Source organism: Actinoplanes sp. DH11 (genome assembly GCF_020873875.1).
Taxonomy (GTDB): Bacteria; Actinomycetota; Actinomycetes; order Mycobacteriales; family Micromonosporaceae; genus Actinoplanes.
Map to the genome: position 1 here is coordinate 1 of NZ_JAHWGU010000041.1, position 56118 is coordinate 56118.

Annotated in this window: 55 protein-coding genes, 1 tRNA gene and 3 pseudogenes (1 of these 59 only partly in view); 21 read left to right on the plus strand and 38 right to left on the minus strand. The window is 71.7% G+C overall.

Annotated features, from left to right (window positions below; all coding sequences use genetic code 11):
* Positions 1 to 387 precede the first annotated feature (387 nt).
* The 10 genes and pseudogenes from LPA41_RS37175 to LPA41_RS37225 all read right to left on the minus strand — a co-directional run bounded on the left by LPA41_RS37175 (position 388) and on the right by LPA41_RS37225 (position 8908).
* Complete coding sequence (locus tag LPA41_RS37175; RefSeq protein ID WP_229075983.1) at positions 388 to 648, minus strand: hypothetical protein; 261 nt, start codon at positions 646 to 648, stop codon at positions 388 to 390.
* Positions 649 to 790: 142 nt separating this feature from the next.
* Positions 791 to 1690, minus strand: coding sequence for a hypothetical protein (locus tag LPA41_RS37180; protein ID WP_229075984.1), 900 nt, complete (start codon positions 1688 to 1690; stop codon positions 791 to 793).
* A 328-nt stretch (positions 1691 to 2018) separates the two neighbouring features.
* A pseudogene (locus tag LPA41_RS37190) lies at positions 2019 to 3037 on the minus strand (tyrosine-type recombinase/integrase).
* Positions 3038 to 3402: 365 nt separating this feature from the next.
* Positions 3403 to 3476 (minus strand) — tRNA-Pro (locus tag LPA41_RS37195).
* 52 nt (positions 3477 to 3528) lie between these two features.
* Complete coding sequence (der, locus tag LPA41_RS37200; protein WP_308036664.1) at positions 3529 to 4965, minus strand: ribosome biogenesis GTPase Der; 1437 nt, start codon at positions 4963 to 4965, stop codon at positions 3529 to 3531.
* Positions 4962 to 5642: a (d)CMP kinase gene (gene cmk, locus LPA41_RS37205; protein WP_229075987.1), complete on the minus strand. Its 681-nt coding sequence runs from the start codon at positions 5640 to 5642 to the stop codon at positions 4962 to 4964. Before cmk ends, der begins: the two co-directional genes overlap by 4 nt.
* Positions 5643 to 5933: 291 nt before the next feature.
* A complete protein-coding gene (locus LPA41_RS37210; RefSeq protein WP_229075988.1) occupies positions 5934 to 6401 on the minus strand; it encodes a MarR family winged helix-turn-helix transcriptional regulator in 468 nt (155 codons plus the stop codon).
* A 4-nt stretch (positions 6402 to 6405) separates the two neighbouring features.
* Positions 6406 to 6840 (minus strand): deaminase, encoded by a 435-nt coding sequence (locus LPA41_RS37215; RefSeq protein ID WP_229076041.1) that lies wholly within the window; start codon positions 6838 to 6840, stop codon positions 6406 to 6408.
* A gap of 139 nt (positions 6841 to 6979) precedes the next feature.
* A complete protein-coding gene (gene ribA, locus LPA41_RS37220; RefSeq protein ID WP_229076042.1) occupies positions 6980 to 7639 on the minus strand; it encodes a GTP cyclohydrolase II in 660 nt (219 codons plus the stop codon).
* 69 nt (positions 7640 to 7708) lie between these two features.
* Positions 7709 to 8908 carry an MFS transporter gene (locus tag LPA41_RS37225; RefSeq protein ID WP_229075989.1) on the minus strand — a complete coding sequence of 400 codons (1200 nt, stop codon included), beginning with the start codon at positions 8906 to 8908 and terminating at the stop codon, positions 7709 to 7711.
* Between the two features lie 119 nt (positions 8909 to 9027).
* Here LPA41_RS37225 and LPA41_RS37230 point away from each other — a divergent pair, with 119 nt between their 5' ends.
* Positions 9028 to 9420, plus strand: coding sequence for a hypothetical protein (locus LPA41_RS37230; RefSeq protein WP_229075990.1), 393 nt, complete (start codon positions 9028 to 9030; stop codon positions 9418 to 9420).
* On the opposite strand, the gene LPA41_RS37235 is transcribed toward LPA41_RS37230, so the two are convergent.
* A complete protein-coding gene (locus tag LPA41_RS37235; protein ID WP_229075991.1) occupies positions 9421 to 10278 on the minus strand; it encodes an LLM class flavin-dependent oxidoreductase in 858 nt (285 codons plus the stop codon). It abuts the gene before it with no gap.
* A 161-nt stretch (positions 10279 to 10439) separates the two neighbouring features.
* Here LPA41_RS37235 and LPA41_RS37240 point away from each other — a divergent pair, with 161 nt between their 5' ends.
* From LPA41_RS37240 to LPA41_RS37250, 3 genes are read left to right on the plus strand one after another with little or no spacing between them, the layout of a single operon-like run.
* Positions 10440 to 10901, plus strand: coding sequence for a DUF2975 domain-containing protein (locus LPA41_RS37240; protein ID WP_229075992.1), 462 nt, complete (start codon positions 10440 to 10442; stop codon positions 10899 to 10901).
* Entirely contained in the window at positions 10901 to 11146 is a 246-nt protein-coding gene (locus LPA41_RS37245) for a helix-turn-helix transcriptional regulator (protein ID WP_229075993.1), read from the plus strand. The genes LPA41_RS37240 and LPA41_RS37245 overlap by 1 nt, the downstream gene beginning before the upstream one ends.
* The gene (locus LPA41_RS37250; protein WP_229075994.1) at positions 11143 to 11325 is read left to right on the plus strand and encodes a hypothetical protein; all 183 of its coding nucleotides are present in this window, start codon (positions 11143 to 11145) and stop codon (positions 11323 to 11325) included. The genes LPA41_RS37245 and LPA41_RS37250 overlap by 4 nt, the downstream gene beginning before the upstream one ends.
* Positions 11326 to 11354: 29 nt before the next feature.
* Here the strand turns inward: LPA41_RS37250 and LPA41_RS37255 are convergent, their stop codons facing one another.
* Positions 11355 to 12179 carry a MerR family transcriptional regulator gene (locus LPA41_RS37255; RefSeq protein ID WP_229075995.1) on the minus strand — a complete coding sequence of 275 codons (825 nt, stop codon included), beginning with the start codon at positions 12177 to 12179 and terminating at the stop codon, positions 11355 to 11357.
* A 149-nt stretch (positions 12180 to 12328) separates the two neighbouring features.
* On the opposite strand from LPA41_RS37255, the pseudogene LPA41_RS37260 reads away from it, so the two are divergent.
* The 9 genes and pseudogenes from LPA41_RS37260 to LPA41_RS37300 form a co-directional block, all read left to right on the plus strand.
* Positions 12329 to 13627, plus strand: a pseudogene (locus tag LPA41_RS37260) (M14 family metallopeptidase); the annotation flags it as partial.
* Positions 13628 to 13697: 70 nt separating this feature from the next.
* Positions 13698 to 14597 (plus strand): aminoglycoside phosphotransferase family protein, encoded by a 900-nt coding sequence (locus LPA41_RS37265; RefSeq protein ID WP_229075996.1) that lies wholly within the window; start codon positions 13698 to 13700, stop codon positions 14595 to 14597.
* Between the two features lie 132 nt (positions 14598 to 14729).
* Positions 14730 to 15524: a trypsin-like serine protease gene (locus LPA41_RS37270; RefSeq protein ID WP_229075997.1), complete on the plus strand. Its 795-nt coding sequence runs from the start codon at positions 14730 to 14732 to the stop codon at positions 15522 to 15524.
* Positions 15525 to 15653: 129 nt separating this feature from the next.
* Positions 15654 to 16313: an alpha/beta fold hydrolase gene (locus tag LPA41_RS37275; protein ID WP_229075998.1), complete on the plus strand. Its 660-nt coding sequence runs from the start codon at positions 15654 to 15656 to the stop codon at positions 16311 to 16313.
* Between the two features lie 153 nt (positions 16314 to 16466).
* On the plus strand, positions 16467 to 17186 hold the full coding sequence (locus LPA41_RS43440) for a pentapeptide repeat-containing protein (RefSeq protein WP_374238262.1): 720 nt from the start codon (positions 16467 to 16469) through the stop codon (positions 17184 to 17186).
* 415 nt (positions 17187 to 17601) lie between these two features.
* Positions 17602 to 18015, plus strand: coding sequence for a hypothetical protein (locus tag LPA41_RS37285; RefSeq protein WP_229076000.1), 414 nt, complete (start codon positions 17602 to 17604; stop codon positions 18013 to 18015).
* A 248-nt stretch (positions 18016 to 18263) separates the two neighbouring features.
* The gene (locus LPA41_RS37290) at positions 18264 to 18731 is read left to right on the plus strand and encodes a hypothetical protein (protein ID WP_229076001.1); all 468 of its coding nucleotides are present in this window, start codon (positions 18264 to 18266) and stop codon (positions 18729 to 18731) included.
* Positions 18728 to 18913: pseudogene (locus LPA41_RS43445) on the plus strand (calcium-binding protein); the annotation flags it as partial. The gene LPA41_RS37290 and the pseudogene LPA41_RS43445, both read left to right, overlap by 4 nt.
* 84 nt (positions 18914 to 18997) lie before the next feature.
* The gene (locus tag LPA41_RS37300) at positions 18998 to 19438 is read left to right on the plus strand and encodes a hypothetical protein (RefSeq protein ID WP_229076002.1); all 441 of its coding nucleotides are present in this window, start codon (positions 18998 to 19000) and stop codon (positions 19436 to 19438) included.
* Positions 19439 to 19546: 108 nt separating this feature from the next.
* On the opposite strand, the gene LPA41_RS37305 is transcribed toward LPA41_RS37300, so the two are convergent.
* Positions 19547 to 20743, minus strand: coding sequence for a TetR/AcrR family transcriptional regulator (locus LPA41_RS37305; RefSeq protein ID WP_229076043.1), 1197 nt, complete (start codon positions 20741 to 20743; stop codon positions 19547 to 19549).
* A 121-nt stretch (positions 20744 to 20864) separates the two neighbouring features.
* On the opposite strand from LPA41_RS37305, the gene LPA41_RS37310 reads away from it, so the two are divergent.
* Positions 20865 to 22079 (plus strand): acetyl-CoA C-acetyltransferase, encoded by a 1215-nt coding sequence (locus LPA41_RS37310; protein ID WP_229076003.1) that lies wholly within the window; start codon positions 20865 to 20867, stop codon positions 22077 to 22079.
* A 14-nt stretch (positions 22080 to 22093) separates the two neighbouring features.
* Positions 22094 to 24241: a 3-hydroxyacyl-CoA dehydrogenase NAD-binding domain-containing protein gene (locus tag LPA41_RS37315; RefSeq protein WP_229076004.1), complete on the plus strand. Its 2148-nt coding sequence runs from the start codon at positions 22094 to 22096 to the stop codon at positions 24239 to 24241.
* Positions 24242 to 24533: 292 nt separating this feature from the next.
* On the opposite strand, the gene LPA41_RS37320 is transcribed toward LPA41_RS37315, so the two are convergent.
* Both LPA41_RS37320 and LPA41_RS37325 read right to left on the minus strand, forming a co-directional pair.
* Positions 24534 to 25301: an aminoglycoside phosphotransferase family protein gene (locus LPA41_RS37320; protein ID WP_229076005.1), complete on the minus strand. Its 768-nt coding sequence runs from the start codon at positions 25299 to 25301 to the stop codon at positions 24534 to 24536.
* 29 nt (positions 25302 to 25330) lie between these two features.
* Positions 25331 to 27076, minus strand: a complete 1746-nt coding sequence (locus LPA41_RS37325; RefSeq protein WP_229076006.1) for an ABC transporter ATP-binding protein — start codon at positions 27074 to 27076, stop codon at positions 25331 to 25333.
* A gap of 156 nt (positions 27077 to 27232) precedes the next feature.
* Here LPA41_RS37325 and LPA41_RS37330 point away from each other — a divergent pair, with 156 nt between their 5' ends.
* Positions 27233 to 28627 (plus strand): AMP-binding protein, encoded by a 1395-nt coding sequence (locus tag LPA41_RS37330; protein WP_229076007.1) that lies wholly within the window; start codon positions 27233 to 27235, stop codon positions 28625 to 28627.
* A 12-nt stretch (positions 28628 to 28639) separates the two neighbouring features.
* On the opposite strand, the gene LPA41_RS37335 is transcribed toward LPA41_RS37330, so the two are convergent.
* Together LPA41_RS37335 and LPA41_RS37340 are read right to left on the minus strand one after the other, a co-directional pair.
* Positions 28640 to 29827, minus strand: a complete 1188-nt coding sequence (locus LPA41_RS37335; protein WP_229076008.1) for a hypothetical protein — start codon at positions 29825 to 29827, stop codon at positions 28640 to 28642.
* 4 nt (positions 29828 to 29831) lie between these two features.
* Positions 29832 to 30641 carry an endonuclease/exonuclease/phosphatase family protein gene (locus LPA41_RS37340; RefSeq protein ID WP_229076009.1) on the minus strand — a complete coding sequence of 270 codons (810 nt, stop codon included), beginning with the start codon at positions 30639 to 30641 and terminating at the stop codon, positions 29832 to 29834.
* A gap of 93 nt (positions 30642 to 30734) precedes the next feature.
* Here LPA41_RS37340 and LPA41_RS37345 point away from each other — a divergent pair, with 93 nt between their 5' ends.
* Positions 30735 to 30971: a hypothetical protein gene (locus LPA41_RS37345; RefSeq protein WP_229076010.1), complete on the plus strand. Its 237-nt coding sequence runs from the start codon at positions 30735 to 30737 to the stop codon at positions 30969 to 30971.
* 55 nt (positions 30972 to 31026) lie between these two features.
* Here the strand turns inward: LPA41_RS37345 and LPA41_RS37350 are convergent, their stop codons facing one another.
* Positions 31027 to 32280, minus strand: coding sequence for an MFS transporter (locus tag LPA41_RS37350; RefSeq protein WP_229076011.1), 1254 nt, complete (start codon positions 32278 to 32280; stop codon positions 31027 to 31029).
* Between the two features lie 81 nt (positions 32281 to 32361).
* Here LPA41_RS37350 and LPA41_RS37355 point away from each other — a divergent pair, with 81 nt between their 5' ends.
* Both LPA41_RS37355 and LPA41_RS37360 read left to right on the plus strand, forming a co-directional pair.
* Positions 32362 to 33264: a LysR family transcriptional regulator gene (locus tag LPA41_RS37355; protein WP_229076012.1), complete on the plus strand. Its 903-nt coding sequence runs from the start codon at positions 32362 to 32364 to the stop codon at positions 33262 to 33264.
* A 37-nt stretch (positions 33265 to 33301) separates the two neighbouring features.
* On the plus strand, positions 33302 to 33784 hold the full coding sequence (locus LPA41_RS37360; RefSeq protein WP_229076013.1) for a flavoprotein: 483 nt from the start codon (positions 33302 to 33304) through the stop codon (positions 33782 to 33784).
* A gap of 24 nt (positions 33785 to 33808) precedes the next feature.
* On the opposite strand, the gene LPA41_RS37365 is transcribed toward LPA41_RS37360, so the two are convergent.
* The 4 genes from LPA41_RS37365 to LPA41_RS37380 form a co-directional block, all read right to left on the minus strand.
* Positions 33809 to 34564: a pseudouridine synthase gene (locus LPA41_RS37365; RefSeq protein ID WP_229076044.1), complete on the minus strand. Its 756-nt coding sequence runs from the start codon at positions 34562 to 34564 to the stop codon at positions 33809 to 33811.
* On the minus strand, positions 34533 to 35363 hold the full coding sequence (gene scpB / locus LPA41_RS43450) for an SMC-Scp complex subunit ScpB (protein ID WP_374238264.1): 831 nt from the start codon (positions 35361 to 35363) through the stop codon (positions 34533 to 34535). The genes LPA41_RS37365 and scpB overlap by 32 nt, the downstream gene beginning before the upstream one ends.
* Before the next feature lie 557 nt (positions 35364 to 35920).
* Positions 35921 to 36985, minus strand: a complete 1065-nt coding sequence (locus LPA41_RS37375; protein WP_229076045.1) for a ScpA family protein — start codon at positions 36983 to 36985, stop codon at positions 35921 to 35923.
* A gap of 173 nt (positions 36986 to 37158) precedes the next feature.
* Positions 37159 to 37416: a hypothetical protein gene (locus tag LPA41_RS37380; protein WP_229076015.1), complete on the minus strand. Its 258-nt coding sequence runs from the start codon at positions 37414 to 37416 to the stop codon at positions 37159 to 37161.
* 381 nt (positions 37417 to 37797) lie between these two features.
* Here LPA41_RS37380 and LPA41_RS37385 point away from each other — a divergent pair, with 381 nt between their 5' ends.
* Positions 37798 to 38535, plus strand: coding sequence for a class I SAM-dependent methyltransferase (locus LPA41_RS37385; protein WP_229076016.1), 738 nt, complete (start codon positions 37798 to 37800; stop codon positions 38533 to 38535).
* A 521-nt stretch (positions 38536 to 39056) separates the two neighbouring features.
* On the opposite strand, the gene LPA41_RS37390 is transcribed toward LPA41_RS37385, so the two are convergent.
* From LPA41_RS37390 to ald, 4 genes are all read right to left on the minus strand, one after another.
* Positions 39057 to 39734, minus strand: a complete 678-nt coding sequence (locus LPA41_RS37390) for a hypothetical protein (RefSeq protein WP_229076017.1) — start codon at positions 39732 to 39734, stop codon at positions 39057 to 39059.
* 11 nt (positions 39735 to 39745) lie between these two features.
* A complete protein-coding gene (locus LPA41_RS37395) occupies positions 39746 to 40678 on the minus strand; it encodes a ParA family protein (protein WP_229076018.1) in 933 nt (310 codons plus the stop codon).
* 151 nt (positions 40679 to 40829) lie between these two features.
* The gene (locus LPA41_RS37400) at positions 40830 to 41750 is read right to left on the minus strand and encodes a site-specific tyrosine recombinase XerD (RefSeq protein WP_229076046.1); all 921 of its coding nucleotides are present in this window, start codon (positions 41748 to 41750) and stop codon (positions 40830 to 40832) included.
* Entirely contained in the window at positions 41747 to 42862 is a 1116-nt protein-coding gene (ald, locus tag LPA41_RS37405) for an alanine dehydrogenase (protein WP_229076019.1), read from the minus strand. Before ald ends, LPA41_RS37400 begins: the two co-directional genes overlap by 4 nt.
* A gap of 142 nt (positions 42863 to 43004) precedes the next feature.
* Between ald and LPA41_RS37410 the strand changes: the two genes are divergently transcribed.
* Complete coding sequence (locus LPA41_RS37410) at positions 43005 to 44186, plus strand: barstar family protein (RefSeq protein ID WP_229076020.1); 1182 nt, start codon at positions 43005 to 43007, stop codon at positions 44184 to 44186.
* 30 nt (positions 44187 to 44216) lie between these two features.
* On the opposite strand, the gene LPA41_RS37415 is transcribed toward LPA41_RS37410, so the two are convergent.
* From LPA41_RS37415 to LPA41_RS37470, 12 genes are all read right to left on the minus strand, one after another.
* Complete coding sequence (locus LPA41_RS37415; RefSeq protein ID WP_229076021.1) at positions 44217 to 44633, minus strand: VOC family protein; 417 nt, start codon at positions 44631 to 44633, stop codon at positions 44217 to 44219.
* 33 nt (positions 44634 to 44666) lie between these two features.
* Entirely contained in the window at positions 44667 to 44840 is a 174-nt protein-coding gene (locus LPA41_RS37420; protein WP_229076022.1) for a hypothetical protein, read from the minus strand.
* Positions 44841 to 44985: 145 nt separating this feature from the next.
* Positions 44986 to 45177, minus strand: coding sequence for a DUF5708 family protein (locus LPA41_RS37425; protein ID WP_229076023.1), 192 nt, complete (start codon positions 45175 to 45177; stop codon positions 44986 to 44988).
* Between the two features lie 158 nt (positions 45178 to 45335).
* Positions 45336 to 46007, minus strand: a complete 672-nt coding sequence (locus LPA41_RS37430; protein WP_229076024.1) for a response regulator transcription factor — start codon at positions 46005 to 46007, stop codon at positions 45336 to 45338.
* A 77-nt stretch (positions 46008 to 46084) separates the two neighbouring features.
* The gene (locus LPA41_RS37435; protein ID WP_229076025.1) at positions 46085 to 47239 is read right to left on the minus strand and encodes a sensor histidine kinase; all 1155 of its coding nucleotides are present in this window, start codon (positions 47237 to 47239) and stop codon (positions 46085 to 46087) included.
* Positions 47240 to 47372: 133 nt separating this feature from the next.
* Positions 47373 to 47951: an NUDIX domain-containing protein gene (locus LPA41_RS37440; RefSeq protein ID WP_229076026.1), complete on the minus strand. Its 579-nt coding sequence runs from the start codon at positions 47949 to 47951 to the stop codon at positions 47373 to 47375.
* Positions 47952 to 47954: 3 nt separating this feature from the next.
* Positions 47955 to 49646, minus strand: a complete 1692-nt coding sequence (locus LPA41_RS37445; RefSeq protein ID WP_229076027.1) for a CTP synthase — start codon at positions 49644 to 49646, stop codon at positions 47955 to 47957.
* A 121-nt stretch (positions 49647 to 49767) separates the two neighbouring features.
* Entirely contained in the window at positions 49768 to 51993 is a 2226-nt protein-coding gene (locus LPA41_RS37450; RefSeq protein ID WP_374238263.1) for a hypothetical protein, read from the minus strand.
* Positions 51990 to 53102, minus strand: a complete 1113-nt coding sequence (locus LPA41_RS37455; RefSeq protein ID WP_229076028.1) for a glycosyltransferase family 4 protein — start codon at positions 53100 to 53102, stop codon at positions 51990 to 51992. Before LPA41_RS37455 ends, LPA41_RS37450 begins: the two co-directional genes overlap by 4 nt.
* A gap of 16 nt (positions 53103 to 53118) precedes the next feature.
* Positions 53119 to 54738, minus strand: coding sequence for a murein biosynthesis integral membrane protein MurJ (gene murJ, locus LPA41_RS37460; RefSeq protein ID WP_229076029.1), 1620 nt, complete (start codon positions 54736 to 54738; stop codon positions 53119 to 53121).
* Positions 54739 to 54797: 59 nt separating this feature from the next.
* A complete protein-coding gene (locus tag LPA41_RS37465; RefSeq protein ID WP_229076030.1) occupies positions 54798 to 55631 on the minus strand; it encodes a hypothetical protein in 834 nt (277 codons plus the stop codon).
* A 39-nt stretch (positions 55632 to 55670) separates the two neighbouring features.
* Positions 55671 to 56118: the end of a copper transporter gene (locus LPA41_RS37470; RefSeq protein WP_229076031.1), read on the minus strand. It continues 482 nt past the right edge of the window; the window shows 448 of its 930 coding nt (coding positions 483-930); the start codon falls outside the window, past its right edge — the gene reads right to left on this strand; its stop codon occupies positions 55671 to 55673.

Sequence of the window (56118 nt, forward strand, 5' to 3'; positions counted from 1 at the left end):
CTACGCTGTGGCTCTCGGCCACCGCAAGGTCTGATGTTGTGTCCACAACGCACAGACGATCATGCGGTGGCCGTCCTCGTTCCCGCGGGATCCGAGGTCACCTCACGAACGGCGGCTGCCGTACTAGGTCGTCTGCGGCCGTGGGCGGGCCTGACTGGTGTCATCCTGATCGACGCTCGCGATGTCTTACCCGCAGCATTCTGACGACAGCGGCAGCGCCGGCGGCCTCACCGGGTCGACCGGCTCCGAGCAGGCCCTCGGTGGGGTGCTGCCAGCGGACCAGGGTCTCGGCGTCGGGGAAGGTGACCAGTTGACCGGATTCGATCGCGGTGTGTAGGGCGGTGACCTTGCGACGCATGCGCCACGCGCAGGGCGCCAGAATCACTGCTACAGGCGCACGCGGGAGAACCGTTCGAGGGCGGCCGGAGATCTGGGAGGAATCCGCAAAGCGTCGAGGTCTTTGATCCGGGTTGGGTTGACCACCTCGAGCCACTCCCTGCCCTCGAAATCGGTCAGGCATCGCGCCATCGACCTCATGCAGCGCATTGAAAGCCAGCAAAAGTACGGCGTGACGATGTTGTCGACGTCTCGGCCATGCAGGTGCAGTTGTGCGGGGTCGAGGCCTCGTTCGAGCAGGTTGGCGAACACCGCGCGTCCCGCCCGGTGGAGCGGCTGGCCGGGCTTCACCTGCTGTGCAGGTGCTTATCCGCTAGCGGATGGCCGATGTCGCGGTCCTGGAGGGTCAACCGCTCGACGGTGATCGCGCCCGTTCCGATGCCCTCGAAGCTCCTCAGCTACCCGGCTGACGGGTTGCGGCGCCCGGATCGGTGCTCTGTTCAAGGGCCGTCCACCACTCCTCCAGCTCATCGACCCGGCTCTGGAGTGCGGCGTTCGCCGCCCGGGCCATCGCCAGTTCCTCGGTCAGCGCACCGATCGGCCCGGAGGCGGTCAGGGCGTCGAGCCAGCCCGCGACCAGCCGATCCTCAGTGGCGACCCTGCGGAGCGCGGAGGCGACCACCTCCGGCGACAACTCAGCCACGAACTCTCTCGGGAGCGTGAGCAGGCGAGCGACCTCGCCGAGGTTCCGCGCGGCGCTCATCTGGCGCCGAAGGCGCTCGGCGGACGGCACCGCCGGTTCGACCGGTGTCGCAGCCGCGATCGGCTTGGCGGGAGAAGGAGCGGGCTTCGACACAGGCGCGGGCGTAGGTGCCGGCTCCGGGTCAGGCTCGGCCTCTGATGGGAGTTCGGGAAGGTCGTCCCCCACCCAGGCATAGGCTAGAGTGTCGCCCTTCTGCCGTCGGACGACATTTGGCCACTTGGGCAGAACCGCCAGCGCCCGCGGTCCGTGCCGGGCCCAGGTCTCGTTCCGGAGGCCGAGCTCGGCCAGACGCTCCCGGATCTCTCGCACCTTCAGCGGGACCGACGATTCGGCCAACAGGTGGAGAACCACCGCGAGGGGCTCTTGGGCGAAGACGGCGTGGAACAGCCGGGAGTCGGACAGAGCCAGGAAACGCAGCGAACCCCTCGTCGCGACGTGAACGCCAGCGCCCCGTGGGACAAGCTCTTCCTCATCGGTGTCATCCCACTGGACCTGATAGTTTGTCCCGTCATCCGCGAGGATCGATCCGGCTCGGGTACGGCGTACGCCGAACGAATCGGACACTCGGACCAGACCCTGATCTGCGCTCACGAATGCGACTGTAATGGTTATCGTCGCGGCCGAGGCGTCGGCCGGAGCCAGCCCATCCTGGCCAGGCTCATCGGCCGTGTGCGCCCAGCGGCGGCTTGGCGGAACAACTCTGAGAGGAGATGGGTCGCGCTTGCCGGCCGCCCGTACGGACAGATTGGTGAGCTTGTCACTCGGTTGGAGGTCGAGCGTGAACGTGTGTCCGTCCCGGGGGGCTTCCTGGACGCGCTGCTGGCGCATGGGCGTGGAGACCCGCCAGGCCGCCCAGCATCGAGAGGCAGTACGAAACGTTCAGTGCTGGCCGCGTAGACTCAGCCGGCGGCCGGACCCGTTAGACGCGTTCGCCGATGCCGAGTCGCGCGTGGACTTGCTGGGCTCGTTCCGCGGCCGCGCTGGCGCCATAACGGCGCGGCATCTCTTCCGAGGACCATCCCATCAGCAACATCAGGTCGCCGGTATCGCCACCGGCCAGCTTCCATTCATGGGCGAAGCTGTGCCGCCACCGCTGCGCATGGACATGCTCAACCCCAGCCCTGTCCCCCAGTTCCCGGAGCCGGATCTTGATGCCGTTCGGCTTCAGCGGCCGGGCGCCCTTCGCAGCGATCCACAACTGGTCGATGCCGGTCAGGCCCGGGCGTCGGCTGCGGGCGCGCACATACCGGCGCAGAGCACCCGCAGTCTTGGCCCCGAACCGCACCCGGCGTTGTTGCCGCCCTTACCCATCAGGACGACCGAGTCAGTATCCAGATCGACGTCAGGCACCAGGAGATCGCCGATCTCAGCCAGCCGGCCCCCGGTGTTGTAGAACATCCTAACCAGCGCCTGGTCGCGCAGCTGCATGAAGCCGCGCCCCTCACAGACCTCGAGAATGCGTCGCGTTTCCTCATCGCTGATGACCTCGACAAGCTTCTGCACCGCTGTCGGCTGCGGCACGCCGTCCATCGGCGACCGCTCAACTTCGCCCTCGATGACAAGCCAGCGGAAGAACCGCTGCAACGCCTTGTACTTGTTCAACCCCGTTCCCGCCGAGCGCTCCTCGATCACCGACGCTTGAAACGCCGTCACCTGCCCGCTGTCCACCAAACTCGGATCGCAAGCGCCGCCTACCTCCGGCATCCGCTCGCCCAGATACGCGGCCAGTTGCGAAGCGGCGAGCACATAGTTGTACCGGGTGGTCTCCGGATGATTCGCGGCGCGCAACGAGCGGTCCCAGTCTCTCAGCGGCACCGCCCAGGCCTGACTCTGAACACCAGTCAGCAGATTCTCTATCTTCAATGCCAGCTCCCCGGTCAAGGAGTCGCTGCCCAGCACAGCCACCCGAGTCAAGGGCTCGCGCAGCGGCGTGCTCACGTCCCGCAGCCAAAAACTCCGGACCGCACCCCCGGCTCACGAGTAAAGGGTGGTGCCGCCGGGTCAACGGCCACAAGGGGAAACACCCGAACGGCCTACACGGCCCGTTGACCTGCAGCGATACACAGCGGAGCCTCGAAGACCCATTCGATCATCATCGGCGAAGGCGGCCAAGTAAAGGAGGCCAGGAAAACGACCTCCCGACCCACAAGATCGGCCTTGAACTGCGGAAACATCTTCCGGAATGCACTTCGATCCGCTCGCGCGGATGCCGAGTAAAGGGCTCCACGCACCCTTATGATCGATCAGCGTAAATAAAAAGAACGTCTTCGCAGGACTTTGACCTGCGAAGACGTTCCGAAAAGTCGGGCTGACAGGATTTGAACCTGCGACCCCTTGACCCCCAGTCAAGTGCGCTACCAAGCTGCGCTACAGCCCGATCCCGCCCCGAACCCAAGCCCGGCGCGACATCTCCTAAAGCTTACCAACCGCTACCCGTGCGCCTTACCCCGGCCCCCCGGGCCCAGCTTCTTGCGGGGCTTGACGGAGACCTCGATGGGGGTGCCCTCGAAGCCGAACTCCTCGCGGAGCTTGCGTTCGATGAAGCGGAGGTATCCCGCGTCGAACGGGCCCGTCGTGAACAGGACGAAGCGGGGTGGGGCGACGCCTGCCTGGGTAGCGAAGAGGACGCGGGGGGCGCGGCCGCCTCGGACGGGGTGGGGGGTGGCCTGGGTCAGGGCGGTGATCCACTGGTTGAGGGCGCCGGTGGGGATGCGCTGTTCCCAGGATGTGAGGGCGGTGCGCAGGGCGGGGGCCAGCTTGTCGACGGCTCGGCCGGTTTTGGCGGAGATGTTGACGCGTACGGCCCACTGGACCCGCTTCATGTCCCGGTCGATCTCTTTGTCCAGGAAGATGCGGCGGTCGGCGTCGACGAGGTCCCACTTGTTGTAGGCGATCACCAGCGCCCGCCCGGCCTCGATGACCTGGGAGATGACGCGCTGGTCCTGTTCGCTGATGGTGTCGCCGGAGTCGAGCAGCACGACCGCTACCTCGGCGGCCTCGACGGCGCCGGCGGTGCGCAGGGAGGCGTAGTACTCCGTGCCCGACGCCTGGTGCACGCGGCGCCGCAGGCCGGCCGTGTCGACGAACTGCCAGAGCTCGCCGTCCATCTCGACCAGGCTGTCGACGGGGTCGACGGTGGTGCCGGCGACCGAGTCGACGACGGCGCGTTCCTCTTTGGCGAGCCGGTTGAGCAGGCTGCTCTTGCCGACGTTGGGCCGGCCGACCAGGGCGACGCGGCGCGGGCCGCGCGGGCCGCCCTCGGTGACGGGCGGGGTGGGCGGCAGCGCGGCGAGGATGTCGTCGAGCAGGTCACCGGAGCCTCGGCCGTGCAGGGCCGAGATGGGGTGCGGTTCGCCGAGGCCGAGCTGCCAGAGGGAGACGGCCTCGAGTTCGAGGTTCTGGTTGTCGGCCTTGTTGGCGATCAGGATCACCGGTTTGTGGCTGCGGCGCAGCATTCTCACGGCGGCTTCGTCGACGTCGGTGGCGCCGACGGTGACGTCGACGACGAAGAGCACGACGTCGGCGGTCTGCACCGCGATCTCGGCCTGGTTGGCGATCGCGGCGGCGCGGTCCCGGGCGTCGGGTTCCCAGCCGCCGGTGTCGACGACGGTGAAGCGGCGGCCGTTCCACTGCGCGTCGTAGGGCACACGGTCACGGGTCACCCCGGCCACGTCCTCGACGACCGCCTGGCGGCGCCCGATGATGCGGTTGACAAGCGTGGACTTGCCCACGTTGGGACGGCCGACGACGGCCACGACGGGCACCGGGCCGGTGAACTGCTCGTCCGGGGAGTCCGACGAGGTGGCCGAGAAATCGAGACCGCCCTCGAAATCGTTGAGATCGAGACCGGCGGGAAGATCAGTCACTTACTTACCTTGCTGTTGAGCAGCCCGAGCAGATGCGCCACGACCTCGTCGATGCCCATCCCGGTGGTGTCCACCTCGATGGCGTCGGAGGCCTGGCGCAGCGGGTCGGCCGCGCGGCTGGAGTCGAGCTTGTCGCGGCGGGCCAGGTCGGCCTCGGTGGCGGCGACGTCGGTGGCGTCCTCGGCGCTGCGCCGGGCGGCGCGAGCGGCGGCGGACGCGGTCAGGTAGACCTTGAGGTCGGCGTCGGGCGCGACCACGGAGGCGATGTCACGGCCTTCGACAACGATCCGCGGGTGCCCGGCGATGATCGCCTGCTGGAGCGCGACCAGGTGTTTGCGGACGGCGGGCACGGCGGCGACGGCGGAGACCGCGCCGGTGACCTCGGCGCCACGGATCGGGGCGTCGACGTTCACCCCGTTCGCGGCGAAGTGCGGCGCGGCCGGGTCGGTCCCGATCGAGAGCTCGGTCTCCAGCGCGATCTTGGCGATCGCGTCCGGGTCGGCGAGGTCGGCACCGCCCTGGAGCACGGCCCAGGTGATCGCCCGGTACATCGCCCCGGTGTCGAGGTAGACCCCGTCGATCGCCGCGGCCAGCCGCCGGGAAACGGTGGACTTGCCCGAACCGGACGGGCCGTCGACGGCAACCACGCACGTTTCCGGCCGTTCCTGAAGCGCCACCGTTCCTCCTCACGTCCCCACGGCAACCAACCCTCCCATTGTGCCCGCCCATGCCATCACCGACGAACCCGGGCTCTGCCAAGAAGACGATCAAGATTGAGGGGTACGCGTATCGGCCCTCCCCCGACCGCAACCACCCCTAACCAGGCCACCGCGCCTGCCCGGCAGCACAGAGCTTCCCGGCCACACCCGTGCGAGCGGCCACACCCGTGCGGGCCGCCACACCCGTGCGGGCCGCCACACCCGTGCGGGCCGCCACACCCGTGCGGGCCGCGACCCAGGCGCGCCGGGTCAGCTCGCGGTGAGCGTGGGCAGCAGGCGGGCGGTGATCTGGCCCAGCCGTTCGACGTCCTCGTCGCTCAGGTGGTCGAAGACCAGCCGGCGTACCTCGGCCACGTGCCCCGGCGCCGCATCCCGCAGCGTGTCAAGGCCACTGGCCGTCAAGTGGGCGATCTGCCCCCGTTTGTCGCTGGGGCAGGCCTGCCGCTGCACCCAGCCGCGCTGTTCCAGGCTGGCCACGGCGTGTGACAGCCGGCTCGTGGTGGTGCCGACGCGGCGGGCGAGATCGGTCATCCGCATGCATCGGCCCGGCTCGTCGCTGAGGTTGGCCAGGATCTGGTAGTAGGCGTGCGGGATCCCGGTGTCCTCGCGTAACTGCCGGTCCAGCGCGGCGGGCATCAGCATCAGGACCTGGGTCAGGTTCAGCCAGGTACGCATCTCGGTGTCGGTAAGCCACTGCGGCTGGGCCTCGGCGGTCACGATGTCATCCTGCCTGCCCGGCCGTCAGGACGTGCGCGTTGACGTCACGGACATGGTGCGCCAGGTCGGGCAGTTCGACCACGTCGACGCCGGCCAGGCGCAGCGTGTCGACGCCGTCGCAGTCGGCGAAGTGCAGGGGTTCGCGCAGCGCCAGGACCACCCGTCCGAGTCCGGCGGCGACGACGAGCCGGGTGCAGGACGCCGGGCGGGAGCGGCGGTGGGTGCACGGTTCCATCGTGGTGTAGATCGTGGCCCGGGACAGGTCGGTACCCGGCGTGATCTTGGCGAGGGCGGCTTCCTCGGCATGCTCGTGCGGGTCCGTCTCGCCGGTGTACCCGGTGGCCAGGATGCTGCCGTCGTGGTCGACGACTATCGCGCCCACGGCGTACCGGGTGTCGACTCGCGGCGCGAGCCGCGACACGGTGAGAGCCGCATGCATCCAGTCGACGTCCGACCCGACGGAAGCGGCCGGCAGGAGGGATGCGGCGGGCACGACGGCGGCAGCCGGCACGACGGAGGCGGGCGGCAGGACGGAGGCGGGCGGCAGGACGGCGCAGGGCAGGGCGGGCGCGGACACGTCAGCCGGCCAGCGGCAGGTCGAGCGTGTGCGCGGTGTGGTCCCGTTTCGCGGTCAGGTATCTCGCGTTCGCGCCGGTCAGGTGCACGCCGGTGGGGACGTGTTCGGTCACGCGTACGCCCAGAGCGCCGAGCTGGGCCGCCTTGTCCGGGTTGTTGCTGAGCATTCGGATCCGGTCGACGCCGAGCGCGGTCAGCATCTGCGCGGCCGGTGTGTAGTCGCGTTCGTCCTCGGCGTGCCCGAGCGCCAGGTTCGCCTGGTAGGTGTCGAGGCCGGTGTCCTGCAGCGCGTAGGCGTCCAGCTTGGCGTAGAGGCCGATCCCCCGCCCTTCCTGCCGCAGGTAGAGCAGGAAGCCGCCGGCATCGGTGATCCGCTCGACGGCCTCGCGCAGCTGCGGCCCGCAGTCGCAGCGCTCACTGCCGAAGACGTCGCCGGTCAGGCATTCGCTGTGCGGCCGCACCAGGGGCGCCTCCCCGCCGGTGGCCGTCGACGCCAGCGCGGCCCGCCACGGGCCGAGGCCGAGGGCGAGGTGTTCGCGGCCGTCGACCAGCCCGGTGAAGGTGAAGACGTCGGCGGTGGTGGCGTATCCGTCCGGGAACCGCAGGGGCACCGAGACCCGGGTCCGCACCCGTGTGGCTGGCACTTCCAGCGTGACCGTCATGCCGACCCCCAGTTGTTGAAGTTTCACCAAGAGCATCCGCCCCTTCTGTTGAAACTTCAAGAGTGGCGATCACCACCCGGCGGCCGACGACTCCGACGGCGAACGCGAAGGCGAGTCCGCGCGAACCCGGCGCCGCGTGGACAGGCGTGGCTCCAGCAGCACCACCACGAACGCCAGCAGGCTCAGCACCGCGCCGGCCAGGGCGACGCTGCGGACACCGGCCACCGGGATCAGAAGGCTGCCCAGCAACGCGCCCGCGGTGATGCCCACGTTGAACGCGGTCGACGTGCCGGCCGAAGCCATGTCCGTGCTGCCCGGTGCCGTCTCCATCGCCCGTACGCCCAGGCCTGAAGCCATCGCCGCCAAGCTGAATCCGGCGGCAGCCAGGGTGATCACCGTCATCGTCGCCGACGTGCCGAACACCCACTGCAGGAGCAGCGCCACCGCCTGGAGACCGATCGTCACGACCATCGTCAGCCAGCCGTTGCGGGCCACCATCCAGCCGGCCGCGAAGACACCCGCCAGGCCGGCCAGGCCGCGCACGAACAGCAGCGGACCCACCGCGGACTCGCCGAAACCGCTCACCTCGGTGAGGAACGGGCTGATGTAGGTGAGCGCGACGAACGCCCCGGCCACGGCGAGCGCGGTGTAGACCACGATCGTCCAGTAGCGGCCCGCGTCCGGCCTCGAACCGAACGCGGTCTCGGCCTGGCCCGGCGGCGCGCCCGGCATCAATACCAGCACCGCCACCAGGATCAGCGCGCCCACCACGCTGAGCGCGAGGAACGCGACCCGCCAGCCGGCCTGCTGCCCGATCCAGGTGCCGGCCGGAACACCGGCGAGGGCGCCGAGCGTGCTTCCCGCGTACAGCAGGGAAACCGCACGCGGGCGCGCCCCGGCCGAGAAGAGCGCCGCGGCGGCGGGAGTGACCACCGACCAGAAGACGGCCTGGCTCATCGCGACCACGATGCGGGCACCCATCAGCGGCCCGTATCCGTCCAGCAGCGCCGACGCCGCGTTGCCCACGACGAAGATCGCGAGCAGCAGGCAGAGCAGCAGGCGGCGCGGCATCCGGTGGGTGATTTTGGTGAGGGGTACGGAGGTGAGCACCACGACCAGGCCGTACACCGTGACCAGCAACCCGACCTCGGAGACCGTGCTGCCCAGGTCATCGGCGATCAGTGGGAGCAGGCCGATCGGCAGCGTCTCGGCGGTCACGTAGGCGAAGGTGGACAGCATCAGCGCCAGCAGCGTGACGACCGCCCTCATGCGGCTTTTCTCATGCACGGTCCGCTCATGCGCCGAGCTTGCCGCAATCGGCCATGGCGTGCGACCTATATCGTCCCGGGACGACCGTCGATGCGAAGGAGGACCCGGCCGTGCGGGTCATGACGACTGCCGTGCTGCTGCTGATCGGGCTCACCGGTTGCGCGTCGTCCGGCAACGCGGCGGATGACGCCATCGACCGGACGGCCGCCGCCATCGCGCGCGAGGTCTCCGTGGCGCTCGCCAACCTCAGCCCCGGCGACTACGGCGAGGGCGGCGTCTCCTATCTGACCTCGGCGGTCATCACCCGCCGGGGCGAGGTGCTGGGCTCGGACCGGATCGACACGATAGAGCTGGACGCGCTGCAGGCGTGGGTGGACACCAGGTTCACGGCCACGGCCAGCGGCGGCTACCTCGGGAAGGCGCAGCAGAGCGCCACCCGGTGCCTGCGGTTCGAGGTGCGCTGGTCGTACGGCGACTACGTGACCCACCACCCGATCGACTGCCCGGCGTGATCACCCCGGGATCAGGTGGGCGACCGTCTCCAGGGCGGCCTCGCGGACGACGTAACGGGTGATGCCCCAGCGGCGCTCGTGGGCGCGCATCGCGGTGCGCATCTCGTCGAGCGTGCCGATCAGGGCGAACGGCGCGGTGAGCAGGTCCGCGACCGGCATCCCCAGACGCTCGGCGTGCGGCGCGGCCGCCTTCTCCGCGTCGTCGGTGAGCTCGACCATCTGGACGAGTGCCTCCAGCACAGGCCCCCGCTCCCGGTCGGCGCTGCCGGCCACCACCCGACCGACCTGATGATCGATCTGCTCGGGCTTCCAGCGCGCCTCGTGCCGGTGCCCGTCCGCCAGGGTCCGCCCCAGACCGCTGAGGCCGACGACGTCGGCGTGCTCGCCGGCCCAGCGCAGCATCCGCGAGTTCGCCGTGCCGAGCGTCAGCGGAATCCGGCCCTGCACCGGCCGGGGTCCTTCCAACTCCCCGTCGAGCAGTTCCCGGACCCGCCGTGCCACCGCCAGGCAGCGGTCCACCCGTCCCCGGACGTCCGGCCGTTCCCGCCCGATCGCCAGCCACTCGGCGGGCGTGTGCCCCGCGCCGATGCCAACCCGGGCGCGCCCACCCGACACGACGTCGAGGGTGGCCACGTCGGCGGCGATGTGGACGGCCTCCCGGACACCGGCGTTCGACACGTTCGACCCGAGCCCGATCCGCGTCGTGACGGCGGCCGCGGCAGCGAGCGCCACGAACGGGGAGGCGGACGTGCCGGGATGGTCGGCGGCGAGAAGGTACTCGAACCCGAGCTCCTCGGCACGCACGGCAAGGGCGCGCCAGGAGACGGCGTCGGCAGGCTGCGCCTGAAGGGAGAACATCCGGGCAGCCTCGCACCGCACACCCGGCGAACGGAATGCGTTTCTGCGCAGGGCAGAGACGGGCGGCCACAAGCCCCGGCCCGAACGTTCACAACGCGATCACATCTATTGACTTTCGATAGGTAGTGAGCGAATCTCGATGGGTGCTTACCGAAAAACGAGTGGTTGCGCCGCTTCGGGGCGTGCTGGTGGTGCTCTTCGGCATCCTGGTGATGTTCCAGACCGTGTCGTTCCCGGGGCAGTTCGCCTCGATGGCCCGCGAGGACCCTGACTTCGCCCCGCTGCGCTGGCCGGCCACCGCGATCGTGGTGTTCTGGCTGCTCTGCGGCCAGGTGGTGATCGTGTCCACCTGGAAGCTGCTGACCCTGGTCACGAAGGACCGGATCTTCAGCGACGCGTCGTTCAAGTGGGTCGACGCGATCCTCTGGGCGATCGGTGCGGCCTGGGTGGTGCTGGTCGGCGTCTTCCTCGTCGTGGGGTTCAACGCCGACGATCCGGGGGTGCCCCTGCTGATGTTCCTGATGGTGGTCGGCGTGACCGCGCTGGAGCTGCTCATGCTGGTCATGCGGGCCCTGCTGCGACGGGCCACCACCCTGAACACCGAGATGCAAGCGGTGATCTGATGCCGATCGTCGTACGCATCGATGTGCAGCTCGCGAAGCGCAAGATGAGCGTCGGAGAGTTCGCCGAGAAGGTGGGTCTGACCCCGGCGAACGTGGCGGTGCTCAAGAACGGCCGGGCGAAAGCCGTCCGGTTCAGCACGCTCGAAGCGATGTGCCGGGTGCTGGACTGTCAGCCCGGCGATCTCCTGGAGTTCGTGGCGACAGAAGAAGAGACGCAAGAGGAAGAAGAGGTGGGAGACGCATGAGATATCTGGCCATGCTGCCGTTGATCGCGCTCGGGGTGGCGGCGGTCGTCCTCGGCGAACAGGACGACTCCCCCGGCCTGCAACTGATCGGCGTCGTCCTGGTGGCGACGGCCGCGTTCCTGACGGTCCGCACCTTCCGCCGCTCCCGGCGCCGGCTGCCGGGCCCGACGAACGGCTGAGCGCCGCCGCCGGACCCGGGGCCGGCCGGCTACGCCAGCGGGGTCTGCAACTCGGTGACCCAGTCGTCGCGGTTTTCCGGGCACTCCAGGCTGACCTCGCGGGCGTACCCGGCGGCCCGGTACCCGTTGCCGTCGATCCAGCGGGTCAGGGTCTGCTCGGTCGGCACGACCGCGTCCATCGAGCCGTGATGCACGATCGTCGCCGCTTTCGCGATCGGCGGCAGGTCGACCACCCGCAGCCCACCGGGCAGCGCCGAGGACGGCAGCGACGACGACGACACCTCGATGCCGGCGTGCACCGTGATCCGGCCGTCCGCCGCGTCCTCGTACCAGGCGACGCCGGGACCGGTCGGCGTGATGCCCGCATCCGTCAGACGCTCGAGCAGCTGCTCGTAGAGTGGGCCGATCACCGGCCCGATGTCCTCCGGCGCGTAGCTGCCGGCGGTCGCCGACAGCGCTGCCACCCGCAGCGCGGGGATGGGTTTGACGACTACCTCGTTCGTGGGCATGCGCCCCTCACTTTCGATGGCTCGGAGACGCCCCTCCACCTGCACCAGTCGCGCCGCGGCGGCCGTCACCGCCGCCTCCAGTTCGGCCCGTCGCAGCCGCAGCATGCCCCGCAACTCGTCCGGGCCCACCGCCTCGTCGATGATCGCGAGGACCTGTTGCAGGGTGAACCCGAGATCCTTGAGCGCGACGATCCGGTTGAGCCGGGAGAGCTGACCTGCCGTGTAGTAGCGGTAGCCGCTGGCCGGGTCGACGTGGGCGGGGCGGAGCAGACCGGTGGCGTCGTAGTGGCGCAGCATCCGGACCGACACGCGTCCCGTGCGGGCGAAGTCTCCGATGGTGAACATGATGTCTCCGACTTCAGCGCCTGACACGGTGTGAGGGTCAAGCATCACTCCGGGATAGGTATCGGATTGGCATGGCCCCAGACATTGCCCTGCGTCGATCAGCAGTGGTGGGGTGGGTGCACCATTCCCCCTGATCCCGGAGGTCGTTCATGAGACGACGTTCCCTCGCGGCCTTCGCCGCTGTCACGCTCTGCGCGACCGCGGCGATCACCGCGTCCGCCCCCGCGGGGGCGGGGCCGGCCCCCGACCCGGCCGCCGAGTACGAGATCTCCGACGTGCGCACCGAGGCGCAACGCAACAAGATCGCTCGTACGGGAGCCGCCATCGAGGACATCGAGCACGGTGTGGCGGCAGTGACCGCGACCGGCGCCGAGGTCAGCAAGTTGCGCAAGCTCGGCTTCACCGTCCAGGAGGCGGCCGGGCACGGAGCCGCCGGGCACGACCACAGCGGTGACGTGTCCGCGCTCGACTTCCCGCCGGCGGACTCGGCGTACCACAACTACGCCGAGATGATCGCCAAGGTGAACGCCGCGGTCGCCAATTACCCGGCCATCGCCAGCAAGCGGGTGCTCGGCAAGACGTACGAGGGCCGCGACATCGTGGCCGTCAAGATCTCCGACAACGTGGGCACCGACGAGGCCGAGCCGGAGGTGGTGTTCCAGGCCAACCACCACGCCCGCGAGCACCTCACCGTCGAGCAGGCGCTCTACCTGCTGGCCCAGTTCACCGGCGGGTACGCGTCCGACACCCGGGTCCGCAACATCGTGAACAGCCGGGAACTCTGGATCATCCCCTCGGTCAATCCGGACGGCGCCGAGTACGACGTGGCAACCGGCAGTTACCGGTCGTGGCGCAAGAACCGGCAGCCGAACAGCGGTTCCAGCTACGTCGGCACCGACCTGAACCGCAACTACGGCTACCGGTGGGGCTGCTGCGGCGGCTCGTCGGGCAGCACCTCGTCGGCGACCTACCGCGGCCCGTCGGCGTTCTCCGCGCCGGAGACCCGGGTGATCCGGGACTTCTACAACAGCCGGGTGGTCGGCGGCGTCCAGCAGGTCAAGGCCGTGATCGACTTCCACTCGTACTCGCAGCTGGTGCTCTGGCCCTACGGGCACACCACCGCGAACACGGCCACCGGCATGACCGCGGACCAGGCCAACACGTTCGCCACGTTCGGCCGGCAGATGGCCGGAACCAACGGTTACACACCGCAGCAGTCCAGCGATCTCTACATCACCGACGGTGACTCGCTCGACTGGCTGTGGGGCGTCCACAAGATCTTCGCCTACACCTTCGAGCTCTACCCGGGCAGCGCCTCGGGCGGCGGCTTCTACCCGCCGGCCAGCGTCATCCCGCGGGAGACGTCGCGCAACCGGGAGGCCTCGCTGCTGCTGGCGGAGGTCGCCGACTGCCCGTACAAGGTGATCGGCAAGCAGGCACAGTACTGCTCGTAGGACGCGGCTGGCAGCTCGTAAATCCGGTTGCCGGCAGTGCCGGCAACCGGTGAGGCTGCACCGGATGAGCCTCGACGAGACGACCGTGCGGACGCTGGTGTCCGGCCAGTTCCCCGAGTGGGCGGGCCGCCCGGTCCGCCGGGTCCGCTCCCACGGCACGGTCAACACCATTTTCCGCATCGGCGACGACCTCACCGCGCGCTTCCCGCGCCTGCCGGCCACCACCCCCGAGCCTGCCGAGGCCGAAAAGATCCGGCGACAGATCGAGGCCGAGGCGTACGCCGCCGAGCACCTGTACGGCCGCACCAGGTTCCGCACGCCCGCACCCGTCGCCATCGGCACCGCGGCACCCGAGTTCCCGCTGCCCTGGTCGGTGCAGACGTGGCTGCCGGGCACGGTGGCCACCGACGACGATCCGGGCGACTCCGCACTGTTCGCCGCGGACCTGGTCGAGTTGATCACCGCGATGCGTGCGGTCGGCACCGGTGGCGCGGTCTTCTCGGGCCGGGGCCGCGGCGGCGTGCTGGCCGGCCACGACGAGTGGATGCGGACCTGTTTCGCGCACAGTGAGCGGCTTCTCGACGTACCCCGCCTGCGCAGCCTGTGGGACAAGATGCGTGGGCTGCCCCGCGGCAGCGACCCGGACGTGATGAGTCATCAGGACCTGATGCCCGGCAACCTGCTGGTGGCCGGCGGCCGCCTGACCGGCGTCCTGGATGTCGGCGGTTTCGGCCCGGCCGACCCGGCGCTGGACCTGCTCAGCGCCTGGCACCTGCTCGAACCGGGTCCGCGCGACGTGCTGCGGGCCGGCCTGAGCTGCGACGACGCGGAGTGGGCGCGCGGGCAGGCCTGGGCGTTCGAGCAGTCGATGGGGCTGGTCTGGTTCTACGAGCACAGCAACCCGGTGATGGCCGGGATCGGCCGCCGGACCCTGGACCGCATCCTCGCCGACCCGGCCGTCTGACCGGCGCGGCCACCGGGAGGTGTGGTCGACGATATGAGCGACGTGAGATTTAAACATTTGCCACTATGAATGGCACGCTCCTTGCAGAGGCGCTACTCACTCCGGCGCGCCCCGACCGAGGAGGACCCCCCGATGCGCAGATGGCGAACCCTTCTGGCGACCGCGGCAGCGGCGATCACCGCGATGACGATGGGCGTGCTGGCCGCACCCACGGCGGCCACGGCCGGAGATGTCACCCCGTACGTCGTCGGCGGCACCCGCGCCGCCCAGGGCGAGTTCCCGTTCATGGTGCGGCTCTCGATGGGTTGCGGCGGCGCGCTCTACAGCCCGACGCTCGTGCTCACCGCCGCGCACTGCGTCAGCCGGACCGGCGCCAACACGTCGATCACCGCCACCCTCGGAGCGGTCGACCTCCAGTCGAGCACCCGGATCACCCGCCGGTCCAACTACGTCTACCGGGCCCCCGGCTACAACGGCAACGGAGACGACTGGGCGTTCATCCGCCTCGCCAGCCCGGTGACCGGCGTCGCCACCCTGCCGATCGCGACGAGCACCGCCAACGACTCGGGGACCTTCACCATCGCCGGCTGGGGTGCGAACCGCGAGGGCGGCGCACAGCAGCGGTACCTGCTCAAGGCCACCGTCCCGTTCGTCAGCGACAGCACCTGCAACTCCAGCGCCATGTACGGCGGTGAGGTGATCGCGGCCGAGGAGATCTGCGCCGGCTACACCTCCGGCGGCATCGACACCTGCCAGGGCGACTCGGGCGGCCCGATGTTCCGCCGCGACGCGAGCAACGCGTGGATCCAGGTCGGCATCGTCAGCTGGGGCGACGGATGTGCCCGCCCCAACAAGCCGGGCGTCTACACCCAGGTCAGCTACTTCTCCGCGGCGATCCGCTCAGCGGCCACGAGCCTCGGCGGCTGACCCTCAGCCGTCGGCAGAGTTCCTTGGCTGATCCTCTGCCGTCGGCAGAGTCCCTTGGCCCGGCGGTGGGCGGCCGACCACAATCGGACGATGCCGGAGTCGAGGACCGTACAACTGAATGAGCTCCGATTGGCACTGCGGGTGTGGCAGGTCGCGGACAGCGACCACCCACCCGCAGTGCTGCTTCCCGCCACCGGCAAGACGGCGTCCGACTGGGATCAGATCGCCGCCGGCCTGTCGGCCGACCGGGAGGTCATCGCTGCCGACCTGCGCGGGCACGGTGCGAGCTCCTGGCCCGGCGCGTACGGTCTCGGCCTGTTCGCCGCCGACGTCATCGCCCTGCTCGACCACCTCGGCCCCGGGCCCGTCGACCTGGCCGGGCACTCCCTGGGCGGCCTCGTCGCCTGCCGGGTCGCCGCCGACCGGCCCGACCTGGTCCGCCGCCTCGTGCTCGAGGACATCGGCATGCCGCACCCGCGCGAACCCGGCATGCCGGCCCGCCCGGACGGCGAGTTGCCCTTCGACTGGCAGATGGTCGGACAGGTCCGCCCGCAGATCGACAACCCCGACCCGGCATGGCCGGAAATCATCTCCCGCATCACCGCACCCACCCTGCTCGTCGCGGGCGGCGCGGCAAGCCCGATCCCGCAACATCACATCGCCGAGCTGGCCGCAGCCCTGCCCGACGCCCGCCTGATCACGATCGAAGCCGGTCACCTGGTCCACGCCACGGAGCCGGCAGCGTTCCTGGCCGCGGTCCGCGCCTTCCTGACCGCTCCGCCTTCTTGACCGGCTCGCCCTGCTGGCCGGCTCGCCCGGCTGACCGGCTCGCCCGGCTGACCGGCTCGCCCGGCTGACCGAGCGAGGGCCACTCGGGCATGCGGGCGCCGCTACTCGTTGCGCGGCTCGCGCTGAGGGGCGGGCACTTCGGCCCGCCCCCGCATGTCCTACCGGCTGTTGCTACTTCTTCGCTGCGGGAGTCGCGCCCTCGTCAGCAGCACCTTCCTCAGCGGCGCCCTCTTCAGCAGCACCCTCCTCGGCGGCGCCTTCCTCAGCGGCACCCTCTTCAGCGGCACCCTCTTCAGCGGCGCCCTCTTCAGCAGCACCCTCCTCGGCAGCGCCTTCCTCGGCGGCACCGGCGCCGGCCGCGACCTTGGCGTCGGCCAGCGCGAGGCAGGCCTGGAGCAGGCTGCGCTGGGCGGAAACAACGGCGGCCGCAGCGGCGCCCGCGTCAGCAGCGCCCTCCTCGCCGGCGCCTTCCTCAGCCGCACCGCCTTCAGCGGCGCCCTCCTCGGCGGCACCCTCTTCAGCCGCACCGCCTTCAGCGGGGCCCTGCTCGGCGGCACCCTTCTCCTTGGCCGCCTTCTTCAGAACCTTGGCCCACTTCTTGGCCTGAGCCTTGTTCTCCGCCTTCTCCGCCTTCTCGGCCGCGGCACCCCCGGCAGCCGCGCCGTCACCGGCGCCTTCCTCGGCAGCACCCTCTTCGGCGCCCTCTTCGGCGCCTTCTTCAGCACCCTCGTCCGCGGCACCACCGTCCGCGGCTGCCACATCCGCCGCGAACTGGTCGCAGGCGGCCTCCAGCGCGACCGCCGAGGCGGCCGCCGCGTCCTCCGGCGCCTGCTGCTCGACCGGGGCCAGCTCCTCGCCGTCACAGATCACTGAACCGGCATTGACCTGCAGCTCCGTGCACTGCGACACGTCGAACTGCTGCCCGTCCACGCTCACCAGATCGGCGGCCTTCGTTCCGGTGCCGGCCGAGGCCAGCTGCACCCCGGTCACGCCGGTGGCGACCAGCACCCCGGCCACCACCACCGCCCCGATGGTCTTACGCCGGTTGCCGTCGTTGCGTCGGTACGTGCGCGACCTCATGATCACTCCTCGTCGTGGACGTCGATGTCACCCCGGTCGGGGGCACATACGGACATCGACGCCTGAGCGGTTCAAAACGAATTTCGGCCGATCACCGGAACGTGTGCGAAAACGCCTGTCAATGCCGCACCGGAGGAACCCGCTGACTGTTCCGCCCGTCTTGTGGGATCGGCCGTACCGGACGGCCTTGCCGGGGCAGACTGACCGCATGACGCACACCCTCGTACCCGGAGCGTCCGAGGTTGTCTGGAACCGGGCCTGCGCCGACCTGGGCGACAGCGTCGGCGACCGGCACCTTCGCGCCTTTTTGCTGGTCCACGGCATCGTCACGAACTGCGGCCCGGCGCACGCCGCGACCAGTTGCGAGCCCGCCGAGCTGACCGCCGCCGCCGACGGCTGCCGCTATCTGGGCCTGGACGGACTGGCCGCGGTGGTCCTGGAGTTGGCGGAGGCGGCCGGGAGCGCCGAGGACGAGCGCCGGGTCGACGCCGAATATTACGAACTCGTCCCGGACGACGCGACGATCCGCCGGGCGTTCGAGGCGCGGTTCGCGAAGACCCCCGAGGACTTCGAGGAGATCACCGCCCGCCGCTTCCCGAGCTACCGGACCGCCGTCCAGTAGCCGGCACCGACGAGCCAAGACCGGACCAGCCGGGACCGGACCAGCCGGGACCGGACCAGCCGGGACCGGACCAGCCGGGACCGGACCAGCCGGGACCGGACCAGCCGGGACCGGACCAGCCGGCGCCGGACGCGCCTGGCCGGACGGCTCGCAGTCGTCGGCCGAACGTATCGACCACCCCGAGCAGACAGCGTTGATCATCTATGCTCGCGGGCATCACATCGACGCGTTTCGTACGGGGGAAGTTCATGGCGCGTTCATCGCACCTGTCCCGGGCAGGGATCGTCCTGCTCACCACGATCGGTCTCGGTGCGCTCGCCGCACCGGCACAGGCCGCCTCCACCGGCGTGGTCTCGGTCGTCAAGACAACCCAGGTGAAGTACACCGCCGGCGCCGGCAAGGCCAACAAGGTCGCCGTCACCCGGTCCGGCCGGACCGTCACCATCGACGACAAGTTCAAGATCAAGGCCGGCAAGGGGTGCAAGGCGGTCAAGGGCGACAAGACCAAGGTCCGTTGCAAGCTGCCGAAGAACCCGACGAAGATCTTCGTGTACGCCGGCGGTAAGAACGACACGGTCACCAACAAGACCAGCATCCCGGCGCTGCTCGACGGCGGCACCGGCAACGACAAGCTGGTCGGCGGCCCGGGCACGGACGTGCTCAGTGGACAGTCCGGCGCCGACCGTCTCTCCGGCGGTGGCGGCACCATCTCCTGACCGGCGGCAGCGGCAACGACAAGCTCTGGGGCCAGGCCGGCAAGGACAGTCTGGCCGGCGGCCACGGTCACGACACGCTCTACGGCGGCGCGGGCAACGACGACCTCGACGGTGACAGCGGCTACATCGGGGACCGCGGCAACGACAAGCTCTACGGCGAGAGCGGCAACGACTGGCTCGAGGGCAGCTACGGCAAGGACCTGCTCTCCGGCGGCAGCGGCGACGACCACCTGGACGGTGACGTCAACGCCGAGGACACCTCGGGCGTGGTCGCCGCGGACGTGCTGCTCGGCGGCACCGGCAACGACACCGTCGACTACAACGGACGCGGCCTCACGGTCGCCGATCTGAGTGGCTCCCGGGGCAACGACGGCCAGCCCGGCGAGGGTGACACCGTCGGCTCCGACGTGGAGAACCTGACCGGCGGCGACGGGCGGAACGTGTTCACCGGCAACGCCGGCGCCAACCGGCTCACCGGCGGCGAGGGTGACGACCTGTTCCGCGGCGGCGCCGGAAACGACACGCTGTACGGCGGCTACGGCAAGAACGAACTGTACGGCGAGGCCGGCGACGACTCCCTCCACACCCGTGCGGCCGGGGACCCGGACCAGACCTCCGACCCGGACAAGGTCGACGGCGGCCCGAACACCGACACCTGCGTCGTCAGCGCCATCGACGCGGTCACCAACTGCGAGCGGCGCGGCTGAGCCAGCGCACGCACACGGCCGGGTGCCCGGGGGAAATCCCGGGGCGCCCGGCCGGTTCGTGCCGGCCCTGTTCCGGACGAAGCCTCGGCGCGCGGACCGGGCGCGGGATCAGGCGTGCAGCACGGTGAGTGCCAGCCGGATCAGGTGCCCGTCCATCCCGGTGCGCGCGTCGAACCGCACCCAGCGACTCAGATCCGTCACCACGTTCAGCGCCGCGTGCACCAGCACCCGCGCCTCCGCGACCGGGACCTCGGGACGTAACCGGCCGAGCAGCCGCACCCACTCCTCGACGTGCAGCCGCTGCACCTTGCGCAGCTCGTGCCGGTCGGCGTCGGGCAGGTTGTTGTTCTCCGCCAGGTAGACCGAGACCAGGGCACTGCGCTCGAACGTCAGCTCGACATAGGACCGGGCCATCCGGCGCAGGGCGTCCTCGTCGTCGCGGGCGCCGGACAGGGCCACCGCGGTGGTCTCGGCGACCCGCTCGGAGGCCCGGTAGAAGGCGGCGGCCAGGATGTCGGCCTTGCCGGGGAAGTAGCGGTACACACTTGACGCGTTGATCCCCGCGGCCCGGCCGATCTCTTCCACACCGACCGCGTGGTACCCGTACCGATGGAAGAGTTTGACCGCCTCGGCCAGCAGAATCTCGCGCCGCGCGCCCACCCGCACCGCCTGGTCGCCGGCGGGTCCGGCCGGGACCGGTGCCGGGGTCGGCGGCTCGCCGCGCAGCACCGCCCACGCCATCCGGCGCAGCGCGGCCTCACCGCGGCTCTTGGCGATCGCCGCGCGATGCGTGCCGAGACTGCCGAAGACGCTGAGCGTGGCGCGGACGAGCGCTTCCGCCTCCGGCCCGGTGAGTGCCGGGCGCAGAGCCAGCAGGGGTACGGCCAGACGCCGCACCAGCGTCTCCAGGACGTCCTGGAACTCGGCGCGGTGCTCGTCCCGCAGGTAACGCCACTCCCACTGGTAGAGCCCGGCCACCGTCCGCCCCCGCACGGCGAGCCGGGCCAGGACGGCGAGCAGGTCGTCCAGGTCCGGCGCCGCGGTGGCGTCGGTCGCGTCGAGCACCGTGGCGGCGAGCCCGCGGGTGGCGTGCACGAGCATCGCGTACTTGTTCGGGAAGTGCCGGTAGATCGCCGGTCCGCTGATCCCGACCGCGGTGGCGATCTCGTCGATGCCGACCCGGTGGTAGCCGCGTTCGCAGAACAGCTCGGCCGCGGCCAGGGCGAGTTGCGCCTTGCGGTCCTTGGGGCGTTTGCGGACCGCCGGCGCGGGTTCCCCGGGGGCCGCCTCCCCGGCCGGTGCCATGCTCACGCGGGACAGCCTAGTGGTGATCCGCAGTTCGCGGCATGGGCGTACTCCTAGCCTTGACATCAAGCGGAAACATCGGCAAAAGTTAGCCGCAATTCGCATCCGAGGGAGTTACCCGATGACTACCGAGGCCTTCGTCTACGACGCCGTGCGCACTCCGCGCGGGCGCGGCAAGAAGACCGGTTCCCTGCACGGGGTGAAGCCCATCTCGCTGGTCGTCGGACTCATCGACGAGCTGCGCCGGCGCTTCCCCGACGTCGACCCTGCCGAGATCGACGACATGGTGCTCGGCGTCGTGTCCCCGCTCGGCGACCAGGGCTCCGACATCGCCAAGACGGCGGCGATCGCGGCCGGCCTGCCCTACACGACGTCCGGGGTCCAGCTCAACCGCTTCTGCGGCTCCGGGCTGGAGGCGGTCAACATCGCCGCGCAGAAGATCCGTTCCGGCTGGGAGGACCTGGTCCTCGCCGGCGGTGTGGAGTCGATGTCCCGGGTGCCGATGGGCTCCGACGGCGGCGCCTGGGCGCTCGACCCGGAGACCGCGCTGCGGACCGACTTCGTGCCGCAGGGCATCAGCGCCGACCTGATCGCCACGATCGACGGCTACAGCCGGGAGACCGTCGACGCGTTCGCCCTGGGCTCGCAGCAGAAAGCGGCGAAGGCCTGGCAGAACGGTTACTTCGACAGGTCCGTGGTGCCGGTCCGCGACCGGAACGGACTGCTGATCCTGGACCGCGACGAGCACATCCGCGCGGATTCCACCCTGGACGGCCTGGGCAAGCTTCCGGCCTCGTTCCAGGTGATCGGCGACCAGGGCGGGTTCGACGCGGTCGCCCTGCAGAAATACCACTGGGTCGAGAAGATCAACCACGTGCACTCGGCGGGCAACTCCTCCGGGATCGTGGACGGCGCCGCCCTCGTCCTCATCGGCTCCGAGGCCGCCGGCAGCCGGGCCGGCATCCGGCCGCGCGCCCGCATCGTGTCGGCCGCGCTCAGCGGCGCCGACCCGACGATCATGCTGACCGGTCCGGCGCCGGCCTCGCGCAAGGCGCTGCGGAAGGCCGGCCTGACCGTCGACGACCTCGACCTCGTCGAGATCAACGAGGCGTTCGCGGCGGTGGTCCTGCACTACATCGAGGACATGAAACTCGACCCCGAGATCGTGAACGTCAACGGCGGCGCGATCGCCATGGGTCACCCGCTGGGCGCGACCGGCGCCATGATCCTGGGCACCCTCGTCGACGAGCTGGAGCGGCGCGGCGGGCGGTTCGGCCTGGCGACGCTCTGCATCGGCGGCGGCATGGGCATCGCCACCATCGTCGAGCGACTCTGAGGGGCTTGTTCACCATGACCGAAACCATCCGCTGGGACCGCGGTGACGACGGCATCGTCGTGCTCACCCTCGACGACCCGGGCCGCGGCGCCAACACCATGAACGACGCTTTCGTACGCAGCATGGGCGCGACCGTCGACCGCCTGGAGGCCGAACGCGACTCGATCACCGGCGTCATCATCACGTCGGCCAAGAAGTCCTGGTTCGCCGGCGGTGACCTGGACCAGCTCGGCAGCGTGCCGGCCGACCGCGGCGCCGAGGTCTTCGCCCTCTCCACCCAGGTCAAGGGCCAGCTACGCCGGTTGGAGACGCTCGGCAAGCCGGTGGTGGCCGCGCTCAACGGCTCCGCCCTGGGCGGTGGCCTCGAACTCGCGCTCGCCAGCCACCGGCGGATCGCCGTCAACGATCCGCGTCTGGAGGTCGGCCTGCCCGAGGTCACGCTCGGCCTGCTGCCCGCCGGCGGTGGCGTGGTCCGCACGGTCCGGCTGCTCGGCCTGCTCGTCGCGCTGACCCAGGTGCTGCTGCAGGGCACCCGGCACCGGGCGGCGGCGGCCAAGGAGCTCGGCCTGATCGACGAGCTGGTCGACACCCCGGAGCAACTGCTCACCGCGGCCCGCGAGTGGATCGCCGCCAACCCGGAAGCCGCGCAGCCGTGGGACACCAAGGGCTACCGGATCCCCGGCGGCACCCCGTCCACCCCGGCGCTCGCCGCGCAACTGCCGGCCTTCCCGGCGACCCTGCGCAAACAGCTCAAGGGCGCGCCCTACCCGGCGCCGCGCAACATCCTCGCGGCCGCCGTCGAGGGCGCCCAGGTGGACGTGGACACCGCGTTCGTCATCGAGACCCGCTACTTCGTCGAGCTGGTCACCGGCCAGGTCGCCAAAAACATGATCAAGGCGTTCTTCTTCGACCTGAACGAGGTCAACTCCCGCGACGTCGGCGACGTCCCGCCGATCACGAAGGTGGCGGTGCTCGGTGCCGGCATGATGGGCGCCGCGATCGCCTACGTCACCGCCCGCGCCGGGGTCCCGGTGGTGCTGCGGGACGTCTCGGCGGAGGCCGCGCAGCGCGGTAAGGCGTACTCGGAGAAGCTCGTCGCCAAAGCCGTCGGCCGTGGCCGGCTCACCCCGGAGAAGGGCCAGGCCCTGCTCGACCGGATCACCGCGACCGCCGACGTCGCCGACCTGGCCGGCGCCGACGTGGTGATCGAGGCGGTCTTCGAGGACCCGGCACTCAAGCACAAGGTGTTCGCCGAGATCGAGGACGTGGTCGCGCCGGACGCGCTGCTCTGCTCGAACACCTCCACCCTGCCGATCACGCTGCTCGCCGAGGGTGTGCGCCGTCAGGCCGACTTCATCGGCCTGCACTTCTTCTCCCCGGTCGACAAAATGCCCCTGGTCGAAGTGATCAAGGGCGAGAAGACCGGCGACGAGGCCCTGCGCCGCGCCCTGGCCGTGGTCACGTTGCTGCGCAAGACGCCGATCGTCGTCAACGACAGCCGGGGCTTCTTCACCAGCCGGGTGATCGGCACGTTCACCAACGAGGGCCTCGCGATGCTGGCCGAGGGCGTCCCCCCGGCCAGCATCGAGCAGGCCAGCAGCCAGGCCGGCTACCCCGCCCCGGTGCTCCAGCTGATGGACGAGCTCACCCTCACCCTCCCCCGCAAGATCCGCCGGGAGTACGAGGCCGCAGCCACCGCCGCAGGTCTCCCCTACCGGAGCCACCCGGCCGACGCCGTCATCGACCGCATGATCGACGAGTTCGAGCGCCCCGGCCGGTCCGGCGGCGCCGGCTTCTACGAGTACGCCGACGGCAAACGCACCCGGCTCTGGCCCGGCCTGTCCGCCTTCGCCTCCGACGCGGGCCGGCAGATCCCGTTCGAGGACATGCAGGAGCGGATGCTCTTCATCGAAGCCCTCGAAACGGTGAAATGCCTGGACGAGGGCGTGCTGACCTCGGTCGCGGAGGCGAACATCGGCTCCATCCTCGGCATCGGCTACCCCGGCTGGACCGGCGGCGTCCTGCAATACATCAACCAGTACCCCGGCGGCCTGCCCGGCTTCGTGGCCCGCGCCCGCGAGCTTGCCGAACGTTACGGCGAACGCTTCACGCCCCCGCCGCTCCTCCTGGCGAAGGCCGAGGCCGGCGAGACCTTCGCCTGACAGGCACCGAGCGGGCCGGTCACTCTCCCTCAGGGGTACGGGTGACCGGCCCACCCCGTGCGGCGATGTTGATCTGCCAGCGGCGCGAAATCGCGGTTCCAACCCCATGATCACAGCGATTTCGTAGCGCTAGCAGATCAACATCTCGATGCCGGCGGCGTGGCCGACGCCACCGGGACCAGAGCGGCGCGGACCCGGACTTTCATGCGCGGGCGGCCTCGGCTGGACGGCGATCGGGGTGCGGCGCCCGCCGGGGAAGTAGCCGGGCCGGCGGGGAACGCTGCCAGGCCGGTCAGCGGGGGAAGGTTGCCAGTTCGTGCACTGCGGCTGCCAGGTCGCGGTCGTAGCCCGACTCGATCAGCTTGCGGCAGCCTGGGTCGCCGGCTGCCGCCAACCGGCGGATGTCGTGGATGGAGGCGCTGATGCGGTCGCGCGTCTCGCGTACCATTTGGGTGGTTTCGCCTCGCCAGCCGTAGGCCTCGAGCATCAGGCGTAGCCGGCGGGGGCGGTCGGCGAAGGCGGTGAAACCTTCGGCGGTGGCCACGTGGCGGGCGGAGAGCGGCACCCAGGCGAAGGCCGTGAAGGCCAGGTCGGCCTCGGCGGTGACCGGGCCGGCGAAGTCCCAGCCGAAGAAGCCGGTCACGCGGTCGCCGGACCAGACCGCGTTGCAGGGGGCCGCGTCGTTGTGCCCGATGATCAGGCCGGGTTCCCAGTCGCCGCCCTTGCGCCAGACCGCGTCCGGCGGCGGGACGAAGTCCGCGACCACGGCGTGATATTCGCGCAGCCACTGTGCCACCTGCCACAGTGTTTCGTCGCTGTGCACCCAGGGCGGCCAGGGCTTGTCGTCGCCGAGGCTTTCGCCGGGCAGCAGCGTGAGGATCTCCCGGCCCTGGCCGTCGATGCCGCGCGGTGCCGGCGCGCCGTCGAAACCGGCGTCCTCGAGGTGCTTGAGCAGGGCGAATACAGCGGGCGTCCAGTCACCGGCCGGCCGGCGCACGGTCTGCCCCACACGGACCGCACCTCCCGTCCGGCCGCCGGGTAAGTCGTGCTCCAGGTTCATGATCATCTACGGTAGCGGGGGCCTGGAGATCACGCAGCGCCCGGTCTGAGGGGGTCGGCGGCGAGCCTGCGGTAGTACGGGTCGGAGTCGATCAACTCGTCGTGGGTGCCCGCCGCGGTGACCACGCCGTCGTCGATGACCAGGACGCGGTCGGCGGCGTGCACGGTGGAGAACCGGTGGGCGATCACGACCAGCGCGCAGACCGCGGCGACCTCGCGCAACGCCACCGCCAGCGCGCGTTCGCCGTCCGGGTCCAGGTGCGCGGTCGGCTCGTCGAGCAGGATCAGGCGGGGCCGGGCCAGCAGGCATCGAGCGATGGCCACCCGCTGCCGCTGCCCGCCGGAGAGTTGCCGCCCGCGCTCGCCGACGGATGTGTCCAGCCCGGCGGGCAGGGCGGCCACCACGGCGTTCAGCCCGGTCATCGTCAGCACCCGGTGCAACTCGTGCTCGGTCACCGACGGTCCGGCGCCGTAGAGCAGGTTCTCCCGCAGCGTGCCGGCCAGCAACGGGCAGTCCTGTTCGACCAGGCCGACGGCGGCGCGGTGCCGCGCGTACGGCACGAATCGCACATCCCGCCCGTGCAGCAGCACCGACCCGCTGTCGGGCTCGTAGAACCGTTCGGCCAGCGCGAACACCGTCGACTTGCCGGCGCCGGACGGCCCGACCAGGGCGATCAGACCGTGGTCGGGCACCGTGAACCGGATGCCGCGCAGCACCGGGCGGTCCGGGTGGTAGCCGAACCAGACGTCCCGGAACTCGAGGACCGGCGCGGGCCGACGCTGCATCGGCACCACGGCGACCGGCTGGTCCCGTTCGACGGGCAGCGCCAGCACCTCGTTGATCCGGTGCAGCGCGCCCGAGCCCTGCTGGATCGCGCTGACCGCCTGGAAGATCTCGTAGACGGGGGCCGACAGGTACGTCATTGCCAGGGTGAACGCGACGAGCCGGCCGAGGCTTGTCTCCCCGGCCGCGACCCGGCCGGAGCCGACCATCAGCACCGCGAGGAAGGCGCCGCTGACGGCGAGGTCGTTCGTCGGCCCGCTGAGCGCGACGAGGCCGGCCATCCGCAGGTTCGACAGGTACGCCCGTCCGGCGGACCTGTCGATCCGGGCGGCCTCGACCGGTTCGGCCCGGCAGGCCCGCACCGTGCGTACCCCGCCGAGCGCCCGTTCCAGGTCGGCGGCGAGGGTGCCCTCGGCCGCCTGCGCGGCCCGCGACGCGACGCGCAGCCGGCCCACCACCACGAGCAGGCTCCCGATCGCCACCCCGAACAGCAGCACGACGAGGATCAGCAGCCACCGGTCCAGCCAGCCCAGCAGCAGCACGGTGGCGACCAGGCCGGCCACGCCGGCGATCCCGGTGCCGAGGCTCTGCGCCACCAGGGTCTTGACGATGGTGGTGTCGCCGCAGGCCCGGGCGATGACATCACCGGTTCGCACGTGGTCGAAGACGGACAGCCGCACCCGCAGCATGTGGGCGGTGACCTGGCGGCGCAGGTCGCGGGTCATGGTCTCCCCGGTGTAGGCCTGCACCCAGCGGGCCAGCGCGAGCGCGGACGCCTGCGCGGTGAACAATCCGGCGAGGGCGCCGAGCACCGGCCACGGCACCCGACCACCGGCGGCCGCGTCGATCGCCCGGCCGGCGAGCAGCGGCTGCGCCAGGGCGAGGGCGGAGCCGAGCAGGCTGAGCCCGGCGGCGAGCGCGATCCATCGCCGGTAGCCCCGGGTGAGCCGCCGCAAGTCCCGCCAGCGGGCCATGTCGGCGGAACCGGGCATGCGACGACTCCTCGGCATTTATCGGCCGAAACTGCCGAACGGCCTGAACCACACGCTAGGCACCCGTGACCGCGGGCGGCAACCGCCCGGTCACTCCCCGGCAGCGTCGGATCCCGGCCCATGTCCCTCGACCGGGAGCGATGACACAATGCGGTCATGACGCTGCTCGCCGCGATGCTCAGCGACCCCGACCTGCCCGAGGCCGTCGCCACACCGGAAGCGAGCCTCTCCCGGCACGAGCTGCTCGGCTGGGCGTGTGCCGTCGCGGAACGGATCGCCGGCGCGCCGATCGTGGCCGTGCACGCCGCACCCGGCCTGCCCACGATCGCCGCCGTCGCCGGGGCCCTGCTCGCCGGGGTGCCCGTCGTCCCGGTGCCGCCCGACGCCGGTGAGCTGGAGCGGGCGCACATCCTGCGGGACTCGCGGGCCGCCCTGATCCTGTCGGACGATCCCGGAGCGGCCGGCGACTCCCCCGTTCCGGTGGTCCCCATCAGTGATCGTAAACGGCCCGGCAGCATGCCTGCGGCAGTCGAAAACCGGACCGCCCTGGTGCTCTACACCAGCGGCACGACCGGCCCGCCGAAAGGCGTGGTGCTCTCCCGCGACGCGCTCGCGGCCTGCCTGGACGCGCTCGCCGAGGCCTGGGAGTGGACGCCGGGCGACACGCTCACGCACGGACTACCGCTCTACCACGTGCACGGCCTGGTGCTGGGCGTTCTCGGTCCGCTGCGGCTGGGCGGGCGGTTGCGGCACACCCTCAGGCCCACCCCTCAGGCGTACGCGGAAACGCCCGGCACCATGTATTTCGGCGTGCCCACCGTCTGGTCCCGGATCGCGAACGCGCCCGCCGCGGCACGCGCCCTGGCACCCGCCCGGCTGCTCGTCTCCGGCAGCGCACCCCTGCCGGTGCCGGTCTTCGACGACCTGCTGCGGCTGACCGGTCAAGCCCCCGTCGAGCGGTACGGGATGACCGAAACCCTGATCACGGTGAGCGCGCGGGCCGGCGGGGAGCGTCGTCCCGGCCACGTCGGTACACCGCTGACCGGTGTCCGGACCCGCCTGGTCGACGAGTCCGGTGATCCGCTGCCGCACGACGGCACGACCATCGGCAACCTGCAGATCGCCGGACCCACCCTGCTCGACGGGTACCTGCGCGGCACCGGCACCGAGCCGCCCGAGCTGGCCGGCGGCTGGTTCCCGACCGGCGACGTCGCCACCGTCGGCCCGGACGGCTGGCACCGGATCGTCGGCCGCGCCTCCACCGACCTGATCAAGACGGGTGGTTACCGGGTCGGCGCCGGCGAGGTCGAGGACGCCCTGCTGCTGCACCCCGCCGTCCGCGAGGCCGCGGTGATCGGCACCGGCCATCCCGACCTGGGCGAGCAGGTCACCGCGTTCGTCGTCGCGGATCCGGTGACGGCGGAGGAGCTGATCACTTTCGTGGCGCAGCGGCTGGCCGCGCACAAGCGGCCCCGCGTGGTGCGGCTGGTCGAGGCGCTCCCCCGCAACGCCATGGGCAAGGTGCAGAAGAAGCGCCTCACCGCGATGTGAGGCGGCGCCCGGTCAGCCGTCGTGATCCCCGTCGGTCAGGTCCGCCGCGGCGACGTCCTCGGGGTCGCGCACCCAGGCGGAGAAGACCGGGACACCGTGCCAGGGCCCGCCGGGCTGGGCGGTGACGGCGACGACGGCGTACGGGTGGGCGAACCGCAGCTCGGCCCGGCGGATCACCTGCTCCGGCGGCAGCGAGGTGGGGAAGAAGTATCCGCTGACCGCGGCCGCCTCGAACCCGAACCGGCTGAACCGGGCGGTCGCCGTCTGCTTCGCCTCGAACCGCGGCTCCGGCCGTCGCAGCAGCCGCGCCAGCACCCGGGTCGCGGCCGGGAACCCGAGCGCCGGGTCGGCAGCCAGGTCGTGCTCGGTGGTGGCGGACCAGGCCGGCAGCAGGGCCCGCACGAACTCCCGCCGGCTCTCGTGACCGCGCTCCTCGCTGATCGTCCAGAGCGGCGTCTCGCCCAGCGGCAGGTCGAACAGCGACTTGGCGGCCGGTGGCGTACCCGTCTCGGTGACCACCGCCGGGGCGATCTCGTGGGCGGCGGCGAGCACCCGGTCCGGGGCGACGTCCGCGGCGGCGGCGACCGAGACCACGTGCAGGCCGTCGGCGGACGCGACGTGCACGATCACGTCACCGGCCGCGGCGGTGCCGGCGACGAAGGCGGCATGACCGTACTCCGGGGACCACAGGACGGTGCCGAGCCGGTCGGCCCACGCGCCGCCGAGCCGCCCGGCCGGTGCCACCTCGAACGGGTCGATCCAGGAGACCTTGGTGGCCAGGGCGCTGGCGAGCAGGAGCAACAGGTCCGCCGCCGGCTCGCCGGGAAACTCCTCGATCATCCCGTACGTGTGCTCGCGGGCCCACCGGTCGAGGCTTTCCTTGTCCGGCAGCGGCCCGACCTCGGTGGCCTCCGGCAGTGCCGCCGGCCAGTCTCCGAGACCGGCCGAACCGGCGTGCCACACCGCTGTCGCGGCCGCGACCAGGGGATGCGGCCGGGCCAGCAGTTCGCCGGCGATCCGGGCCGCCTCCGCCGGTTCGACGCCGAGCGGGTCGGCGAGTTCGCCGGCCGGTCCCGACGACGCGGTAAGTGCCAGCAGCAGCCACGCCCCGAGCGGTGAGGCGATGTGGTGCCGGTCGCCGGCGGCGGTGTGCAAACGCTGCGCGTACCGGTGGAGCGCGGTGGTCCAGTCCTCGGCCATCGGATCATCTTCCCGGACCGACGTGGCGTTGCGGAAGGACGAGGTCGGCGACGACTCCGCAATGGTCGGTCGCCCACACCCCGCCCACCGGCTCGTCGAACGCCAGCCGGCAGTCGACCACCTCCAGGCTCGGGCCGTGCGTGCCGCAGCGGACCATCACGTAGTCGATGCGGCGCCCGGTCTCCAGCGGCATCGTGCCCTCCCGGACCAGCGGGTTGCGCGGGGTGAACGTGTAGCCGGGCTCGTCCGGGTGCACGGTCTCCCAGGCGTCCCGGTAGGCGACGCTGAACTGCTGCAAAGACTGCCGCCCGGTCCAGAACCGGATGCTCGCCGAGTCCGGGGTGTCGTCGAGGTCCCCGGCCAGGACGATGTGCGGGCGGCGGCCGGCGAACCGCTCCTCCACCATCCGCGCACAGAGCACCGCCTGGGTCTCCCGCTCGTAGGAGTACCCGAACTGGTACGTCGGTTTGTGGTGCACGAAGAACAGCGGCCCGAGCGGTGACTCGACCTCGGCCACCACCGCCGCCGACCACGGCAGGTCGACCCGGTCGGTGACCCGAAGATCGATTTCGGACACGGCGCCGAGGGGCCAGCGGCTGGCGAGCACCGCGCCGACGCCGTTCTCGGAACGCCGGGAGTGCCGGGCCAGCTGGTACCCGGGTCCGAGCAGGTCGGTCGCCTGGTCGTACTCCTCGCCCCAGACCGTCTCCTGAAGCGCGACCAGGTCGGGGCGCAGAGCTGCCAGCCCGGCGCGCAGGGCGGGGCGGCGGCGTTCGTAGTCGGCGTTCTCCGGCGAGTAGAGATTGAGGGTCATGACTCTCAACGGCGTCGGCGGCATACCGCTGTCGGTTACCGGAAGTGGCCGGTCCAAACGCGCGGCGGCCGGACGGGGGTAGCGTTGGCGAGCATGATCCCTTCCTGCCCCGAATGCGGCACACCCGGTGTGCCGCTGCTCTTCGGCCTGCCCGTCGCGGAAGCGATCGACGCCGCCGGCGACGGTGACCTGGCCCTCGGCGGCTGCGTGATCCGCGAGCCGGCCCCCAACTGGCAGTGCCCCGCCGGCCACCAGTGGCGCGACGCCGACGAGCGCGCCTGGGACCAGCGCCTGCAGGCGGTCCTGTCCGCCCACGGCTACCGCCCCTGACGGTCACCCGCGGGGGCCCGTGACGCGCACGGGCCCCTGCGGCTTCACCCGTCGGTCAGCGGGTGGTGTGTGCCAGCTCGCGGGACGGGGTCGCAGGGGCCGGGGTGGCCGGGGCCGGGGTGACGGTGGCGCGGCGGCCGAGCACGGCTACCGCGGCGAGCAGGGCCAGCAGGATGACGGCGAAACCGGTCATCACGGTGGCCGCGGGCAGGGCCTGTGTGGCGATGCCGAGGGCGATCGCCGGGACGCCGAGGCCGAGGTAGGCGATCAGGAACAGGCCGGCCAGGGCGGCACCGCGCTCGGCCGGGGCCGCCGACGCCGCGACCGCGCCGAGGGCCGCCTTGAAGAGCACGCCCGCGCCGATGCCCGCGGCGACGCCACCGATCAGGAACAGGGCCAGACTCGCGGTGTGCATGCCGGTCACCAGGGTGACGATGCCGCCGGCCTGGGCGAGCAGGCCGAGCCGGGTCTTCGCCGGGCCGCTGAGCCGGCCGGTCAGGGCCTGCGCCGCGGCGGCCGCGCCGAACACCGCGAAGACGATCGCGCCGGCCAAGGCCCGCGACGGGTGGTGCAGGGTGCCGGCCACGAAGCCGGGGGCCAGCGAGGTGAAGACGCCGAACACCGCGAACGAGGCGAGTGCCGACGCCGCGGCGGCCAGGTAGACGGTCCGGTCGCCGTGGGCGCCGATCCGCTGCGGGCGGTACTCGTACCGGCCCGCCGGCCGGACCACCGTCTCCGGGGTCAGTGCCACGAGCACGATGCTCAGGAGCAGGAGAACGGCGAAGACGATGTACGGCGTACGCAGCGGAGCCGGCACGAACTGCGCCAGAAGTCCCGCGATGAGCGTGCCCAGCCCAAGGCCGCCGCTGTTGGCGGCGGTGGAGACCACCTCGAAGCGCTGGCGCGAGGCGCCCGGCCGGTGCGCCGCGTGCAGCTCCTGCAGGTGGGCCGTGGCGGTCGCGGTGATCATGCCGACGCCGAGACCGGTGACGAACCGGGCGGCGAGCAGCACCGGCAGCGACGTGCTGGTGAGGAAGAGCACCGCGGCGAGCAGTTCCAGCGCCAGTGCCGGTATCAGGATCCGTCTGCGCCCGAGCCGGTCGGAGACGTGCCCGGCGAGCAGCAGACTGATCACGACGCCGACCGCGTAGACGGCGAACACGACAGTGACCGTGAAGGTGGAGAAGCCGTCCCGCTGCATGTAGAGCGGGTACAGCGGGGTCGGCACGGTGGAGAAGGCCATCGCGGTGAGGAAGGCGACGGCGATCGACCAGAACCCGGCGTGCAGGCGGGCGGGCGAAGCGTTCATGAGCTGACTGTCGCGCGCCCCGAGTATCAACACCAACGAAAGAAACAGCTGACAACCATCTCGATCGTTGATACTTGGGTCGTGGAACTCCGTCAGCTCGAATACTTCGTCGCGGTCGCCGAGGAGCAGAGCTTCACCCGGGCCGCCACCCGGCTGTACGTCGTCCAGTCCGCGGTCTCCGCCGCCGTCAAGGCACTCGAGCGGGACCTGGGCGTACCCCTGCTGGAACGCAACTCGAAACGGGTGGTGCTGACCGACGCGGGCACGGCGCTGCTGCCGCGGGCCCGCTCCACGCTGGACGCCGCCCGCGACGCTCGGGACGCGGTCTCCGAAGTGCGCGGCGGCCTGACCGGCACCCTGCGCATCGGCACACTCACCTCGATCCGGATCATCGACCTGCCCGCGATGCTCGGCGAATACCACCGCCGGCACCCGGGCGTGCTGCTGCGCACCAGCGCCGCGCCCTCCGGCTCCGCCGGGCACCTCCAAGGCATCGTCGAACACCGCCTGGACCTGGCGTTCGTCTCCCTGCCCGGCGCGCGGCCCACCGGCGTACGCCTGATCGAACTCACCAGTTCCGTCCTCGACCTGGTCGTCCCGGCGGACCACCCGCTCGCGGAGCGGGCCGAGGTCCGCCTCACCGACCTGGCCGGGCTGGACTTCATCGACTCACCGGCCGGCTACGGCAACCGGGCCGTCACCGACCGCGCCTTCGAAGCCGCCGGGGTGGCCCGCCGCGTCACCATCGAGATCGCCGACATCGCCACCGGCGCCGCCCACGTCGGTCACGGACTGGGGGTCGCGCTGCTGCCCCGGTTCGTCGTGACCGGCGAGCCCGGCGTGGCCGTCGTACCCGTCACCGGCGCCGACCTGGTGTGGCCGCTCTCCCTCGCGGTCGCCGCCGACCGCACACCGGGCGCCGCCGCGCGCGCCCTGATCACCCTGCTCACCGAGACCGTCCGCACCCCGGGAGCCGCCACATGACCCGGTACGTCATCGTCCGCACCCCGGGAGCCGCCACATGACCCTGTACGTGATCGTCTGCGCCACCGGACCCGCCCCCGGCGTCGGCCGGCTCGTCGGGCAGGCCCTCGGCCAGGGCTGGGAGGTGCAGGTCGTCGCCACCCCGCCGGCGCTGGACTTCATCGACACGGCGGCGATCGAGGAGCAGACCGGGCGGCCGGTGCGCAGCCGCCCGCGCCGGCCCAGCGAACCCAAACCGCCCCGGCCGGCGGCGATCGTGGTGGCGCCGGCCAGCTACAACACGATCAACAAGATGGCGCTGGGCATCGCCGACACCTATCCGCTCAGCCTGCTCGCCGAAGCACCCGGCCTCGGCATCCCGGTCGTGATGCTGCCGTCGGTGGGACCGGCCCTGGCCGGCCGGCTCCCGTTCCGGCGCAGCGTTGATCAGTTGCGGTCGGAGGGCGTACGCGTCCTCGACCCGCCCGCCGAACCGGAGTTCCCGTGGCACCGCGCCCTGGAACAGCTGCCCCAGCCGTAGCCCGAGTGCCCGACGGCCGTGATCTCAGTCCCCGACGACCTTGAAGAGGGCGGCCACCTCGGCCTGCGACAGGTGCCGGAAACCGCCCGGACGCAGGTCGCCGAGGCGGATCGGGCCGACCGCCGTGCGGATCAGCCGGGTCACCGGGTGACCGACCGCGTCCATCATCCGGCGCACGATGTGCTTGCGGCCCTCATGCAGCGTGATCTCCACCTGCGCGGTCTTGCCGATCGCGTCGACCAGGCGGAAGCTGTCCACCTTCGCCGGCCCGTCCTCCAGCTCGACACCGGACTGCAGGGCTCGGCCCACGCTGCGCGGCAGCGGCCCCATCACCTCGGCCAGGTACGTCTTGGAGACGCCGTACGACGGGTGCATCAGCTTGTGCGCGAGACCGCCGTCGTTGGTGAACAGCAGCAGGCCCTCGGAGTCGGCGTCGAGCCGGCCCACGTGGAAGAGCCGCTGCTCGAAGTTGGCGCCGAGGAAGTCGGCCAGCTCGGTGCGGCCCTTCTCGTCGTCGAGGCTGGAGACCACGCCGCGCGGCTTGTTCAGCGCGACGTAGACCAGCTTGGTGTTGGTGATCACCCGCTGCCCGTCGACGTGGATCTCCGCCGTGGCGGGGTCGACCTTGTCGCCGAGTTTGGCAACCCGGCCGTTGACGGTGACGCGCCGCCGGAAGATCAGATCTTCGCAGGCGCGCCGGGATCCAACACCGGCCGCCGCCAGGACTTTCTGGAGGCGTTCGGCGGTGTCAGCCTGAGGCATCGAGCACTTCTTCCACATCGTCGGGCAGGAATGGAGCAAGCGGCGGAAGCTGGTCGATCGAGTTGAGACCGAGCTTCTCGAGGAACAGCACGGTGGTCCGGTACAGGTATGCCCCGGTTTCCGGTTCCGTGCCGCACTCCTCGATGAGGCCGCGAGTGACAAGCGTACGCATGACGCCGTCACAGTTCACACCGCGGATGGCCGAGATGCGCGAGCGCGTCACCGGCTGCTTGTAGGCGACCACGGACAGTGTCTCCAGGGCTGCCTGGGTGAGTCGCACCGACTGGCCGTCCAGCACGAACCGCTCGACATAGTGGGCGTACTCCGGACGGGTGTAGAGCCGCCACCCACCGGCCACCCGCCGCAGGTCGATGCCGTGCCCCGCCGCCGTGTACCGCGCCGACACATCCTCCAGCGTCCGCGCGATCCGCTCGACCGGCTCCTCCATCACCTGCGCCAGCTGCAACTCACCCACCGGCTCGTCAACCACCAACATGATCGACTCCAGGGCCGCCGCCAGCTCCGCGTCGGTGAGGACCACCACGGGCGTACGGTCGGCGCCCGCACCAGGCGCACCCCCACCGTTACGCGGCCCCCTGAGCTGCGCCGGAACCGAGACCTGCGCCGCCCCCGAGGCCGGCGCGTCGCCCTGCGGGCGTACGCCACCCGGCGGCGCGAGGTCGGCCTGCGGAGGTACGCCAGCCGGCGGCGCGAGGTCAATCTCCGGGCGTACGTCAGTCGGCGGCGCGAGGTCGACCTGCGGGCGTACGTCAGTCGGCGGCGCGAGGTCGACCTGCGGGCGTACGTCAGTCGGCACGGGGTCGGCCTGCGGGCGTACGCCAGCCGGCCAGGGTGCGTCAGTCGGCCGGGGTGGGTCCGCCTGGGGGGCCGCGTCGGCCGGTGCCGCCGGCGCGTCCACCGGCACGTGCTCCTCGTCGTCGGCATCCGGCTCGGCGGCCAGCTCCTCCGCGGCCTCCTCGACGGAATCCGGCAGCGGCAGCTCCGGGCCGACCTCGTCCTCGCTGGGCTCCGGCTCCTCATCGGCCACCGGCAGATCCTGCGGCGCGTCCACAGCGTCCCGCAGCCCGTCCCCAGCCGGCTCCCGCTCGCCGACCGCGACCTCCGCGCCACGCCCGGCTTCCGCGGGCTCCGCGTCACGCCCACCCGCAGCGGGTGCTGCGTCTCGCTCGCCCACCGGGGGCTCCGCGTCACGCCCGGCTGCCCCCTGGGCCCGCCCGGCCCCCTCGGCCCGCCCGGCCCCCTCAGCCTGCTCGGCGGCGGCCTGGTACTCCCGATCGGGCTCCTGCCGGCGCTCCCACGGCGGCACCCATGCGGCCGCCTGGGCGGCCAGGGAGTCCGCTTGCTCCTCGCTGCTCACGATCTCTCCTCCACGCCGTCACCCTCGCCAAGATCACCATTGGGCGGCCGCTCGTCAAGATCGCTCAGGTCGAAATCGTCCGAAACGGTGCCCATTCCGGCATCATCGGCCCCCGGGCCCTCCCCCGGCACGGAGTTCGGCTCATCGGAACCCTCCGGGGCCGGTTTCGTCCCCTCGTAGTCGTCGATGTCCAGCTCCACCTCGCCGCCCTCGGCCCCGCCGATCCAGCGCACGGTCAGCTCGTCCAGTGAGACCGGCTGCTCGAAGTCGACCAAGCCTTCGCGGTAGAGCTCCAGCAGCGCCAGGAACCGCGCGACGACCTCGAGGGTGTTCTCACAGTCCGCCACCAGCAGGCTGAACGTGGCCGCCCCGGCCCGGCGCAACCTGTCACGCAGCAACGCCGCGTGCTCGCGGACACTGACCCGGACCTGGTGGATGTGGGCGATCGACACCTGCGGCGGGCCCGGCTTGGGCAGGAAGTTGCGCAACGCCAGCTTCAGCAGCCGTTCCGGGCCGACGCCGAGGACGAGTTCGGGCAGCGCGTCCGCGTACCGCTGCTCAAGAGTGACCAGACGCGGCCAGCGACGCGCCCCGGCGGCCTCGAGCTCCGCGATGTGCGCGGCCGCTTCCTTGTACGCCTTGTACTGCAACAGCCGCGCGAAAAGCAGGTCCCGCGCCTCCAGCAGCGCCAGGTCCTCCTCGTCCTCCACCTCGGCCGCGGGCAGCAACCGGGCCGCCTTGAGATCCAGCAGAGTCGCCGCGACAAGCAGGAACTCGCTGGCCTCGCCCAGGTCCCAGTCGTCGCCCATGGCCCGGATATAGGCGATGAAGTCGTCGGTGACCTGGTGCAACGCCACCTCGGTGACGTCCAGCTTGTGCTTGCCGATGAGCTGCAGGAGCAGATCGAACGGGCCGGTGAAGTTGTCCAGCCGTACCGTGAATCTGCCGGAATCGGCCTCGGCCGGCTCCACCGTCACGGCATCATCGGTGTCGGCGGCGCTCTCGACGACGCCGGTCGTGGGCTGGGCGGACTCTTCGGGCACGATGCGACCGTAGACCATGCCGGTCACAAGCTGATCCGGGCTCACGCTGTCGGTCCTCCAGGTCTTCGCCGGACAGCTTCCGCACCGTCCAACGTCCGCGACCTGTGACCGGTTGCTCTCAGCCGGTTACCACCCTTCTCCGCCACCGTTGTTCGCGGGCCGCCCCGCCGTGCGGCGGGGCGGCCCGGAGATCACTTCTTCTTGACCTTGACGGTCTTCACCTTGGCAGTCTTCACCTTGGCCGGCTTGACCTTGGCGGGCTTCACCTTGGCGGGCTTCGTCTTCGCGGGCTTCTCGACCGTCACGGCCTTCGGCTTCACGGCCTTCGGCTTCGCGGTCTTCGGCTTGGTCGCCTTCTTCGTCGCGACCTCGGCCTTCACGGCCTTCGCCTTGACCTCGTCCTTGACCTTCACGGCCTTGGCCTTGACGTCCTTGGTCTTCTTCGCCACAGCGGCCTCCCTTCCGTCATCGTCATCGCGGGACCGGGTGGCCTGCGTCCGAACGACTCTAATGGCCGGACGTCAATTCCTGTTCACGTTCCAGCCATGTCCGCCGCGCGCCACCTCTCCCCGGCCCACCTGCCCCGCATGACTCCCCCAGCCCACCTGCCCCGCATGACTCCCCCGGCCCAGCGGCCCCGCATCACTCCCAGGCCCAGCCGCCGCGCGTCACTCCCTCCCCGGCCCAGCCGCCCCGCAACACTCCCCCTGCCCAGCCGCCGCGCGTCGCCCCTCCCCTCGCCGCTCCCCCGGCCCAGCCGCCGCGCATCGCCCTCCCCCAACTCGCCTATTGAGTTGCCGGGGACGGCGTCTACGGGTAGGCCTGGACGTATGTCGATTTTGGATGATCCCGGACTGTTCGGCAGGCAGTGGGCCGGCGGCTACGACCAACCCGGCAATCCCGACCCCGCCCCGGCCGTCGAATTCCTCGCCGCACTGGCCGGCGACGGGCCGGTCCTCGAACTCGCGATCGGCAGCGGCCGGGTGGCGCTGCCGCTTGCCGCACACGGCATTCCGGTCGAAGGCATCGAGGCCTCGCCGGAAATGGTGGAGCTGATGCGGGGCAAACCGGGCGGCGCCGACATCCCGGTAGTGGTGGGCGACATGGCAGACGTGGCGGTCGACGGCGCGTACCCGCTGGTCTATCTCGTCTTCAACACCCTGTTCAACCTGACCGTGCCGGGCCGCCAGGAGGACTGCTTCCGCAACGTGGCACGGGTGCTCACACCGGGCGGGCGGTTCGTGGTGGAGACGTTCGTGCCGGACGAGGAACAATTCGACCGCGACGAGCGGGAGGTGCAGGTGCGGGCGGTCGCGGAGGATGCGGTGACGGTGCGGATGCACCGGTACGACCGGGTGGCGCAAACCTTCCTCCGACAAACGCTGACGTTCACCGACGGCGGGGTGAAGCTGCAGCCGTTCGGCATGCGCTACCAGTGGCCGGAGCAGATCGACGCCATGGCCGGGGCCGCCGGGTTGCGCCTGGAGGACCGGTTCGCCGACTGGGACCGCACCCCGTTCGGCCCGGAGAGCACGAGCCACATCTCGATCTACCGCAGAACCGACTGACCCACTGGCAGTCAGACCCGCGCCCGCCTCAGCACCAGCCGCCCGGGCCCAGCTGTCACCCACGGTCGCACTAGACGCACCAAACCAGCCCTGGGTGACAGCCACCCACCAGCTGTCACCCACGGTCGCACTAGACGCACCAAACCAGCCCTGGGTGACAGCCACCCACCAGCTGTCACCCACGGTCGCACTAAACGCACCAAACCAGCCACCAGTGACAGCCACCCCGGGTCGGGCCGGGAGTGGCCAGGGCCGGGCTGACTGGGCGTTTGGGGCAGCTGCCGGGCGCGGGCCGCGTTTGGCAAGCGGCAGGGCGGCAAGCCCGGGGAGGGGCCAAGGCAGGGCTGGAAGCGTGGGCTCGACCAGCGAGCCTTACCTCGGCGGCGCAGGGCTCGCAGCGCAGGGCTCGCGGCGCGGGGCTCGCAGCGCAGGGGCTCGCAGCGCAGGGGCTCGCAGCGCAGGGGCTCGCAGCGCAGGTGCTCGCAGCGCAGGTGCTCGCAGGGCGGGGGTCGGCGGGTGGGTTAGGCCCAGACTCGCAGGAAGAGGACGCCGAGGAAGTCGAGGACGCGGTGGAGCAGGGGGTAGCCGGTCGGGAAGAAGGCGAAGATCAGCAGGATGAGGACGCCGATGTTCTTGTCCTCGAACCAGAGGCGCATCCAGTTCATGCTGGCGCCGGGCCGGCGCATCGCGTTCCACAGGATGCCGAAGCCGTCGAGCGGGGGGATCGGGATCAGCGCGAGCAGGCCGAAGGCGAGCAGGCCGACGCCGAGGGAGAGCAGCATCTGCTGGGCCGCCGGGAGGGCCACCCCGCGCAGGATGTCGCCGAGGCCGGCCTGGGCCAGCACGAATTCGGCGGTTTCCGGGAAGACCAGGGCGTACGTCGCGATCAGCAGTTCGCCGGCGAGGATGCAGGTGACCGGGCCGGCGATGAAGACGGCGGCGGCCCGGCCGCGGCCGCGGAAGCGGGGCACCTCGTCGACAGTGAGTTGGCGGCCCCAGCCCATGCCGCCGACCGCGGCGGAGACGGCGCCGAACGGGTCGATGTCCTCGCGGGGGCTCAGCCGCAGCGAGACCCGCCGGTCGGCGAGGCCGGCGGTGCGGACGGTGAACCGGATGGCGAGGGCCCGCAGCGCCAGCCCGAGAAGGAAGGCGACCACGAGGGCGACGAACGCGAGCGGCTCGCCGAGAGCGAAGAGCACGGGTGGGGAACCTAGCCTCGTTCGGCCTTTGCGGCGATGACCTCGCGAGCGAGCTGACGGTAGTTGCGGGCGCCGGACGACGCCGGGTCGAGCGAGGTGATCGGCGCGCCCGCGACGGTGGACTCCGGGAACTTGACCGTCTTGGTGATGACGGTCTGGTACACCTTGTCGCCGAACGCCTCGACCACGCGCTGGAGCACCTGACGGCAGTGGGTGGTGCGGGAGTCGTACATGGTGGCGAGGATGCCTTCGAGCTCGAGGTCGAAGTTGAGCCGCTCGCGCACCTTGTCGATGGTGTCGAGCAGCAGCGCCACGCCACGCAGGGAGAAGAACTCGCACTCCAGCGGGATGAGCACGCCGTGCGCGATGGTCAGTGCGTTGATCGCCAGCAGGCCCAGCGAGGGCTGGCAGTCGATCAGGATGAAGTCGTACTCCTTGCGGACCGAGCGCAGCGCCCGGGCCAGCGCCATCTCCCGGGCCACCTCGTTGACCAGCTGGATCTCGGCCGCGGAGAGGTCGATGTTGGCGGGCAGCAGGTGCAGGCCGGCCACATCGGTCTTGATGATGACGTCCTCGGTGGTGACGTCGTCCTGCATGAGCAGGTTGTAGACGCTCAGGTCGAGGTTGTGCGGGTTCACGCCGAGACCGACCGAGCAGGCGCCCTGCGGGTCGAAGTCGACGAGCAGCACCTTCCGCCCGTACTCCGCGAGGGCGGCACCCAGGTTGATGGTGGTCGTCGTCTTTCCGACACCACCCTTCTGGTTCGCCAGGGCGATGATCCGGGCCGGGCCGTGCCGGTCGGTCGGCATCGGCTCGGGGATGGGGCGGCGCATCGTGTACGCCGTGGGGTCGGCCGGGCCCAGGTCGGCTCCGAGATCGAGGGAGTTCTGCTGTTCGCGGAGCGTGGAAGTCCAGGCCTCCGCACGCTCGCCGTTCCCTGACATGACCCCGCCCCCTCCCGACTCGAAGCTGTTTGCCCGGTTCGTATTCAATTTTGCCTCGCGGGCCAGCTCAGCCGATGCCCGACTGTACGCCACCCGCGCCGCCCGTCCGGGGTCAGCCGTTCGGCGTGTCGCACCTACGGGTACGCAGCTCCTAACGAGCGCGTGGGTGAGAGGTGGCGTACACCTCCCGGAGCCGTTCGACGGTCACCAGCGTATACACCTGCGTCGTGGTCACCGACGCATGTCCCAGAAGCTCCTGCACCACGCGGACGTCAGCGCCGCCGTCGAGCAGATGCGTGGCGTACGAGTGACGCAACGTGTGCGGGGAGACGGCGTACGGGCCGTCCACCGGCAGCCCGGCCGCGGTCGCGCAGCGGTGCAGCACGGTCCAGGCGCTCTGCCGGGAGAGCCGGCCGCCACGGGCGTTCAGGAAGATCGCGGGAGTGCCCCGGCCGGCCTCGGCGAGCAGGGGCCTCGCCCGTACCAGATAGGCCTGCACCGCGGTCCGCGCATAACCGCCCACCGGGACCACCCGGCTGCGCCCGCCCTTGCCGCGCAGGACGGCCGCGCTCTCGTCCAGCGAGTCCAGTTCCAGGTCGTCGATGTCGGCGCCGACCGCCTCGGAGATCCGCGCGCCGGTGCCGTAGAGGAACTCCAGCAGCGCCCGGTCCCGCAACCCCAGCGGCGAGTGGGTGTCCGGCACGGCGAGCAGCCGGGTCACGTGGTCCACGTCGAGCGCCTTGGGCAGGCGTTTCGGCGGCGTCGGCGGGCGCACGTCGGCGGTCACGTCCTGGGCCGCCAGCCGCTCGCGCACCGCGAACCGGTGCAGCCCGCGCACCGCGCTTATCGCCCGCGCCGCCGAACTGGAGGCCAGCCCGGACTCGCGCAGGCGGGCCAGGTGGCCGGTGACGTGGGCGGGGCGCACCTCGCCGATTTCGGTGACACCGGCCTCGGCCAGTTCCCCGGCGTACCGTTGCAGGTCACGCCGGTAGGAGGCGAGTGTGTTGCGGGACAGGCCCCGCTCCACGCCGAGGTGGTCGAGGTACGCCGTGATCGCCCGATCGAGACTCAGCGCAGCACCTCCGTCAGGGGTATCGCACGCATGCCGTGCGCCTCGGCGACCGGGCCGTAGACGACCTGCCCGTCGAACGTGTTCAGGCCGCCCGCGAGTGCCGGATCGGTTCGCAGCGCGTCCCGCCAGCCCCGGTTCGCCAGCTCCAGAGCGTACGGGAGAGTGACGTTGGTGAGCGCGTAGGTGCTGGTGTTGGGCACCGCGCCGGGCATGTTGGCCACGCAGTAGAACATCGATCCGTGCACCGGGTAGGTCGGCGCGTCGTGCGTGGTGGGCCGGGAGTCCTCGAAGCATCCGCCCTGGTCGATCGAGATGTCGACGAGCACGCTGCCCGGCTTCATCCGGGACACCAGATCGTTGGAGATCAACATCGGGGCCTTCGCCCCGGGCACCAGCACCGCGCCGATCACCAGGTCCGCGTCGAGCACAGCCTTCTCGATCTCGTACGCGTTCGACGCGATGGTCTGCACGTGCCCGCGGTAGTCGGCGTCCACCGCGCGCAGGCGTGCCACATTCTTGTCGAGCAGCAGCACCTCGGCCTGCATGCCGAGGGCGATCGCGGCCGCGTTGAGGCCGGACACGCCCGCGCCGATCACCACGACCTTCGCCGCGTAGACGCCCGGCACACCGCCCATCAGCACGCCGCGGCCGCCGCCCTGGCGCATCAGGTGGTACGCGCCCACCTGCGGTGCCAGCCGGCCGGCCACCTCGGACATCGGGGCCAGCAGCGGCAGCGACCGGTCCGGCAGCTCGACCGTCTCGTAGGCGATCCCGGTCACCTTGCGGTCGAGGAGCGCGTCGGTGCACTCCTTGGAGGCGGCCAGGTGCAGGTAGGTGAAGAGGACCTGCCCGGCCCGCATCCGGTGGTATTCCTCCGGGACCGGCTCCTTCACCTTGAGGATGAGGTCACCGGTCCCCCACACCGCGTCGGCGTCCGGCAGGATCGTCGCGCCGGCGTCCGAATAGTCACTGTCCGTGATCGACGAGCCGAGGCCGGCACCGGCCTGCACGTAGACCTGATGGCCGGCCCGGGTGAACTCGAACACCCCGGCAGGGGTGATCGCCACGCGGAACTCGTTGTTCTTGACCTCGCTGGGAATGCCGACCTTCACGAGCCGACACCGTCCTCTCTCAACACTGAGCTGGGGTCCCCTCTGCGCGGAGAGTACCCCCGTAGACCTCCGGTTTCGCGGCTCATGTCCCGCGATACCCCCGTTGGCGGCCCGGCGCACGGCGAGGGGGTACGGTCGCCCGATGATCGGCCTTCCCTGGCTCCTGGTCGACGAGACCATCGATGACGGTGACACCGTCGTCGCGGCGTGCGCCGACATCGACGGGCTGTTCGCCGACCCACCCGAACCGCCCCTGGAGCGTTACACACTGCTCGACTGCACGCCCGCCGGCCGGTTGCGGGCGGCGTGTGACGGAACCGGTCCGGCGTGGGTGGGCAATATCGGTCTCGCAGTGTTGCACGACCCGGAGCTGGACCAGGAACTCCTCGACGTCACGGTCGTCGACGCCCGCCGTTCGTCGCGCCACGGCCCGCTCGACGTCGTCCTGACCGGCCGGCTGCGCCGGGACGGTGGCCGGCACCCGGCGAGCCCACCCGACACCGACGGCTTCGATCTCGCCGGGATCGTCGCGGGCGGCGAGGAGGACTTCGGCGCCTGCGGCGGGACCGCCGGCGTCTTCCGGGACCGGCCGGCGCCGGCGCCACGGCCGGCCACCCTGATCGGCTGCCGGCCCGGCCCACGGCTGCAACGGGCCATCGACGCGCTGGCCCGCGGCGCCGGCAGGCCCGGCGGGGCACGTCACCGGCGCTGGGTGAACGCCTCGATCTTCCAGGCCGGCCCGGACGGCGGCCAGGCCCGGGCGCTGGACACCGGGCTGGGTGCCGAGGTGGCCGGCGTGGTGCCGTCGTTGCTGGGTGACGGGCTGCTGGACGTGCGGTTCGAGCCGACCTACGCGGACGCGGTGGGCCCGCCCCGGCCGCGGCGGGCCCGCCGGGTGTGGGAGCAGTGGCGGGCCGGCCGGCCGGCGGAGCCCGGCAGCTGGGCCGGGTACGACCGGGAGCTGCGCCACGAGTGGGCGGGCGTCGCCCTGACCCATCACCGGCACACCCCGGACCGCCCACCGGGCACCACCTACCACCTCGACGGCCGGCACGTCACCGACGAGGAGGGCTTCTACTGCGCGATCGGCGAGGCGGTCAACGGGCCCGGCGGCTACTTCGGATGGAACCTGGAGGCGCTGCACGACTGCCTCCTCGGCGGGTGGGGCGCCGCACCCGGGTTCCGGCTCGTCTGGCACGACTCGGCGGTCGCCCGGGCCGCGCTCAAACCCGGTTACGACCGCCGGTGGTGGGCGCCGGCACTCACCATGGACCACCTTCTGGGCCTGCTCGCGGCCGACGGCGTGGACGTCGACCTGCGATGAATCCGGGTCGACACCGACGATGAATATCGGTCAGCCGACGAAGACGCAGAAGGTGTGACCGTCGGGGTCCGCGTACACCCGCAGGGGCTCTTCCGGGTCGTCGCTGCGATCGAAGCGCAGCGTGCCGCCCAGGCTGAGCACCCGCTCGTGCTGGCGGTCCAGTTCCGCCTTGGAGCCGACCGCCGTGTCCAGGTGCATCTGCTGCGGCACCGCGTCGTCCGGCCACGTCGTCGGCCTGATCCCGTCGGTCTGCTGGAACGCGAGCTGCCACGACCCGTCGTCGGCGAGCAGGACCAGCCAGTCCGGCCCGCCCTCGTCGGGGTCGCCGGAGGCCGGTGGCTCGTCGCCGGGCCGGTACTCCAGGCCGAGCAGGTGCCGGTAGAACTCGGCGAGCCGCCGCGCGTCCGACGTGTCCAGAACGAAAGACCTCAGCTTCGGAACACTCACGTCCCTGGTTCTACCCCGGCAGCCGGTCGACAATCACCGGACCGGGAGCAGCCCGACACCCGCCTCCGCTGTCATGGTCACCGCGACGGCCGGCAGCGTGGGCCGCGACCGGCCGGTGATGTCGCCCGGCAGATCCGCGGCCGGAAATCCCACCCGGCGCGGGGCCCGCGGCAAGGTGGCCGGCGGCGAGCATGCCGCGAGTGGCACGTCGGGCACGTCGACAAACGCCGGTCAGATTGATGTCGCCCATGGCGAGAAATTGTCTTTCGGACCCCGGAACGAAAGGGCACCGGCAGTAAATTCGGCATGGGCGTCAATATATTTCGACGCCCCGGAAATCGCGGCCCGCGGCTCAACCCCGCGCCGCGCGCGGTCCGCTGACGGCCAGGTAAAGCCCATAGGCGAACTCAAGAGCGCCGATCACCATGAACACCACGCCCACTTTCGTCAGCGTGAAGACCGGGATCTCGACATCGCCGGCGAACAGCCACAGCAGTAGACCGATCACGAACGTCACGGAGCCGGTCAACAGGTTCTTACTCATCGCGCTCACCGCTTTTCACCTCTCGATCAGCTGGGCCGGATGCCCGCCCGCGGCCCTTTTCTGGAACCTATCGGGTGTCCCGGTTTCGCGCGTCCGGCCGGAGGTGTAGTCAGCAGTACTCCGAATGATGTAGCACCTCAGCGACCGGACCCGGAACCTCAGTCCCGGTTCCACGGCTCCGGCTGGTCGGTTTGCAGGCGCAGTTCCCGGGCCAGCACCGCGGCCTGGACCCGGCTGCGCAGATTCAGCTTGGTCAGGATGCGGCTGACATGCGTCTTGGTCGTCGTGCTCGCCATCCCGAGCACCGCGGCGATCTCGCGGTTGGACAGGCCCGCACCGATGTGCGCCAGCACCTCCCGTTCCCGGGTGGTGAGCTCGTCGAGCCCGTCCGGAGTTTCGCCGGGCGGCCCGGCGTGCTGCTGCGCGAAGGCGTTGATCACTCGGCGGGTGACCTCCGGGGCGATCATTCCCTCGCCCCGGGCGACCAGCCGGACCGCTTCGATAAGCGCCTCCGCGTCGGTGTCCTTCAGCAGGAAACCGGCCGCGCCCGCCCGCAACGCGCCGTAGACGTACTCGTCCAGGTCGAAGGTGGTCAGGATCAGCACGTCGGTGAACTCCGCCAATTGCCGGGTCGCCGCGATGCCGTCCATCCGGGGCATCCGGACATCCATCAGCACCACGTCCGGTCGCAGCCGGTGGGCCAGGTCGATGGCCTCCGCACCGTTGGCGGCCTCGCCGACCACCTCGATGTCCGCGGCCGCGCTCAAGACCAGCACCAGGCCGGCGCGGACCGCTCCATGGTCGTCGGCCACCAGGACCTTCGTCGTCACTGACTCATCTCCTCTACGAGCGGGCAGGCCCGAATCTACGAGCGGGCAGGCCGAATCTACGGCCGGCGGACCCCGATCTACGGGCCGGCAGAGCCGGACACGGGCAGGCAGACCCGGACCCGGAACGTGCCCCCGGCAGCCTCGGCGGAGAACGACCCGCCCAGCAGCGACGCGCGTTCCCGCATCCCGATCAGCCCGGCTCTCGCGCCGAACGTCCCGGCCGGATGGCCGGAGGCGGCAGGGATGCCGTTCTCGACGGTCATCATCAGCTGTCCGGGCTGGTACTCGATGGTCATGTCGGCCTCGCCGGCGCCGTGTTTGATCGCGTTCGTCAGGCTCTCCTGCGCGATCCGGTAAGCAGCCATGTCCACCGCCGCCGGCAACGGGCGCGGCACCCCGGCGGTCTTCATCCGTACGGTGAGGCCCGCCTGCTCGACCTGCCGCACCAGTCCGGGCACGTCGCCGATCCCGGGGATGCCTGCGGATGCGCTGGTGTCGTTCATCCGGAGCAGGCTGATCGACTCGCGCAGCTCGGCAAGCCCACGGACGGCGTTCTCCCGGATCACCGTCAGGGCTTGGCGTGTCTGTGCCTGCCGGTCCTCGCCCAGTTGGAGCGCGCCGGTCGAGTGGATCGCGATGATGCCCAGATGATTGGCCACCACGTCGTGCAACTCACGTGCCATCCGGGTGCGCTCAGCGGCCACCGCCTGCCGGTTGTCCAGCTCGGCCAGACGCGCCACCTGCTCAGCGTTGCGGCGTTCCGCCTCCGACTGGTCGCGGTGCTGGCGGATCGAGATGCCGCTCCACACCGGAAGCACCAGCACGATGGCGAGCAGGACGCCGGTCACCGCGGCGTCCGCCTCCTGGTATGTCAGCATCGAGGCGATCGTCACGCCGACGGTGAGCATACCGCCGATCCACAGCAGCAGCCGGGGCAGCCGCCGGGGACCGTGCACCGCGGCGTCGTGCAGGATCTGACTGAAGATCACCACGGTCGCCAAGGACGGGCCCACCGCCACGTCCGCCGCGGCCGCGGCGGTGCCCAGCCCCAGGCCCACGAGCGGCCGGTTACGGGTCAGACCGGCGGCGATCCCCGCGACGACGGCCGCGGCGAGCAGCCACCCGGGATGCGACGTCTCTTCCGTCGCGCCCAGGGCCATCAGCAGCACAGCACCGCTGACGCACGCCGTGGCGACCAGCACGTCACGCCGGTTCAGGCCGGTGGGCATCATCTGTCCATCATGCTGGGTGCCCGATCGGCCACCCCCGTCACCTCCGGCGACCGCACCATGAAGCCGGCACCACACCACGAAGCCGGCGCCGGACCGAGAACGGCCCGGCGCCGGAACACTCGGCGTGACACCGTCAGCCGGCGCGCAGCACCGACCAGCCGGAGTCCCGGGCCCGGGCGGCCGCCAGCAGCCCCGCGACGGCCGCCGCGTTGGTGATCTCGCCTCGGAAGACCATCTCCACCGCCGCGTCCAGGTCGACGCGGCGGACCTCCAGGTCGGCCTCCTCGGCGGTGCGCAGGTGGCGGTCCGCCGACGGCACCGGCGCCAGATCACGGGCCAGGTAGACCAGCACGAACTCGTTGCTGAAACCGGGTGACGCGTGCAGGTCGACGAGCCGCTCCATCCGGCCGGCCGTGAGATCGACCTCTTCGGCCAGTTCCCGGGCGGCGGCCTCCGCCGGGTCCTCGCCCTCGACGTCGCAGAGGCCGGCCGGCAGCTCCCAGAGGTGGGCGCCGACCGCGTGCCGGTACTGCTTGATCAGCACCACCCGGTCCTGCTCGTCGAGGGCGACCACGACGACCGCGCCGTAGTTCTCCACCACGTCGCGGGCTGCCGAGGAGCCGTCCGACATGCTGACCTCGTCGGTGTAGACCGAGAAGATCGCACCGCGGAACCGCTCGGTGCGCGACAGCCGTTCGTGCGCGAAGGCCATCGGTCAGGCCTCGGCCGGCTCGATGGGTACCGGCAGCTCGTCCGCGGCCGCGTAGGTGATCGCCGCCTTGACCAGGCCGTCGAAGAGCGGGTGCGGCCGGGTGGGCCGGCTCTTCAGCTCCGGGTGGGCCTGGGTCGCCACGAAGTACGGGTGGACGTCCCGGTCCAGCTCGATGAACTCGACCAGCCGGCCGTCCGGCGACGTGCCGGAGAAGACCAGGCCGGCCTGCGACAGCTTGTCCCGGTAGTCGTTGTTCACCTCGTAGCGGTGCCGGTGCCGCTCGGAGATCTCGGTGGCGCCGTACACCTCGGCGACGATGGAGCCCGCCTTCAGCGCGGCCGGGTAGGCGCCCAGCCGCATGGTGCCGCCCATGTCGCCCTTGCCGGCGACGATGTCCTCCTGGTCGGCCATCGTCGAGATGACCGGGTAGGTGGCCGTCTCGTCGAACTCCAGCGAGTTGGCGCCGGCCAGACCGGCCAGGTTGCGGGCCGCGTCGATCGTCATGCACTGCAGGCCGAGGCAGAGCCCCAGGATCGGGACGCCGTTCTCCCGCGCGTACCGCGAGGTGTTGACCTTGCCCTCGATGCCGCGCACGCCGAAGCCGCCCGGGATCACGATGCCGTCGACGCCCTTGAGGGCGGTCGCCGCACCCTGCGGGGTCACGCAGTCGTCGCTCGGCACCCAGCGAATCTTGATCTTGACGGTGTTGCCGAACCCGGCGGCCCGGATCGCCTCGGTCACCGAGAGGTACGCGTCCGGCAGGTCGACGTACTTGCCGACCAGCGCGATCGTGATCGTCCGCTTGGGGTGGTGCACCCGCTCCAGCAGGTCGTTCCAGGTCTTCCAGTTGACGTCCCGGAAGGACAGGCCCAGCCGGCGTACGACGTACGCGTCGAGCCCCTCGTCGTGCAGCACCTTCGGGATGTCGTAGATGCTCGGCGCGTCCGGGCAGGCGATGACGGCCTCCCGGTCGACGTCGCAGTAGAGCGCCAGCTTGTGCTTCATCTTGTCCGGGATCTCCCGGTCGCTGCGGCAGATCAGCGCGTCCGGCTGGATACCGATGTTGCGCAGCGCCGCCACCGAGTGCTGGGTCGGCTTGGTCTTCAGCTCACCGGACGGAGCGAGGTACGGCACCAGGGAGACGTGCAGGTAGAACACGTGGTCCCGGCCGACCTCGTGCCGGACCTGGCGGATCGCCTCGAGGAACGGCAGCGACTCCATGTCGCCGACCGTGCCGCCCACCTCGGTGATCACGACGTCCGGGACGCGGCCGTTCTCGTCCGGATCGGCCATCGCGAAGATCCGGCTCTTGATCTCGTTGGTGATGTGCGGGATGACCTGCACGGTGTCGCCCAGGTACTCGCCGCGCCGCTCCCGGGCGATGACCGCGGAGTAGACCTGGCCGGTGGTGACGTTCGCCTTGCCGGAGAGGTCACGGTCGAGGAAACGCTCGTAGTGCCCGACGTCGAGGTCGGTCTCGGCGCCGTCCTCGGTCACGAAGACCTCGCCGTGCTGGAACGGGTTCATCGTGCCGGGGTCGACGTTGAGGTATGGGTCGAGTTTCTGCATCACGACGCGGAGACCGCGGGCGGTGAGCAGATTCCCGAGGCTGGAGGCGGTGAGGCCCTTACCCAGCGAGGAGGCGACGCCCCCGGTGACGAAGATGTGCCGCGTGTCGCGCACTGTTGAGGCCAAGGCCCGCTCCCGTGGTCGCCTGTCTTTTACGAACTTGCGGCGGGGGCCAGGCCCCATCCACGGGAGTTCACCGTAACACTGTTTGCCGGAGGTGCCACGTTCGGCCTGGTCTGTGTGCGTGTCACCGGGCCCGTTCCGTCGTGGTAACCGGATCTTCGTCGGATTTGCGCAGTGACGGTCCGCCCGGTCCGTCCGTTTCGCCCGGCGGGGGCGTCCGGTCCGCGGCGTGCAGCAGCACCCGCAGCGTCGTGAGCACCGCCACCGGAACGGCGAGCGCGGCGGCCGTGCCGGAGACCCCCAGCGCGGTGCCGCCGAAGACGCCCGCGATGAGCGTCGCCACGATCGTCCCGGCGATGCCGGCGCGCACCGCCGGGTTCAGCCCGTAGAGCCGGTTGAGGCCGCCCCACGGGGAGAACTGGCAGAACACCAGCATCAGGGCTCCGATCAGGGCCAGCAGCGTGAGCGGGCTCTCCAGCAGGGCCTGACCGCTTGCCGAGGCGGCCCGCTGCATGGCCGGGCCGGCCGTGCCGTTGCCCAGCGCGGTCAGGAACCGGCCCAGGGTGCCCTGTTCCAGCGGCACCCGGCGCAGGTCGAAGACGGCGAACCCGACAGTGACCACCAGACCGGCCAGCGCCGCCCAGGCGAACCTCGGGAACGTCAGCCAGCCACCGGTGCTGATCGCCGCCGCCACGCACACCCCGGCGGTCACCGCGATCGCCCCGGTCGGGTCGGCACCCAGGTACGGGCTGCCGACCATGACCACCCCGGCGCCGCCGAAGGCCACCATCACCAGCGGCCGCCACCGGCGGGTCACCCGCTGCGCCACGCAGCCGGCGAGCAGCAGCAGACCGGCCACGAACACACCGAGCCCGACACTGCCCACCCCGGAGTAGCGCACCCCGTAGGTCGCGGAGTAACCGGCCACCCCGTTGAGCTGCAGCCGGGCGCCGGTGACCAGGTCCACCGCGACCACCAGCACGGCCGCCGCGGAGACCGCCGCCATCGGCCACAGCGTGCGCGGGTACCGCGGCGCCAGCCGGATCAGCAGCGAGCCGCCGATCATCAGCGCGCCGGTCGCGCCGCCGAACAGCCACGCCGGGTGCTCACTCGTCCACCACGGCGCCACGTCGGCCAGCAGCGCCGCCGGGATCGCCAGGCCGGCCGCGATGAGCGCCGCCTCCACCACGGCGACCAACCGGCGCGGTGGCAGCGGCGGCCCGGCCGGTCCGGCGTGCCGGCGGGCCCGGATCAGCACCGGGATCGTCACCGCGAAGAGCACCAGCTGCACGAACGCCAGCACCGTGAAAAAGATCTCGGCGACGCCGCGCTGGGCGATCGCCCGCCGGTCGGCGTCGTGCTCACCCTGCATCGCCGCGGCCGGGTCGGCGGGCCGGCCCTCGGAGACGGTGGCCGCGTAGCCGGCGAACAGCTTCTCCGGTGACGGCCGGCCCAGCGCCGACAGCACGGTCGGCGCCAGGTCGACCAGTTGCAGGTAGCCGTCGCGGCCGGTGCCTGCGGAGGTGAGCCAGCCACCCTCCCAGCCCGGTCCCTCGGCGATCGCCACGTGCAGCCGCGAACCGGGCTCGGACTCGGAGATGCCGGCGATCAGCATCAGCGAGCGGTCCGGGCGGGCGGCCAGAAGCCGGGCCAGGGTGGCGTCGGCGGCGGCCACCGCGGCCTGCCGTTCGGTGCCGGTGCCGTTGATCGTGCCGAGGTCGACGATGCTCAGCACGCAGTCGTCGAGCAGGGGTGCGGGGTTGTCGGGGAGTTCGGCGGCGTACTTGTCGACGCGGCCGAACGGCCGGGCCGCCGCGATCGCCGCGCCCGGGCCGACGGCGTAGGTGCAGCGCACCGACTCGGCCAGGGCGCCGGGCGTGGTGCCGTACGGCATCCGGTCCTGGTTGTTGCGGACCACGGTGCGCTGGTCGTCGACGTTGGCGCCGATGCCGTCCGGCCGGGTCAGCTTCGGTTCCGCCGGCGGGCAGCGGCCGGACACCGACCGGGTGTCCCAGGCCGCGTAGTTGCCGGCGCCGAGCGTCAGCCAGCCGTCCGCCGGGCAGGTCACCGAGTGCGCCGAGCGGACCGTCAGCCAGCCCACCGAACCGGCGGTCGCCTCCTGCCACAGCGCCGGCGTCCGTTGCGGGTCCAGGTCCTCCCAGCGCAGGCCGGGCGCGGCGGCCACCACCACGTAGTCGGCGACGCCGCGGCGGACCTCCTCCTCGGGGCGGATGCTCAACCCGGCCAGGCTGGTCAGCGCGACCAGGGCGACCAGCAGGTACGGCACCCAGGGTGACGGGCCGCCCCGGCGCCGGAACGCGGCCGGTGCCCGGCGCCAGGCGCGGTTCACCGGCGGACCGCCGTGACTTCCGCGTAGGCGTCGCGCACGTCGGCGACCACGTCCGGCTCGGTCGGCCAGGTGGCGGCCTGCCGGGGGCCGCGGGCGGCGTACTCCGCGCGCAGGCCGGGGTCGGCGAGCATCCGGCGGACCGCCTCGTCGAGGGCATCCAGGTCACCGGGCGGGATCAGCAGCGCCGCGTCACCGACCAGGCCGGGCAGCCCGCCCACCGCGGTGGCGATCAGCGGCACCCCGGCGTGCAGCGCCTCCTGGGCGAACAGCTGCCGGGCCTCCCAGTCGCTGGTGACCACCGCGAGGTCCGCGCCGAGCAGCAGATCCGGCACGTCGGTGCGGTGCCCGAGCAGGTGGAACGGCGCGTGCACCTGCGACGCCCGCTGCGCCAGCGGCATGTAGCTGGGTCCGGAACCGGCCACCACGACCACCGGTGCGGGGGTCAGCTCCCGCCACCGGGCGGCCCCGTCGACGAGCAGGTCGTACCGTTTCTGCGGGTGCAACCGGCCGACCGACACGATGAGCGGGGTCGCCGCCTTCAACCGGAACTCGGCGCGCACCGCCGCGCGGGTCCGTTTCGGCGGCGCCAGCCGGGGCGAGGCCACCGGGCCGAGCCGGGCCCGCTTCGCGCCGAGCAGGCGGGCCCGCTCCACCAGGTCCTCGGAGGCGCCCAGGGTGAGCGCGGCGTTGCGCGCCACGATCCGCTCCAGCAGGGCACCGGCCTGGCCTTTGAGGCCCCGCGCGAGCACGGCGTTGTGCCAGGTCACCACCATGGGTACGCCGGTCCGGGCCAGCGACACCACGAAACCGGCCCGCAGCCCGTGCGCGTGCACCACCTCGGCGTCCCGCCCGGCGATCGCCTTGCGGAGCTGCCGGATCGCGCCGGAGTCCTGCGGGCCCGGGTCGGCCGGGATCTCCACCGGCGCGAAGTCCAGTCCGGAGGCGCTGAACCCGAAGTGCGCGCCGGTGGCGGCCGGCGCGCAGACCAGCACCCGGCAGCCGGCCTCGACCAGACCACGGGCCAGCGAGGCGACGTGCTGGCCGATCCCGCCGGTGGCCGAACCCAGCACCAGCACCACCGAGCCACGCCACCTGTCGTCGGTGCTCACGAGCGGTTTTCTCCCCTCACGTTCGGTTCCGCAGCCGGCGCCTCAGCGTCGTGGCCAGCGGTCGCATGTCACGCCGGTCCACCGCGGACGCCACCGCGGCGAAGACCGCCACGACCACGACACCGCCCAGCATGCCCTCGGCGAGACTGCCGAGCACGCCCGGGGTGGGCCAGAACGCCCGTTCCAGCCCGATCACGGTGGCCCACCCGGCGGCGGCGGCGAGGCCGGCCGCGAGCACCGCGGCCGCGGTGGCGCGGGTCAGCCCGGCCAGCGCCGCGGAACCGGCGTGCCGGCGCACCGCGACGGCCAGCAGCGCGGCCAGGACGGTCATGCCGGCGGCGTTGGCCAGGCCCAGGACCAGCGCCTGCCGGCCGTCGACGGCGCGGACCAGCACCAGCGCGGCCACGGCGGCCACGAACCAGCCCGCCGCGGTGGCGGCGGCCGCCGCGGCGGTGGCGCCGCGGGCGTAGAGCGCCCGGGACAGCAGGGCGAACAGGGCGTAGCCGAACAGGCCGGGAGCGAACCCGGCGATGCCGGCGGCGGCCGGTGGCGCGTCGATCAGGAAGGCGGCGGGCTCGGCGAGCGCGGCCAGGGCGGCGGCGCCGAGGCCGGCGAGCAGCACGACGGTACGCGCGGTCGCCGCCAGCGACGTCCGGTAGCCGTCCTCGTCGCCGAGCTCGGCGGCGGCCGACAACCGGGGGTACACCGCAGTCGCCAGCGGCACCGCCAGCACCGCCCACGGCAGCAGGAACACCGTCTGCGCGGTGGTGTAGATGGTCAGGCCGCCGGTCGCGGTCAGCGCCAGCACCACCAGGGTCATCACCTGCTGCGAACCCACCGTGACCGCGCCTGCCCAGCCCAGCCGGACCGCCTTGCGCCCTTCGCCGCCGGGGAACCGCAGCGCCGGCCGCAACCGCAGGCGCAGCCCGCGCAGCGGCACCACCAGGCAGCACGACAGCACGACCACGCCCAGGGTGGTGCCGCCGGCCAGGACGAGCTCACCGGTCGCGGACAGCCCGCCGACGTCGCTCTTCGCGCCGTCGACGAGCGCGTAGGTCAGATAGGCACCCATCACCGTGACGCTGGACAGCAGCGGGGCCAGCACCGGCCAGGCGAACCGGTGGTGTGCCTGGAGCACGCCGGTCAGCACGATGCCGAGGCCGTAGAGCGGCAGCTGCGGCGCGAAGATCCGCAGCATGCTCGCCGCGAGTTCCTGGTTCGCCACGGGTGCGTCGGCGAGCAGCAGGCCGCTGATCGGGCCGGCCAGGGCGGCGAGCAGCACGGCGAGCGGGACGAGCAGCACCAGCACCCAGGTGAGCAGCGCCGACGCGATCGCGTGCACCCGCTCCCGGTCGGCGGCCGCGACCGCGCCGGCCAGCAGCGGCACGACGAGGCTCGCCAGGGCGCCACCCGCGACCAGCTCGAAGATGATGTTCGGGATGACGTTGGCGGCGTTGTAGACGTCACCGAGGGCGTCGTGGCCGACCGTGCGGAGGAAGACGAACGTCCGGGCGAACCCGGCGAGCCGGGCCACCACGGTCAGGACCGTGATGAGCGCGGCGGCCCCGGCGATCTTCGCGGCGGTGCCGCCATGCCGTTGCTCGCGGGACGGGCGGGCCGCCTCTGGGTGATCCACTTCCGCGCCGGTACCCGTACTCGAAAGGGGTGGGCTGTCGCCGGGTCCCGGCGGTCTCGTCACGCGTCGGCCGGCCGGCGGCCGAACTCGTCGACGGCGCGCAGCCACGGCGTGTCCTTGATGACCTTGGTGAAGCTGATCTGCTCGCTGGCCGCGGTGAGCGTCCCCAGCACGGTGAGCGCCGCCAGCCGGCCCGCCGTGCCGGACCTCGCCGTGAAGGCCACGCCCAGCAGGGCGCCGAGCGCGTTGGCGCCCGAGTCGCCCAGCATGATCTCCTCGTTCAGGTCAGCCGGCAGCAGCGCCGCGCCCGCCCCCAGCGTGCCGGTGGTCATCGCGGCGTTGCGGCCCACCGCGAGCGGCGCGCCGAGCAGGGCGCCGGCCTTGAGCGCGCGGCCGGGACGCAGGTCCAGCAGGTTCAGCAGGTTGGCCGTGCCGGCGATCACCCCGGCGCCGAGCAGCACGTCGGCACCCCGGCCGAGCACGCTGCGCCGGTCGCTGCCGATCAACGCGGAGGCCACCAGGCCGGCCGCGCCCACCCCGGCGATCTTGACCAGGCCGCTGGTGACCCGGCCCTCGCGCAGTGCGCCCAGGTGGCCGGCGAAGCCTTTCGCCGCCTTCTGCTCCGGGCGGTTGCCGACGATGTCGTCGTAGAAGCCGACCGCGCCGCTGACCGCGCCCGCGGTGACCGCGGCGGCCGCCAGCCGGGCCGTCGGGGCGCCGGAGGCCGCGCCCACGGTGGCGCCCAGGGCCAGCGCCGGACCACCGGCGAGAGTGACCGTGCGGCCGTGGAAGTTGGTGCGGCGCAGGTCACCGGCGTTCGGGTCGCGGCGCACCCAGCCGAGCGCGGTCCGCGCCACCAGCGCGCCGATGCCGAACGAGCGGAGGAAAGCCATGGCCCGGAAGTTTAGTCAGCCGGAGCGAACCGGGCGGGATCAGGGCGCTGCGGACGGCACCATCGAGGTGGCGCCGGCGGCCAGACCGTACTGCCCGACCCGGTTCTGCACCAGGCGCTCGGTGGTCGCCATCGCGGTCGAGACCTGCCCCTGCACGGTGCTCACGTTGTCCACCGTGGAGATCTCCTTCACCAGCGTCGGGTCGCTGCGCACGCCGGAGACCAGGTTGCCCTCGGCCGCACCGTCACCGGCCACCACCAGGGGGCGGCCCTGGCTGAACTGGTTGGCGACGGTGACCGCGGACTGGTTCTTGCGGGTCGCCTCCTTGTCGGTGGCGGGTTCGCCGGCGACCAGCACGATCGCCTCCGCGCCACCGGCCGCGTTGTCCTCCACCGCGACGTAGCCGGCGCCGGAGAGCCCGGCGAGCACCGCTGTCACGTCGTCCGGCGTGGGCGAGGTCGACCCCTGGGAGAGGGTGAGCGCGAGC

Excerpts from the sequence above, each read along its gene's own strand:
- LPA41_RS37310 (WP_229076003.1), top strand. The coding sequence starts at position 20,865 with ATGACTACCGAGGCCTTCGTCTACGACGCCGTGCGCACTCCGCGCGGG.
- LPA41_RS37385 (WP_229076016.1), top strand. The coding sequence starts at position 37,798 with ATGTCGATTTTGGATGATCCCGGACTGTTCGGCAGGCAGTGGGCCGGC.
- LPA41_RS37325 (WP_229076006.1), bottom strand. The coding sequence starts at position 27,076 with ATGCCCGGTTCCGCCGACATGGCCCGCTGGCGGGACTTGCGGCGGCTC.
- LPA41_RS43440 (WP_374238262.1), top strand. The coding sequence starts at position 16,467 with ATGTCCTACCGGCTGTTGCTACTTCTTCGCTGCGGGAGTCGCGCCCTC.
- LPA41_RS37235 (WP_229075991.1), bottom strand. The coding sequence starts at position 10,278 with ATGTTCTCCCTTCAGGCGCAGCCTGCCGACGCCGTCTCCTGGCGCGCC.
- LPA41_RS37435 (WP_229076025.1), bottom strand. The coding sequence starts at position 47,239 with ATGATGCCCACCGGCCTGAACCGGCGTGACGTGCTGGTCGCCACGGCG.
- ribA (WP_229076042.1), bottom strand. The coding sequence starts at position 7,639 with ATGACGGTCACGCTGGAAGTGCCAGCCACACGGGTGCGGACCCGGGTC.
- LPA41_RS37345 (WP_229076010.1), top strand. The coding sequence starts at position 30,735 with ATGATCCCTTCCTGCCCCGAATGCGGCACACCCGGTGTGCCGCTGCTC.
- LPA41_RS37290 (WP_229076001.1), top strand. The coding sequence starts at position 18,264 with ATGGCGCGTTCATCGCACCTGTCCCGGGCAGGGATCGTCCTGCTCACC.
- LPA41_RS37440 (WP_229076026.1), bottom strand. The coding sequence starts at position 47,951 with ATGGCCTTCGCGCACGAACGGCTGTCGCGCACCGAGCGGTTCCGCGGT.
- LPA41_RS37305 (WP_229076043.1), bottom strand. The coding sequence starts at position 20,743 with ATGGCACCGGCCGGGGAGGCGGCCCCCGGGGAACCCGCGCCGGCGGTC.
- LPA41_RS37230 (WP_229075990.1), top strand. The coding sequence starts at position 9,028 with ATGACGACTGCCGTGCTGCTGCTGATCGGGCTCACCGGTTGCGCGTCG.
- LPA41_RS37250 (WP_229075994.1), top strand. The coding sequence starts at position 11,143 with ATGAGATATCTGGCCATGCTGCCGTTGATCGCGCTCGGGGTGGCGGCG.
- LPA41_RS37245 (WP_229075993.1), top strand. The coding sequence starts at position 10,901 with ATGCCGATCGTCGTACGCATCGATGTGCAGCTCGCGAAGCGCAAGATG.
- LPA41_RS37225 (WP_229075989.1), bottom strand. The coding sequence starts at position 8,908 with ATGAGGGCGGTCGTCACGCTGCTGGCGCTGATGCTGTCCACCTTCGCC.
- LPA41_RS37375 (WP_229076045.1), bottom strand. The coding sequence starts at position 36,985 with ATGGTCTACGGTCGCATCGTGCCCGAAGAGTCCGCCCAGCCCACGACC.
- LPA41_RS37395 (WP_229076018.1), bottom strand. The coding sequence starts at position 40,678 with ATGTCAGGGAACGGCGAGCGTGCGGAGGCCTGGACTTCCACGCTCCGC.
- LPA41_RS37425 (WP_229076023.1), bottom strand. The coding sequence starts at position 45,177 with ATGAGTAAGAACCTGTTGACCGGCTCCGTGACGTTCGTGATCGGTCTA.
- LPA41_RS37315 (WP_229076004.1), top strand. The coding sequence starts at position 22,094 with ATGACCGAAACCATCCGCTGGGACCGCGGTGACGACGGCATCGTCGTG.
- LPA41_RS37265 (WP_229075996.1), top strand. The coding sequence starts at position 13,698 with ATGAGCCTCGACGAGACGACCGTGCGGACGCTGGTGTCCGGCCAGTTC.
- LPA41_RS37350 (WP_229076011.1), bottom strand. The coding sequence starts at position 32,280 with ATGAACGCTTCGCCCGCCCGCCTGCACGCCGGGTTCTGGTCGATCGCC.
- LPA41_RS37330 (WP_229076007.1), top strand. The coding sequence starts at position 27,233 with ATGACGCTGCTCGCCGCGATGCTCAGCGACCCCGACCTGCCCGAGGCC.
- LPA41_RS37335 (WP_229076008.1), bottom strand. The coding sequence starts at position 29,827 with ATGGCCGAGGACTGGACCACCGCGCTCCACCGGTACGCGCAGCGTTTG.
- LPA41_RS37320 (WP_229076005.1), bottom strand. The coding sequence starts at position 25,301 with ATGAACCTGGAGCACGACTTACCCGGCGGCCGGACGGGAGGTGCGGTC.
- LPA41_RS37285 (WP_229076000.1), top strand. The coding sequence starts at position 17,602 with ATGACGCACACCCTCGTACCCGGAGCGTCCGAGGTTGTCTGGAACCGG.
- LPA41_RS37255 (WP_229075995.1), bottom strand. The coding sequence starts at position 12,179 with ATGTTCACCATCGGAGACTTCGCCCGCACGGGACGCGTGTCGGTCCGG.
- LPA41_RS37360 (WP_229076013.1), top strand. The coding sequence starts at position 33,302 with ATGACCCTGTACGTGATCGTCTGCGCCACCGGACCCGCCCCCGGCGTC.
- LPA41_RS37270 (WP_229075997.1), top strand. The coding sequence starts at position 14,730 with ATGCGCAGATGGCGAACCCTTCTGGCGACCGCGGCAGCGGCGATCACC.
- LPA41_RS37365 (WP_229076044.1), bottom strand. The coding sequence starts at position 34,564 with ATGTGGAAGAAGTGCTCGATGCCTCAGGCTGACACCGCCGAACGCCTC.
- LPA41_RS37215 (WP_229076041.1), bottom strand. The coding sequence starts at position 6,840 with ATGCATGCGGCTCTCACCGTGTCGCGGCTCGCGCCGCGAGTCGACACC.
- LPA41_RS37410 (WP_229076020.1), top strand. The coding sequence starts at position 43,005 with ATGATCGGCCTTCCCTGGCTCCTGGTCGACGAGACCATCGATGACGGT.
- LPA41_RS37465 (WP_229076030.1), bottom strand. The coding sequence starts at position 55,631 with ATGGCTTTCCTCCGCTCGTTCGGCATCGGCGCGCTGGTGGCGCGGACC.
- LPA41_RS37340 (WP_229076009.1), bottom strand. The coding sequence starts at position 30,641 with ATGACCCTCAATCTCTACTCGCCGGAGAACGCCGACTACGAACGCCGC.